The following is a 57,671-nucleotide window of genomic DNA, read 5'->3' as shown; positions in this document are numbered from 1 at the left end:
AAAAGACTACAACCTGAACAAGTAATTCGCTGGGCGCTGAGCGCTTGGAGGATGAACAAAAGGCCCGCGCACTATGGTCGCGGGCCTTTTTTACTTCAGTGGGTCAACCAAAGGAGACGGCGGCCATCCCTGACAAGCCGAGCGTGCAGAGAAGGAACGTTAGATGAAGCAGAAGCTTTGTTTGACGTGGAAAGGCCCGCACCTGCTCCAAGTCAGCGACGCCTCGCCAAGCATTGAATCGGGGTAGCGCAATGACGCAATACACTGCGCAAAGCCTCGCTATCCTTTCCCTTGGCGAATTTCTCAAATAACTGCTGTGGAAGGCGACCAAGCGACATCTGTCCAGGAGTGCTTCCATGGACTCAAGTTTTCGGTAGCACAAAAAGAACATAAGTATGTTTGAGACGATTGCTGCGGATATTGAGCTAATGGCGACCAATATGATTGGAGGCCAATTCATGAACTCCTCAATACTCATACAAAAACTCACCTACCTTTTCGCCAGCCACACCGCCAAAATGCCCTCCTGCGGCACCGCCGATACCTCCGGCAACCAACATACAGGCTAGAGCCCCTGGACCAGTACTAGGAGCCAATAAAAAAATACACAGCGCTGTGCCGCCAAAACCACCTGCTAAGCCTCCACTAACCCCTGTGCTCAGTTTTCCCAACTCTACATATTTCGCTTTCCTGCACTTCTCCTCTCTCCCCGTAGAGCATGCCTCCTTGATCTCCAGCGCTGTCACCGTCGTACTCAACGCTATCCCCAACGGCGTCCCGTTTTTAAGCAGCTTCGCTGTCTTCGAAATCCGTGCGATGGTCTCTTGATATCGGCTTATCTCCCCCGTATGCAAATAGCTTCTGGTTGAGATTCCCAGCATTTTTTTGATCGAGCCTTCATTGCGCAGCTCTGTGCCATAACGAGCAAAACTACGCAGTTGGGCGTCCAGCCTTGCAAACAGTGTTCGGCGTCGTGCAAGAAACTCATCTCTGTCGGCACCACCGCCCCGGCGTAGCGACTGTTTATGCAGGGCATCAATGTCTTCCAGGGTTTTTGCAACGTCTTGCAAATGCTTGCTCCAGGCATCACCTGCCGTGCCTATTCCCAGCGAGGTATACCCCAGCAGTTTTTGCAGCAAATCATAGTTGTGCAGTGCAAAGGTATCCCCGCCTTCGGCCATCACACTATGGCGAATGTCCCAGGCGGCTCGCATCAGGCGTGACTCTTCCAGGGTGCAGGCTGCGGTGGTGTCGTCGCCGATAATGACGAGTTGACCCGGTAGTACCACCACATTGCGAATGTGCGTGTTGAGCGCATCGAACTTGGTTTCGGCCTGTTTGCCCAAACGTAATTTGGCCTTGAGCTCCACAGAGGTTTGTTGCCGGTCATTGATGAAGGTGTAGGGCTGGGGCATTACACATTCCCCAACAGTGACTGGCTCGAAGCGTGGCGATTGCCTGCCATGAAAACATTCCTTTTGAATGAACATGGCGGCGCAATTTAAACAGGTGATGGGACGGTGTCGTGGTTATGGAGGGGCGTTTCGGGGTGGTGTTTTTGTGTTTGGGAAACCGGCTACTGGGCTGCCGTAATATTCTGTCAGACCTGTGTATTTTTACTGCAATGGGGCTTCAGCACATGGCTCCCCTCCCAGATCAAATGAAGGCGGTGGTAGGACCTTACTGATTTACCTGGCATAAGCTCAGGCCGGCTACGAGCTGGTGCAGAATCAGCTGCCACCCTTCGCAGAGAAACACCGGATGTTCGCTCCTGCCAACCAAAGTGCATTTACCCTGGCCCTGGATGGGGCGCCCAGTGACCTCAAGGTGTATGAGTTCAGTGGCTCCGAGGCCATCAGCCAGCCTTACCGTTTCGAACTTGAGCTGGTCAGCGAGCAGCCGAATATCGACCTGGAGAGCTTGCTGCATCGTCAGGTATACCTGGGTTTCGATGACCGCGGCCATGGTGTGCATGGCCTGGTGTACCGGGTCGCCCAAGGCGATTCCGGACGGCGCCTGACACGCTACCAGCTCAGCCTGGCGCCGCACCTGGCGTATCTGGCGCACAGCAGTCATCAGCGGATTTTCCAGCATCAGACGGTGCCGCAGATCGTTGCGCAGGTGTTGGCGGGGCAGGGCATCCACAGTGACAGCTTTGAGTTCCGGCTGAGCGGTCAATACCCTGAGCGTGAGTATTGCGTGCAATTCGGTGAGACGGATCTGGCGTTCATCCAACGTCTGTGTGCCGAAGTCGGCATTCACTATCACTTTCAGCATTGCCCCGATGCTCATTTGCTGGTGTTTGGCGATGACCAGACGGTATTTGCCCAGGTCGATCAGCCCACGCCGTACCGGCCTGGGTCGGGCATGGTTGCCCAGGCGCCGGCGATCAAGCGTTTCACACTGCAATTGGCAACCCGCACCACGGCGGTCAATCTGCGCGATTACGATTTTTGCAAACCGCACCTCGAGCTGCAAAGCACGGCGGCCGACGCGCAGTTGCCCAAGCTTGAGGCGCAGCAGTTCCCCGGCTATTTTTCCGACCGGGCCCATGGCAAATACCTCGCCCAGCGTAGCCTGGAGCGGCACCGCAGCGACTACCGCATCGCCCAGGGGCAAAGCGACGAGCCGGCCTTGGCCGGCGGCAGGTTCCTGCAATTGAGGGAGCACCCGCGCGAGGAGTGGAATGACTTATGGTTGGTCACCCAAGTCACCCACGAAGGCAAACAGCCCCAGGTGCTGGAGGAAGCGGTCACCGAGGTGGTTGGCGGGGCGTTTCGTCAGGGGTATGGCAACACCTTTGTTGCCACGCCGTGGGATGCAATCTTTCGCCCGCCCTTGGCTGAGCAGCCGCGCCCGACGATATCGGGTTACCAAAGCGCAGTGGTCACTGGCCCGGTTGGCAGTGAGATCCATTGCGACGAATACGGACGGGTAAAGGTGCAGATGGCGTGGGATCGCATCGGCGAGCACAACGATCATTCCAGTTGCTGGCTGCGGGTGGCCAGCGGCTGGGCCCATGACCGCTATGGTGTGGTGCTGATCCCCAGGGTCGGCATGGAGGTGCTGGTGGGCTTCGTCAATGGTGATTTGGATATGCCGCTGGTGGTGGGGTGCCTGCCTAATGCCGCCACGCCGATGCCCCTCGACCTGCCGGCGGACAAGACCCGCAGTATCCTGCGTAGCCAGAGCAGCCCGGGCGGTGGAGGCTACAACGAACTGCGCATCGAAGACCGTAAGGGGGCCGAGGAAATCTACCTGCGCGCCCAGCGGGACTGGACCCAGCATGTGCTCAATGACCAACAGGTGCAGGTCGATAACCAGCGTCGTGTGCGGGTGGGCGGCGAGTCGCACCATGAGTTGCAGGGTGAAGAGCGGCGCATCACCCATGGCAACCGCCTCACTGAACTCAAGCAGGATGATCATCTGGCGGTCGGCGGTTCGCAGTACATGCGTGCCGGGCAGACCATTCAATTGGGCGCTGGGCAAAGCATCGTCATTGATGCGGGGGCCAGCGTGACGATTCAAGCGGGCGGGCAGTCGATCACGCTGTCGGCGGGCGGGATATTCAGCAGTGTGCCAATCCAGCCGGGCGGCGCGCCTGTTCCGGCGGCGCCGCCGTTAATGCCGGGGGTGAAGGAAACATTGTTGGCCGTTATTCCCGCGCCGCTAAGCCCTGCGCAAGTGGCCAGCCTCAAGCGCAGTGCGCCGTTTTGCGAAGAGTGTGAGCGCTGCAAAAACGGGCAGTGCGATATCAGCGCCCACGCACGGAGTTTCCCCTGATGGCCTCACCCTTGACGCCCCGCGCCTGGCTGGCCCAAAAACCGTTGCAGCCTGATGAGCAGCTATACGTCGTCATGGGCAACACCAGCGAGGCCAAGCCGTTTGCAGCCTGGCAAACCATGGCGGTCGCACCACCGCCGCAACCGGTGTGGGCGGGCACGCCCTATGCCGATTGGAATGAGGTGATGCCTTATGTTGGCGTTGTCGAGCCTGGCAGTGCTTTTCTCGACTGGGTAGCCACCACCCAGGCCTTGGACTGGGGCTGGCTGGCGGTGTCTTCGTGCCCGTTGGAGGTTGTGATCGATCACTTGAAGGGTTTGACCCAGGTGTACCTGCCTGAAGATCAGCCGGTATTTTTGCGCTTCTGGGATGGCGCGCAGTTTTTGCCGATGTTGCAGCAGTTGGGTGACGATGCCGCAACTGTGCTGTCGGTATTCCAGCGTTACTTAATCAATGGACAGTCGTTGGCAGTCTCGCCCCGCCAGGTGGCTGCGGCCAAACCCAGCCCTTGGTGGCGAGTGCCGGCGCCATTGTTGGCAAGCCTGGCGCAACACTCGCCCCAGGTGCTGATCGACAACCTGTTGCAATGGCTCCAGGAGCAGCGTCCCGACTTATACACTGCGTTTACACCCACGATCCTGCAGCACAAGGTCGCCTACTTCGCACGCAGGCCGGATATCAGCCATGCCGAGGTGGCGGACTACCTTGGCGTACAACTGAGTTAAACCCATGAGGCTCGCGTGATATCCGTACCGCCCGCCATGCGGCCCTGCACCTTTGCACCGGTAGAAGGTAAACTTCGCCCCCTGCGCAGGAGCAACCATGAATTATCGTCACGCCTTTCACGCCGGCAACCATGCCGATGTCTTCAAACACCTGACCTTGACCCGCCTCATCGCCCTGATGTCGCGCAAGGAGCAGCCGTTCGCCTACCTCGACACCCATGCCGGCATTGGCCTGTACGACTTGCAGGGCGACCAGGCCAACCGCACCGGTGAATACCTGGAAGGCATCGCTCGCCTGTGGGGCGCAAGCGACCTGCCGCCGCTCACCGCGGACTACATGCGCGTGCTGCACGAGATGAACCCGGACGGCCAGTTGCGCTACTACCCGGGCTCGCCGGAGCTGGCGCGACGCCTCACGCGTCCCCAGGACCGTGTGCTGCTCAACGAGAAGCACCCCGAAGATGGCGTGCTGCTCAAGGACAATATGAAGGGTGATCGCCGGGTCAAAGTGCATCTGGGCGAAGGCTGGCATGTGCCGCGTGCCCTGTTGCCGGTGCCGGAAAAACGCGCGTTGATGCTGATCGATCCGCCGTTCGAGAAGCTCGACGAAATGCAGCGTTGTGCGGCGTCCCTCAAGGAAGCCGTCAGCCGCATGCGCCAGACGGTCGCGGCGATCTGGTACCCGGTGAAGGACCAGCGCATGTTGCGCCGCTTCTACCAGGACCTGGCCGGTACCGGTGCGCCGAAGTTGCTGCGGGTGGAACTGCTGGTGCATCCACTGGACACGCCCAACACCCTGACCGGCTCGGGCCTGGCGATTGCCAACCCGCCGTGGGGTCTGGAAGAGGAGTTGCGTGAGTTGCTGCCGTGGCTGTCCAAGAAGCTTGGCCAGACCCAAGGTGGCTGGCAGATGGATTGGCTTATCGCTGAATAGTCAGCGCTCAGGCCACACACAAAACTAAATGTGGGAGGGGGCTTGCTCCCGATTGCTGAGTGTCAGTCAGTACTTCTGTAACTGACACACCGCAATCGGGAGCAAGCCCCCTCCCACATTTGGTTCTATGTTGACCTTAGATCGGGCAGGTCACGCCTGTGCCGCCGATCCCGCAGTAACCCTGCGGGTTCTTCGCCAGGTACTGCTGGTGATACGCCTCGGCAAAGTACACCGTCGGTGCTTCTTCGATTTCCGTGGTGATCTCACCCAGGCCGGCCTTGTTCAGCTCTTGCTGATAAGCCTCGGCACTGGTTTTGGCCGCCGCCAGTTGTTCAGGCGTGGTGGCATAAATCACCGAGCGGTATTGGCTGCCAATATCATTGCCCTGGCGCATGCCCTGGGTCGGGTTATGCAGTTCCCAGAACATCTTCAACAGGTCTTCATACTTGAGCTTGGCCTGGTCATACACCACCAGCACCACTTCGCTGTGGCCGGTCAGGCCTGAGCAGACTTCTTCGTAGGTCGGGTTCGGCGTGAAACCGCCGGCATAGCCGACCACCGTGCTGACCACGCCGTCGCGTTCCCAGAATTTACGTTCAGCGCCCCAGAAACAACCCAGGCCGAAGATCGCAAAACCGACATCATCAATAAACGGACCCAGCAGCGGGTTGCCGTTGACGAAGTGCGTTTCCGGCAACTTCATCGGGGTTTCACGGCCAGGCAAAGCTTGTTCTTGAGTAGGCAGCACGTTTTTGTTCACCAGAATTTCCGAGCGCAAGACCATGATCAGTCCTCTCGTCAGGTTGAGTAACAGTAAATTGTCAGACAGTCAGTGTGCCCGAGTGTTACAGCGCTGTCAGGCGATTGGCCCGCGCGGGTAGCGTTTAAGCATTGTCAGCAGCTCTGCACCGGGGATCGGTCGGTCGAACAGGTAGCCCTGGCCGACATCGCAGCGGTGTCTGCGCAGGAACGCCAACTGTTCGGCTGTCTCGATGCCTTCGGCCACCACCTTGAGCTTGAGGTTGTGAGCCATGGCGATCACTGCCGAGGTGATTTCCATGTCGTCCTGGTTATCCGGGATCTCGTGGATAAAGCTGCGATCAATCTTAATGATGTCGATGGGGAATTTTTTCAAGTAGCTCAGCGACGAGTAACCGGTGCCGAAATCGTCCATGGCCAGGGTCAGGCCAAAGCTTTTCAACTGGTCCAGTTGCAGGCGCGTGTCTTCGGTGGCTTCCAGCAGCAAACCCTCGGTCAGCTCCAGCTCCAGCAGGTTGGCCGGTAGCTGTTCTTCCTTGAGGATGGTGGCAATCGAGGTCACCAGGTCCGGATCGGAAAATTGCTTGGGCGACAGGTTGATCGCCACCTGCAAATTGCCCATGCCGGCGGCGCTCAACTGCCTGCTCATGCGGCACGCCTGGCGGGCGATCCATTTGCCGATCGGAATGATCAACCCGGTCTCTTCGGCCACGCTGATGAACTGGTCGGGGCGGATCATGCCCTTTTCCGGGTGGTTCCAGCGCAACAGCGCTTCCATGCCCAGCAGACGGCCGCTGCGCAGGCACAGTTTGGGCTGGTAGAACACGTCCAGCTCGTTCTGGGTCAGGGCGCGACGCAGGTTGTTTTCCACGAACAGCTTGTAGCTGGCTTCGGCATTCAACGCTTCGGTAAACACTTGCACCTGGTGTTTGCCGTTGGCCTTGGCCTTGTGCAGCGCCAGCCCTGCGTTACGCATCAGCGTCTGCGGGTCGCGGCCATGCAGCGGCGCGCAGGCCAGGCCCACGGAGCCGGTGACGCTGATCAACTGGTTGTCGACGAACATCGGCTTGTCGAGCGTGGCCAGCAACTGGCTGGCGACCTGCTGGCCGGTCTCCAGGTCGGAATCATCCAACAGCACTGCGAACTCGTTACTGGCAAAGCGTGCCAGGCTGCCACCGCTGCTCAAGCTATTGCGCAAACGGCGGGCCAGGCTGATCAGCAACTTGTCGCCGGTCTGGTGGCCGAGGCTGTCGTTGATGCGCTTGAAGTTGTCGATGTCCACCAGCAGCAGGCTGATCGGGCTGTCGCTGTCGCGGGCAAAGCGTTCGTCGAGGTTACGGATGAACGCCGGTCGGTTGCCCAGGTTGGTCAGGTTGTCGGTGTAGGCCAGACGCTCGATGCGCTGTTGCGCCAGCTTGGTCTGGGTGATGTCTTCGTAGATGCCGATGTAGTGGGTCAGCTCGCGGTTATCGCCATACACCTTGGAAATCGACAACTGGCCCCAGTAGGGCTCCAGGTTCTTGCGCCGGCTTTTGAACTCGCCTTGCCAGCTGTTGCTTTTGGCCAGGGCCGACGGCGCGTCGAACAGCAACTCACTGAGATTTTCCAGGGCCGGCAGTTGCGCCAGGCGATGGCCGTGGACTTCTTCCGCGCTGTATTGGGTAATTGCGGTGAAGCTGGGGTTGACGTACTCCACCACGCCGTCGCAATTGACCAGCAGAAAGGCATTGGCGCTTTGTTCCACAGCACGCTGGAACAGGTGCAGGGCGCTGGTGGCGGTACGGCGGTTGTGGTTGTTGATGACTTGCGCGAACTGGTCTGCCAGCTCGCCGGCAAACGCGATTTCATCGGACTGCCAGGCACGTGAGCTGCCGCTTTGTTCCAGGCACAGCACGCCGACGACCTGGCCGTCGACACGAATACTGGCGTCGAGCATCGCGTGGATATCGTTGGCGCGCAGGCTTTCGGCCATTTCCCGGGTGCGCGGGTCACGTTGGGCATGGGTGGCGTCGATGGCGCGGCTGGAGTGCAGGGCTTCCAGATAATCCGGGAAACCGCTGGCGTCGATGGCTTGGGGCAGGCGGTGCTGTTGGTCGGCGCGGTGGTACGCCGAGATAGGCACCAGATGTTGGCCTTCGAGGTGCCAGATGCTGGCGCAGTCGATCTGGTAAATGTCGCACGCGCTACGGGTGATCAGCTCAGCGGCTTCTTGCAGCGAATTGGGCGTGGTGTAGCGCTGTCGGGCCAGCAGCAGGATCAGCTCCTGCTGGGCGCGCACCCGTTCCAGGTGTTGCAACTGTTCCTGCTGCGCGCGCTGGTTGAGTTCCAGGGCGATCTGCAGGCGGCTGTTCTGGTTTTCCAGGTCAGCGGTCGGGGCGGGCGCGGTGGTATCGCTGAACAGCCCGTCGACCACCATCAGGTAGCCGCGCAGCAGATGGCGGTTGTGTTGTTTGTAGGCCTCGCCCATTTCCAGCAGGCTCATCGGGCCGTCATGGGTGTGCAGGGTATAGCGCACCAGGTAATGGGGGCTGTGGGTCAGTTGCTGCTGGATTGCGTCGTGCAGCTGATAGCGGGCCTGGGGCTCCATCAGGCTGGCGTAGGGCGTGCCGATCAGCGCGCAGAGCTCCACAGCTGGCAGGCCGAACTGGCGCTCGCAATTGGGATCGAGGTACAGCAGGGCCCAGCTTGCCTCATTAAGCCGCTCGAAACGCAGCATACCGAGGCGCGAAGGCACCGGTAATTGCGTCACTACCTCGGCCGCCATACGGGCGACATCGGGTTGGCTTTTCATGGGGAAACTCGCTTGGGAAAATGCGCGTGGCGCCCGGCTCACGCCCTCTTTACTGTCGCCTGCGGCAAGGTTGCATCATGCGGCACGCACTGACAAGAGAGGATGAAGGCTAAGTGCTATAAGGCAGTTATCGGCCGTGCGGGGGATTTCTGCAATCGAAGTGACAGAAGGTGTACAAGCCTGTTCTGTGCGTACACCGAGCGCACAAAAAAAAGCCCCGCCAAGCGGCGGGGTTGAGGTACGAGCGTGGCGCTCGGAAATCGGTGCGGCGGGGCCTTCCCAGTACAAGGAAGGCCCTGCGGTTTACAGCAGGATGGTACGGATGTCGTTCAGCAACTGGCTCAGGCGCTGGGTGAAGCGTGCCGCGGCGGCGCCGTTGATCACACGGTGATCGTAGGACAGCGACAGTGGCAGCATCAGCTTGGGCTGGAACGCTTTACCGTCCCACACAGGCTGGATGGTGGCCTTGGAAACACCCAGGATCGCCACTTCCGGCGCGTTGACGATTGGCGTGAAGCCAGTGCCGCCAATGTGCCCGAGGCTGGAGATAGTGAAGCAGGCGCCCTGCATGTCATCCGGGGTGAGCTTCTTGTCGCGGGCCTTGGCAGCCAGCGCAGCCGCTTCGCCAGCGAGTTGCAGCAGGCTCTTCTGGTCGACGTTCTTGATGACCGGTACCAGCAGGCCATCCGGAGTGTCGACGGCAAAGCCGATGTTGACGTACTTCTTGCGAATGATCGCCTTGCCGCTTGGCGCCAGCGAGCTGTTGAAGTCTGGCAGTTCCTTGAGCAGGTGCGCGCAGGACTTGAGCAGCAGTGGCAGCACGGTCAGCTTCACGCCGGCCTTCTCGGCCACGGCTTTCTGCGCAACGCGGAAAGCTTCCAGGTCGGTGATGTCGGCCTGGTCGAACTGAGTCACGTGCGGGATGTTCAGCCAGCTGGCGTGCAGGCCGGCCGCGCCGATTTGCATCAGGCGGGTCATCGGCACTTCTTCGGTTTCGCCGAAGCGGCTGAAATCCACGGTACGGATCGGCGGAATGCCCGAGCCGCCCGTCGCGCCGGCAGCCGGTGCTTCCTTGGCCTTTTGCATCATGGCTTTGACGTAAGCCTGCACGTCTTCCTTCAGCACACGACCGTGCGGGCCGCTGGCCGAGACGGCGCTCAGCTCGACGCCGAACTCGCGGGCCAACTGACGCACGGCAGGGCCGGCGTGCACCTTGGCACCGCTTGGCGCAGGTGCGGCAGCAGCAGGGGCCGGTGTGGCCTCGGCTTTTGCAGCAGGTGCCGGGGCAGCAGCGGCCGGAGCGGCTTCAGGCTTGGCAGCCGGAGCAGCCGCCGGTGCTGGAGCGGCGGCCGGGGCAGCGCCTTGTACTTTCAGCTTGAGGATGAAGTCACCGGTGCCGACTTCGTCTTCCAGCTTGACCGCGATGCTTTCCACTACGCCGGCAGCCGGCGAAGGGATTTCCATGGAGGCCTTGTCGGACTCCAGGGTGATCAGCGACTGATCGGCTTCGACGGTGTCGCCGACCTTGACCAGCAGCTCGATGATCTTGGCCTTCCCCGACGAGCCGATGTCCGGGACGTGAATGTCCTGGACGGTGGCGGCGGCAGGTGCAGCAGCCGGGGCCGCTGGGGCCTCGGCAGCAGGTTTTTCAGCGGCAGGCGCAGGTTCAGCAGCGGCAGCCGGAGCCGGAGCCGCCGCAGGGGCTGCATCAGCGGCGCCTTCGATTTCCAGTTCCAGCAGTTCGTCGCCTTCTTTCAGGCGGTCGCCCAGCTTGACCTTCAGGCTCTTGACCACGCCGGCCTTGGGAGCAGGAATTTCCATGCTCGCCTTGTCCGACTCCAGGGTCAGGATGCTCTGGTCGGCTTCGACGGTGTCGCCGACCTTCACAAACAGCTCGATTACTTCACCTTCACCGCTGCCGATGTCAGGTACGCGAATGAGTTCGCTCACAAAAAATCTCCTCAGCAGTCCAGTGGGTTGCGTTTTTCCGGGTTGATCCCGAACTTGACGATGGCGTCAGCCACCACCTTGGGTTCGATCTCACCACGGTCAGCCAAGGCTTCCAGGGCTGCCAACACCACGAAGTGACGGTCGACTTCGAAGAAGTGACGCAGCTTCTTGCGGCTGTCACTGCGGCCGAAACCATCGGTGCCCAAGACTTTGAATTCCTTGGACGGGACCCACTGGCGAATTTGTTCAGCAAACAGTTTCATGTAGTCGGTAGAGGCAATAACCGGACCCTTACGGCCGGCCAAGCACTCTTCGACGTAGCTCTTGGCTGGCTTCTGGCCAGGGTGCAGACGGTTGCTGCGCTCTACGGCCAGGCCGTCGCGACGCAGTTCGTTGAAGCTGGTCACGCTCCACACGTCGGCGCCGACGTTGAATTCGTCACGCAGGATCTTCGCCGCTTCACGCACTTCGCGCAGGATGGTGCCGGAGCCCATCAGCTGTACGTGGTGCGCCGCTTCCTTGGTGTCTTCTTCGAGCAGGTACATGCCCTTGATGATGCCTTCTTCCACACCGGCCGGCATGGCTGGCTGCTGGTAGGACTCGTTCATCACGGTGATGTAGTAGAAAACGTCCTGCTGCTCTTCGGTCATCTTCTTCATGCCGTCCTGGATGATCACCGCCAGCTCATAGCCGTAGGTTGGATCAAAGGTGCGGCAGTTCGGGATGGTGGCAGCCAGGATATGGCTGTGACCGTCTTCGTGTTGCAGGCCTTCGCCGTTCAGCGTGGTGCGCCCGGCGGTACCGCCGATCAGGAAGCCACGGGTACGGCTGTCGCCTGCTGCCCAGGCCAGGTCGCCAATACGCTGGAAGCCGAACATCGAATAGAAGATGTAGAACGGCAGCATCGGCTGGTTGTGGCTGGAGTATGAAGTACCGGCAGCGATGAAGGAGCTCATGGCGCCCGCTTCGTTGATGCCTTCTTCGAGGATCTGGCCCTTCTTGTCTTCCTTGTAGAACATCACCTGGTCTTTATCGACTGGCTCGTAGAGCTGGCCGACGGAGGAGTAGATGCCCAACTGACGGAACATGCCTTCCATACCAAAGGTACGGGCTTCGTCCGGGATGATCGGGACGATGCGCGGGCCGATGTCCTTGTCCTTGACCAATTGCGCGAGGATGCGCACGAAGGCCATGGTGGTGGAGATTTCACGGTCGCCCGAGCCGTCAAGGATGGCCTTGAGGGTGCTCAGGTCCGGCGTCGGTACGCTGAAGCTGTTGGCGCGGCGCTGTGGCACGAAGCCACCCAGTGCGCTGCGGCGCTCGCTCAGGTAGCGGGCCTCGGCGCTGTTTGGCTCAGGCTTGAAGAACGGCAGGTTCTCCAGCTCTTCGTCCTTGACCGGAATGTCGAAGCGGTCGCGGAACAACTTCAGGCTGTCGACATCGACTTTCTTGGTGTTGTGCGCGGTGTTCTTCGCTTCGCCGGCACCGGTGCCATAACCCTTGATAGTCTTGGCCAGGATGACGGTTGGTTGTTCTTTGTGGTTGACCGCTTCGTGGTACGCCGCGTAGACCTTGTACGGGTCGTGGCCGCCACGGTTGAGCTTCCAGATTTCGTCGTCGGACAGGTCGGCAACCATCGCCTTGAGTTCAGGCGTGTTGAAGAAGTGTTCGCGAACGAACGCGCCGTCTTTGGCCTTGTAGTTCTGGTACTCGCCGTCGATGACTTCGTCCATGCGACGTTGCAGGATGCCGTCCACGTCCTTGGCCAGCAGTGGGTCCCAGAAACGGCCCCAGATGACCTTGGTCACATTCCACTGAGCACCACGGAACACGCCTTCGAGTTCCTGGATGATCTTGCCGTTGCCGCGAACCGGGCCGTCGAGGCGCTGCAGGTTGCAGTTGATGACGAAGATCAGGTTGTCGAGCTTCTCGCGGCCGGCCAGGGAAATGGCCCCCAGGGATTCCGGCTCGTCGCACTCGCCGTCACCCAGGAAGCACCAGACTTTCTGCTTGCCTTCCGGGATGAAGCCACGGGCTTCCAGGTACTTCATGAAGCGTGCCTGGTAGATCGCCTGGATCGGGCCCAGACCCATGGAAACGGTCGGGAACTGCCAGAAATCAGGCATCAGCCAAGGGTGCGGGTAGGACGACAGGCCCTGACCGTCGACTTCCTGGCGGAAGTTGTTCATTTGTTCTTCGCTGATGCGACCTTCCATGAACGCACGGGCGTAGACGCCTGGCGAGGTGTGGCCCTGGAAGTAGATCAGGTCGCCGCCGTGTTCGTCGGTCGGGGCCTGGAAGAAGTAGTTGAAGCCGATGTCATACAGGGTGGCGCTGGAAGCGAAGCTGGAAATGTGACCGCCCAGGTCCGAATCTTTCAAGTTCGTGCGCATTACCATCGCCATGGCGTTCCAACGTACCAGCGAGCGAATGCGGCGTTCCATGAACAGGTCGCCAGGCATGCGTGCTTCGTGGGTAACGGGGATGGTGTTGCGGTATGGCGTAGTGATGGCGTAAGGCAGTTGCGAGCCGCTGCGGGTCGCGAGTTCGCCCATACGGGTCATCAGGTAGTGAGCACGGTCTTCGCCTTCTTTGTCGAGAACCGATTCCAGGGCGTCCAGCCATTCCTGGGTTTCGACGGGATCGAGGTCTTGCATGGCTTGCTCCAGGGCGGAAAGGCTACCAGAATCGGTTGCCTGAAGTTTGCGACTGGCCTTGTGGGCAGACGACATAAATTCTTGGATGGCCGAAGGTTGCTTCGGCGTCCTGTAGTTTTACTACAAATCGTCGGCCATTTCAGCCTTTCGAATGTATATACGAGTAGTAAAACTACACAAGACTGAGCGTATGGCTCGGTCTTGCTGGTGAGCATAATCGTTATTGTTGGTCTATTGCGAACAAGAAAAGGTGAAAGTTTGATGTTGCCTGCCAAGATTAATTTAATTTCAGCTATTTCTAACTTTTGTTCGACAGTCCTTCATCGAGCATGGCTCTTGCGTTCACAACTACACGCCAATTACACGCCGATCAAGGATAGACCATGAGCCTTCCAACGCTGGCCGAACTGCCGGCCATTCTCTTGCCTTATGCCCAGCGGGCCGAGCAGTCATTTCGTGACGCGGTGGCCGCGCTGGACGACGATCATGGCCTTTCTGCGTGGACGCCGCAACGGTGGGCCGACTTCGCCCGCGTGTGCGCTGCCAGTGATTTTGTCATTGAACAGAGTGTTCGTGACCCTTTGATGTTGCTCGAACTGGTGGCCTGGGGTGAGCTGGACCGCAGCTTTGCGCCCGGTGAGCTGTGCAGCCAGATTGCCGGCGCCGTGCAACAGGCCGAAACAGAAGATGAGTTGGGCCGCGTGCTGCGCCGCCAGCGCACGCGCCAGCAGGTGCGCATCATCTGGCGCGACCTGACGCGCCAGGCCGACCTGGTGCAAACCTGTCGCGACCTTTCCGACATGGCCGACGCCAGCATCGACCAGGCCTACCAATGGCTGTACCAGCGCCACTGCGCGCAGTTCGGCACGCCGACCGGGCGGCGCAGCGGTGAGGCGCAGCATATGGTCATCCTCGGCATGGGCAAGCTCGGTGCGGTGGAGCTGAATCTCTCGTCGGATATCGACCTGATTTTTGCCTACCCCGAAGGCGGCGAGACAGTGGGGGTAAAGCGCTCCCTGGACAATCAGGAATTCTTTATTCGTCTTGGTCAAAAATTGATCAAGGCCCTGGATCCTATGACGGTCGACGGTTTTGTCTTCCGTGTGGATATGCGCCTGCGTCCCTACGGCTCGGCCGGTGCGCTGGTGCTCAGCTTCAACGCGTTGGAGCAGTACTACCAGGATCAGGGCCGGGATTGGGAACGCTACGCCATGATCAAGGCGCGCGTAGTGGCCGGTGATCAAGTGGCCGGCGCGCAGTTGCTCGATATGCTGCGCCCGTTCGTCTACCGCCGCTACCTGGACTTTTCCGCCATCGAAGCGCTGCGCACCATGAAGCAGTTGATCCAGCAGGAAGTACGGCGCAAGGGTATGGCCGAGAACATCAAGCTGGGCTCAGGCGGCATTCGGGAGGTGGAGTTTATCGCCCAGGCGTTCCAGCTGATTCATGGCGGCCGCGACCTCAGCCTGCAACAACGCCCACTGCTGAACGTGCTGGGTACGCTTGAGGGGCAGGGTTACCTGCCGGCTGCGGTGATCACCGAACTGCGCAATGGCTACGAATTCCTGCGCTACACCGAGCACGCCATCCAGGCGATTGCCGACCGCCAGACCCAAATGCTGCCGCACAATCCCGAAGATCAGGCGCGTATCGCCTTCATGCTGGGCTTCAGCGACTGGGCTGCGTTCCACGAACGCCTGATGTACTGGCGTGGCCGCGTGGACTGGCACTTTCGTCAAGTGATTGCCGACCCTGATGAAGAAGAAGGCGAAGAAAGTGAATTGGTCGTCGGTGGTGAGTGGTTGCCGCTGTGGGAGGAATCCCAGGATGACGACGCCGCGTGCCGTCAATTGGCCGAGGGCGGTTTCACCGATGCACCCAAAGCCCTCAAGGCCTTGGCCGGCCTGCGTGGCAGCCCGCAGTTGCGTGCCATGCAGCGGCTGGGGCGCGAGCGCCTGGATGCATTCATTCCGCGCCTGCTGGCCCAGGCGGTCGAGCACGCCAACCCGGACCTGGTGCTGGAGCGCGTGTTGCCGTTGGTGGAGGCCGTCGCCCGGCGTTCGGCCTATCTGGTGTTGCTCACCGAGAACCCGGATGCGCTGCGTCGCCTGCTGACCCTGTGCGCCGCCAGCCCGTGGATCGCCGAACAGATCACCCGTTTCCCGTTGTTGCTCGATGAGCTGCTCAACGAGGGCCGCCTGTTCAAGCCGCCGCTGGCGCCGGAGCTGGCTGCCGAGCTGCGCGAGCGCCTCACCCGCATTCCCGAGGACGACCTTGAACAGCAAATGGAGGCCCTGCGTCACTTTAAATTGGCGCACCGCCTGCGAGTCGCGGCCTCGGAAATCGCTGGCAGCCTGCCGCTGATGAAAGTCAGCGACTACCTCACCTGGCTGGCCGAAGCCATTCTTGAGCAAGTGCTGGCCCTGGCCTGGCGCCAGACTGTCGCCCGCCACGGCGCGCCGCAGCGCCTGGACGGTACCCTGTGCGATCCTGGGTTCATCATTGTCGGTTATGGGAAAGTCGGCGGCATCGAACTGGGGCATGGTTCGGATCTGGATCTGGTGTTTATCCACGATGGCGACCCCCAGGCCGAGACCGATGGCGCCAAGCCGATTGACGGCGCGCAGTTCTTCACGCGTCTGGGCCAGCGCATCATTCACCTGCTGACCACCCAGACCAACTCCGGCCAACTGTATGAAGTGGACATGCGCCTGCGACCTTCCGGCGCCTCCGGCTTGCTGGTGAGTTCCCTGGGCGCCTTCGATCGCTATCAACAAAATGAAGCCTGGACCTGGGAACATCAGGCGCTCATCCGCGCACGGGTGCTGGTGGGCAGCCAGGATGTGGGCCATGCATTCGAGCAGGTACGTGCCAACGTATTGGGGCGTGAACGGGACTTGGCGAAGCTGCGCCAGGAGGTCAGCGAGATGCGCACCAAGATGCGCGATAACCTGGGTACCAAGGCCACGGCGGCCGGCAGGGGCGCCAATGCCTTCGAGGCCACGGCGGTGTTCGACCTCAAGCAGGACGCCGGAGGTATCGTCGATATTGAATTTATGGTGCAATACGCGGCTTTGGCGTGGTCTGCGCAACATCCATCGTTGCTGCGCTACACCGACAATATTCGCATTCTGGAGGGCCTTGAGCAGGTCGGGCTGATGCCCGCCGCCGATGCCCATTTGCTGCGTGAGGTATATAAGGCCTACCGCTCCGCCGCCCACCGCCAGGCCTTGCAGAACGAGGCCGGCACGGTCGCCGGGGACCAGTTTGCCGACGAACGGCGACAGGTGATGCGAATCTGGCAAGCGCTGGGCTTAAATTGAAACTCGACTGATTGGGCGACGCCAATTTTTATATGGGATGCGGATTAATGTGGGAGCCGGGCTTGCCCGCGATGCAGGCGCCTCGGTTTATCAGTGATACCGAGGTGATGCAATCGCAGGCAAGCCAGCTCCCACATAAAGATGCTCCCTGGCGCGCCGCGATCTACAGTCATTATCGAGGCGGGGAGGCATAAGCCTCCCCGCATCGTTTGTGGAAACTACATGAATATTCTGATCGTTGGGCCCAGTTGGGTCGGTGATATGGTGATGGCACAGACACTTTTCCAGTGCCTGCGCCAGCGCTATCCAGACTGCCAGATCGACGTGCTCGCCCCTGAGTGGAGCCGGCCGATCCTGGAGCGCATGCCCGAGGTGCGCAAGGCCTTGAGCTTTCCGCTCGGCCACGGTGCCCTGGAACTGGCGACCCGCCGACGCATCGGCAAATCCATGGCCGGCCAGTACGACCAGGCGATCCTGTTGCCCAACTCGCTCAAGTCGGCGCTGGTGCCTTTTTTTGCCGGTATCCCCAAGCGCACCGGTTGGCGCGGTGAGTTTCGCTATGTGCTGCTCAATGACGTACGCACCCTGGATAAAGCCCGCTACCCGCTGATGATCGAGCGCTTCATGGCCCTGGCCTACGAGCCCGGCACGCAATTGCCCACGCCGTACCCGCGGCCCAGCTTGCAGATCGACCCGGTGACCCGCGATGCGGCGCTGGCCAAGTTCGGCCTCACCCTTGATCGGCCGGTTCTGGCCTTGTGCCCTGGCGCCGAGTTTGGCGAGTCCAAGCGCTGGCCGTCGGAGCATTACGCCAAGGTCGCCGAGACCAAGATCCGCGAAGGCTGGCAGGTGTGGCTGTTCGGTTCGAAGAACGATCATTCGGTAGGTGAAGATATTCGTCAGCGCCTGATTCCCGGCCTGCGCGAAGAGGCGGTGAACCTCAGTGGCGACACGTCCCTGGCCGAGGCTATCGACTTGTTGTCCTGCGCCGACTCGGTGGTGTCCAACGACTCCGGCCTGATGCATGTGGCGGCGGCGCTGAACCGCCCGCTGGTAGCGGTGTACGGCTCCACGTCCCCAGGCTTCACCCCGCCCTTGGCCGACAAGGTCGAAGTGGTGCGCCTGGGCCTGGATTGCAGCCCGTGTTTTGATCGCACCTGCCGCTTCGGCCACTACAACTGCCTGCGCCAATTGCTGCCGCAGCCGGTAACCGATGCCTTGCAGCGGTTGCAGGGCGATGTGGTCGAGGTTCACTGAGTTGCGGGTACTGGTAGTCAAGACCTCATCCCTGGGCGATGTGATCCATGCCTTGCCGGCGTTGACCGATGCAGCACGGGCGATTCCCGGCATTCGCTTTGATTGGGTGGTGGAAGAAGGCTTTGCCGAAATCCCGACCTGGCACCCGGCGGTGGACAAGGTGATCCCGGTGGCGATTCGCCGCTGGCGCAAGAACCTTTGGCAAACGATCAAGAGCGGCGAGTGGGGCCGTTTCAAGCAGGCCGTGCAGTCGACCAAGTATGACCTGGTGATCGACGCCCAGGGCCTGCTGAAAAGCGCCTGGCTGACCCGCTATGTGCGTGCTCCAGTGGCCGGCTTTGATAAAAACTCGGCCCGTGAGCCGATCGCTTCGCGTTTTTATTCACGACGCCTGGCCGTGGCCCGCGGGCAACACGCGGTAGAGCGCTTGCGCCAACTGTTCGCCGTGGCCCTGGGCTACGACCTGCCCAAAGGCTTGGGCGACTATGGCCTGAGCGTTGAAAAACTACTGGGCCTGCCGCCGAAAAAACCCTTTGTGTTGCTGCTGCACGGCACTACCTGGGACACCAAGCACTGGCCCGAAGCCTATTGGCGTGAGCTGGCCGAACGCATGGGGCGCCTGGGCGTGGACGTGAAATTGCCGTGGGGTAACGCCGCCGAAAAGGCTCGGGCCGAGCGCCTGGCCCAAGGCCTGCCCAACGCCGAAGTGCTGCCCAAACTCAACCTGGCGGGCGTGGCCGGCGTGTTGGCGGGCGCCCGCGCCTGTGTGGCGGTGGACACCGGCCTCGGTCACCTGGCGGCAGCGCTGGATGTGCCGACCATTTCCCTGTTCGGCCCCACCAATCCGGGCCTTACTGGCGCTTACGGCAAGGGCCAGATCCATTTGGCCAGCGACTGGCCGTGTGCGCCGTGCCTGCAAAAGCAGTGTACCTATCAACCTACCGCCGACGACCTGCGGCGGTTCGACATCAAGCGTGAGTCGCCCCTGTGCTTCACGCGCTTGAATCCTGAGCGTGTAGCAAGCCGGCTGAGCACGTTGTTACTGGCTGAGGAGCAGCACTGATGCAACTGGCTTTTGTTCTGTACAAGTACTTTCCCTTCGGTGGCTTGCAGCGCGACTTCATGCGCATCGCCCTGGAGTGCCAGCAGCGCGGCCACAAGATTCGTGTCTATACGCTGATCTGGGAAGGCGACATCCCACCCGGCTTCGAAGTACTGGTGGCGCCGGTCAAGGCGCTGGTCAATCACCGTCGCAATGAAAAGCTGTATGCCTGGATCCAGGCCGACCTGGCCAAGCGGCCGGTGGATCGCGTGGTGGGCTTCAACAAGATGCCGGGGCTGGATGTGTATTTTGCCGCCGACGGGGTGTTCGAAGACAAGGCTCAAAACCTGCGCAACCCCATGTACCGCTGGTTCGGGCGCTATCGGCACTTCGCCGAATACGAGCGCGCGGTGTTCGATAAGGACGCCAAGACCCAAATCATGGTGCTGTCCGAACATCAGCAGAAGTTGTTCACCCAGTATTACGGCACCCAGGCCGAGCGTTTCCACTTGCTGCCGCCGGGCATTGCCCGCGACCGGCGCGCTCCGCCTGACGCGGCCGAAATCCGCGCCGAGTTTCGTCGTGAGTTCGGCCTGGCCGAGGACGACCTGTTGCTGGTGCAGATCGGTTCGGGCTTCAAGACCAAGGGCGTCGACCGCAGCCTCAAGGCCGTGGCCGCCTTGCCTTCCAAGCTGAAGAAGCGCACCCGACTGTTTGTAATCGGCCAGGACGACCCCAAGGTATTCCAATTGCAGAGTGCGGCATTGGGCCTGGGCGATCAGGTGCAGTTCTTCAAGGGCCGCAGTGATATCCCGCGTTTCCTGCTGGGCGCCGACCTGCTGATTCACCCTGCGTACAACGAGGCGGCCGGCATGGTGCTGGTCGAAGCGGTGGTCGCCGGCCTCCCGGTACTGGTGAGCCGGGTGTGTGGCTACGCGTTCTACATCGACAAGGCCCAGAGCGGCCGAGTGTTGGACGAGCCGTTCGAGCAAGCCCAGCTCAACCAGTACCTGGTGGATATGCTCGACGATCCACACGCGCGTGCGACCTGGAGTCGCAATGGTCTGGCCTTCGCCGAGACGGCCGACCTCTATAGCATGCCGCAGTACGCTGCGGACCTGATTCTGGCGGAGCCAAACCGATGAAGTTGATTCTAGCCGAACCCTTCAAGACCCTCTGGGCCGGACGCGATGCGTTCGCCGAGGTCGAGAAGCTGCAAGGCCAGGTGTTCCGCGAGCTGGCCGCTCGCCGTACGTTGCGTACGGTGGTCGAAGGCCAGCCTTACTTTGTGAAGATTCACCGTGGCATTGGCTGGGGCGAAATCCTCAAGAACCTGGTCACGGCCAAGTTGCCGGTACTGGGCGCAGGCCTGGAGTGGCTGGCGATCCAGCGCCTGCAAGCGCTGGGCGTGCCGACCATGACCGCCGTGGCCTTTGGCGAAAAAGGCAGCAACCCGGCCGACCAGCATTCGTTCATCATTACCCAGGAACTGACGCCGATTATCAGCCTGGAAGACTTGACCCTCGATTGGGTCAAGCAACCGCCCGTGCCGGCCATCAAACACGCCTTGACCCGTGAGCTGGCGCGCACCGTCGGCGCGATGCACCGCGGTGGCGTGAACCATCGCGACTGCTACCTCTGCCATTTCCTGTTGCACACGGACCAGCCCATTACCGTCGACAATCTGAAATTGTCGGTGATCGACCTGCACCGTGCGCAGGTGCGTCCGACGATTCCACTGCGCTGGCGTAACAAGGACCTGGCCGGCCTGTATTACTCCGCATTGGAGATCGGCCTGACCCAGCGCGACAAGCTGCGCTTTCTCAAGACGTACTTCCAGCAGCCGTTGCGCCAGATCCTGGCGGAGCAAGCTGCGCTGCTGTCTGAGCTTGAGCGCATGGCCTCCAAGCTTTACGCGCGCAAGCAACGATACGGGGATGCGCTCTGATGGCGGGTTGGAACCTGGAACCTGCCTATGCCGCCCTGGCGGATGACTTTGGAAGCCTGGAGGCGGTATTTGCCTTGCAAGGCGAGCGATTGACCCGCGACCCGCTGTCGGAAGTCATCCGGGTCGAGCGCGGCGGGGTCAATTATTACGTCAAGCGCTACGTGGGCGCCGGCAAAGGCTTGCGCCGTTACCTGGGCAGGCCGCGGGTGAAATCCGAATGGCAGAACCTCAAGCGTTTCGCCAAGTGGGGCATCCCGACGGCTGATGTCGTCGCCTGGGGCCTGGACCGCAAGGGCCTGGCTTATAACCGGGGCGCGATGATTACCCGCGAGCTGCCCAAGACGGAAGACTTGTCAGTGCTGGCCGAGCGCAATGACGAACGCCTGAAAGACCCCCGGTGGGTCGATGGCATCAGCCGCCAGCTCGCCGAATACACGCGCACCATGCATGAGCACCGCTTCACTCATAACGACTTGAAGTGGCGCAACCTGCTGGTGGACGACCAACGAACCCTGTACCTGATCGATTGCCCCAACGGTGATTTCTGGCGTGGTTTCTGGCTCAAGTACCGCATCACCAAGGACTTGGCTTGCCTGGACAAGGTCGCCAAATATCACCTGTCGGCCACCCAGCGCCTGCGTTTCTACCTGCAATACCGCCAGCGCACGCACTTGTCGGCGTCGGACAAACGGCGAATTCGTCACGTGGTGAAGTTTTTTGAGGGACGCGAATGAGTGACTTCCTGGCGGCCGAAGACCGCGCCTTGCTTGAGCGCAACGGTCTGGCGACGTTTGACGCCCTGTGGGCCAAGCAACTGGACGCAGTGGACGAGCCCAATACCAGTCACGGCGGCTGGAGCAGTGTGTATCGCCTGGAGCTTGAAGGGCAGGGCTATTACCTCAAGCGCCAGAGCAACTACCTGACGCGCACCTTGCACCGGCCGTTTGGCGAGCCGAGTTTTGCGCGCGAGTTCCGTAATATCAGCCTGTATCGAAAGCTCGGAATCCCTGCTCTGCAGGCGGCGTTCTTCGGTGAGCGCAAGGTTAAGGGCGAGCGCCGGGCAATGCTGCTTACCCGTGCTCTGGATGGTTGGAACGACCTGGATTCGTTGCTGGAGCAGTGGCAGCAATTGAGCGTCGCCCAGCACAGTGCGATCCTGTCGGCGTGCGGCAAGCTGGCGCGTCATCTGCACAGCGTCGGGCAGGTGCATGGCTGTTTTTACCCCAAGCATATTTTCCTGCAGGCCACCGCTGAGGGTTATGCCGCGCAGCTGATCGACCTGGAAAAAACCCGTCCGTTGCTGTTTGGCTGGCGTGACCGGGTCAAGGACCTGGAACCGCTGTTGCGTCGCGCGCCCCAATGGTCGGACGCGCAGGTGCGCCAGCTGCTGGCGGCGTATCTTGAGCAGCCCGAGGACAGCGACCTGGTCTCCACTTGGCACCAGCGCCTGACCGCACGCCGCAGCCACAAGGAGAACCGCTGATGCGTTTATCCGAGCTGAAAAATGCCGGCCGTAGCCCCAGCCTGCCGTTGACCATCGATCTGGCGGATGCGGCAGGCCCGGGGCAGTTGCAACTGCTGAGCCTGCTGCGGGTGTTGCCCGGGCAGCGCTACGTGGGCGCGGCAGTGTGGCGTGGTCGCCCGGTATTGGCCAAATTGTTGGTTGGCAGCAAGGCGGCGCGGCATTTTCAGCGTGAACTCAAGGGTGTGCGTTTGTTGGCTGAGCAAGGCCTGACCACACCGTTGTTGTTGGCCGATGGCTTGCAGGACGGCGAGGGCGGCTGGCTGCTGTTTGAGTTTATCGAGGGCGCCCAAAGCCTGGCCGATGCGTGGCACGCCGTCGAACATCTGCCGCCGTTGGCGGACGAACAAACCGCCGTGCTCGCCGAAGCATTGGGCGCGATTGCGCAAATGCATGCCAAAGGCCTGTGGCAGGAAGACCTGCACCTGGACAACCTGCTGCGCCAGGACGGCAAGCTGTACTTGATCGATGGTGCAGGCATTTGTGTCGAGGAGGCGGGTAAGCCGTTGTCGCGCAATCGCGTGCTGGAAAACCTCGGCGTGTTTTTCGCCCAGCTGCCGAAAAACCTTGAGCCGTTTACCGAAGAATTATTGGTGTACTACCTGCTGGGTAATGGTGAGCACGCCTTGCCGCTGCAAGCCCTGGAAAAGCAGGTGCGCAAAGTCAGCGCCTGGCGCTTGAAGGACTTTCTGGACAAGACTGGCCGCGAATGCACGCTGTTCAGCGTGGTGCGTGGCGCCTTTGGCTTGCGTGCGATTCGTCGCGAAGAAGAAACGGCCATGTTACCGGTGTTGGAACAGGCAGACGCCTTGCTCGACCAGGGCCACCTGTACAAGACTGGCGGCGCGGCCAGTGTGGCCAAGGTCGAAGTGGCTGGTCGGCCGTTGGTGATCAAGCGCTACAACATCAAAGGCTTTGCCCACTGGCTCAAGCGCTTCTGGCGCCCGAGCCGAGCCTGGCATTCCTGGCGCGAGGGTAACCGCCTGGCGTTTCTCGGCTTTGCTACGCCCAAGCCACTGGCGGTGCTGGAGAAGCGCTTTTTATGGCTGCGCAGCCGTGCGTATCTGGTCACCGAGTTTCTGCCGGGGCCGGACATCATCGAGCGCTTTGCGCCGTATGTTGAAAACGGCGATGCGCCTGAGAGCGAGCTGCTCGCACTGGAGCAGTTGTTTACCCAGTTGATTGGCGAGCGCATCAGTCATGGCGATTTCAAAGGCCATAACCTGTTCTGGAATGACGGGCGTTGGGCGATGATTGATCTGGATGCCATGTGTCAGCACGGCTCTGTTGCCAGTTTTGCGCCGGCATACGCTAAAGACCGGGCGCGGTTTATGCGCAATTGGCCGCAGGGCAGTGCGTTGTATCAGTTGATCGATCAGCGGTTGCCTAAAACCATCGTGGTTTAAGCGGGCGCCTGATACCCAAATGTGGAAGGGGGCAAGCCCCCTCCCACATCAGAATTGATATTCAGCCCCTGCTCCCGCATACCACGAGCGCCCCGGTGCTGCTTCGTAGTAGCGCCCGTTGCCGTCACCCACAATCACCGACCCCACATATTGACGATCCAGCAGGTTATCCAGGCGCAAGGTCTGGTGAAAGGTCCAGTGTTCCACCTTCTGCTCAAACCGTGCCCGCCAGTTGAAGACGCTGTAGCCCGGTGCGGCATGTTGGCTATTGGTGTCTTCGACATAGACTTTGCTGCGGTACATACCTTCGATGGCCGTGCTGACCCAGTCCCGTGGCTTCCAGTTCAGTTCGGCGAACAGTGTGGTTTGGGGGACGCCGGGGAGGTAGTTGCCCTTGTCGATGGTGTTGGCGCCGCTGGCGAAATCGCTGTCGTAGGTGGCTTGGAGGCGGGTATAGGCGAGGCTGGTGCTCCAGTGCTCGTTCAGTTGGCTTTCAACACCCAGTTCGAAGCCGCGACGTAGTGTGCGACCGGCGTTCTGGTAAGTTGTGCGGCCCCCGCTTGCCTGTTGCACGACCAGTTCGTCTTCGGTGGTGATTTGGAACACTGCGGCGTTGATGCGGGTGTCTTGACCTAGACGGGCCTTCAAGCCGACTTCGAACTGCTTGCTGACAGACGGCTTGAGAGCAAAGTTGAAGCCGTTGGCGGTGCTTGAATAGGCTGATTCAGCTTGAGTGGGGGTTTCGAAGCCTTTGCCCGCACTCACGTAGCCGTGCAAGTCAGGGGTGAAGGCGTACATCACGCTGACCGATGGTGTGTTTTTTTGATAAGTCTTGCTGCCGCTGTCGTTGCCATCATTTAGGAAATGGTCGTCGACCTGCATTTTCATGGTGCTGTGCCGCAGGCCAGCTTGCAGGGTCCAATCGCCCAGTAACCAGTTGGCTTGCACGAAGGGATCAACGCTGGTGGCGGTGTCGATTTCGTCGCGGCCCAGGGCGCCTTTGACTCCATGTACGCCGTTCAAAGTGTTGGAGTAGCCTTGGCGATCATCTTCGCTGCGGTCGTAATCGAGGCCGCTGATGATTGTCAGGTCGCCCGGTACGCTGCTGATGGGTTGCAGCCAATGAATGGAGCCGCCGTAGAACTTTCGGTCAAATGCCACGACGCCACCACGGGCGTTAGCAGGGTTGGTTGCGCCGCTGGGAAACTTGTCCGGGATCGACAGGTACTGAATCACACTGCGGCGCCCGGTATACGCATTGACCTGCAACGTCGCATTGCCGATGTAGCGCTCGTAGTTCATTCCCAATTGCTGGTGATCGATGCTTTTACGCGTGTTATAGGTCAGCGCGTTGGCGCTTACCGAACGCGGATCGGCCTTGTACGCTGTCCAGGTCTGCCCCAGCGGATCCTGCGTACCGTTCTGCTCCAGGCTGCTGTAGATCAATGCCAGCTTGCTGTCGTCATCCGGCTGGAAGTTGAGCTTGGCGAAGGTCTGGTCGCGCCGGGCGCTGCTGTGGTCGCGGTAGCCGTTGGTGTCCATGCGTGAGGCATCGAGCACGAACCCGGCACCATTCGCCGCGCCTTCCGCGCTAAGGTGGTTCTTGTTCAGCCCGTCGCTGCCCACCAGCGTTTCTGCGCCGATGCGCGGTGGGCCTTCGCCGTCGCGGGAGAACATTTGGATCACACCGCCGGCGTTACTGCCATACAGAGTCGCCGCCGGGCCGCGCAGCACTTCGATGCGCTCGGCAGTGTCGAGGTTGAACGTTGCGGCCTGGCCCTGGCCGTCGGGGGTGCTGGCGGGGATGCCATCGGCGATCAGCTTGATGCCTCGTACGCCAAACGCCGAACGGGCGCCGAAGCCGCGGGACGAGATCTGCAAGTCCTGTGCATAGTTCTGGCGGTTCTGCACCACCAGGCCGGGCACGCGGGACAGGGCTTCGGAGGCGTTGATGCCCAGTTGGCCGTTGCTGATTTGTTCACGATTAATGCCGTCTACCGAATACGGCAGGTCGAACGTCGGGCTGGCGCTGCGCGAGCCGGTGACCACGCTGGGATCCAGGATCAGGGGCGCATTGTCGGCTTGGGCGGTGTTGCACAGGCCCAGCAGTAAGGCAAGGCAGGTTGGAGCAGAAGGAGTCATGAAAAGGCCGAGTGGGTAGCGCACGCAAGTAAGGGTGTAAGTGCAAATGTGACAAGTTTAACGACTCGTCCTCTGATTTGCCGAACTCCTTACCGCCTGGCGCATTGGGACGCTTCCTACGCTTAGCGTCGACTGCGCAAGCCTGAAGTCTTGGTTTTGTGGTGCTAGGTTTTCGATCTTTATCAAACGAAAAGAAGAATCAACTATGTGGACTCCTATCCTGCGCTTGCTGATGTTGCTGGGAATGTCGTTGATCGTTGCAGGCTGCGGCACGGCGACCACCGTGCTGCGTGGCGATGACGTTACTGTTCGTGACCTCAAGGGCAAGAAAACCTACTGTCAGTCCGTTTCGCGAATCTACAGTGGCGTAGCTTATGACCTCTGCGTCTTGCATGGGCCTCCCAACTCTGCGGGTGGGCCCTCGTTGAACGGGATTCCATGGGTCATTCTGGATGCGCCGGTTTCCGCGGTGCTGGACACGCTCGTCTTGCCCTACACCATCTACCGCCAAAGCGCCGACGGTAGCATCGAGCTGCGCTAACAGCTTCCTACTGCTTTTAAGCTATAATCCCGCCCTTTAGCTGTTTCCCGCCCGGGCGGGAAGCACACTTTTTTCAGGCGCGATGCGCCTGCATGCAGACTAAAAGAGGCTAGACCCCTGTGGCATTGACGATTCTTGGCCTGTCCGGCGCCCTTAGCCATGATCCTTCCGCAGCCCTGTATATCGACGGCAAGCTGATTGCGGCCGCCGAAGAAGAGCGCTTCGTACGCGACAAACATGCAAAGAACCGCATGCCCTACGAGTCGGCGAAGTTCTGCCTGGAACAGGCTGGCATCAAGCCTTCGGACGTTGACGTGGTGGCGATCCCATTCGCCCCGATCAGCCTGTTCGGCGAGGCACGCTGGCACTACGCCAAGCGCTACTGGTACGCCCCGGACCGCGCCCTCGACGCGATCCTGATGGGTAACCGTCGCTACAAGCGCTATCGCAACAAGATTGTCTGGTGCCTGGAACAACTGGGCTTCGATCCGAAGAAAATCAAGATCGAACCGGTTGAACACCACCTGGCCCACGCTTCCAGCGCCTACCACTGCTCGGGTTTCCAGGAAAAAACCGCGATCCTGGGCATCGACGGCAAAGGTGAGTACGCCACCACGTTCTTCGGCTATGGCGAAAACGGCAAGATCCACAAGATCAAGGAATTCTACGACCCGGATTCTCTCGGCGGCCTGTACGGTGCGATCACCGAGTTCCTCGGTTTCGAGATGCTCGACGGTGAGTTCAAGGTCATGGGCATGGCGCCGTACGGTGATGCCAGCAAGTACGACTTCTCGCGTTTGGCGTCCTTTGAAAACGGCGAGCTGGTGATCAACACCGACTACGCCAACGTCATCGGCCTGCGTCGCTACAAAGAGAAGGGCAAGGGTTTCTACTTCTCGCCAAAACTGATCGAGTGGCTGGGCCCCAAGCGCGAAGGCGACATTGCCGACGAGCCGTATATCCACTACGCCGCCAGTATGCAGGCGTTGTTCGAGAAGCTGGCCTTGCAGATGATCGACCATTACCTGGGCGACATCCTCAAGGACACCGGCAAGCTGGCCTTCGCCGGCGGCTGTGCGCTGAACGTCAAGCTGAACCAGAAGATCATTGCCCGCGACGACGTGAAAGAGTTGTTCGTGCAGCCGGCGTCCGGTGATGCCGGCACGGCTGTCGGCGCGGCCGCCTATGTATCCCACGCTCGTGGTGTACCGGTGGAGAAGATGGAGCACGTGTACCTCGGCCCGTCCTATAGCAACGAAGACGTGATCGCCGCTTGCGCCAAGCACGAGAGCAAGCCGAACTGGCGCAAGATCGAAAACATGCCCAAGCGCATCGCCAAGATCATGGTCGACGGTAACCCGGTGGCCTGGTTTCAGGGCCGCATGGAGTTTGGCCCGCGTGCCTTGGGTGGGCGTTCGATTATCGGCTGCCCAAGCGCCACCGGCGTGGCTGACCGCATCAACCACCAGATCAAGTTCCGCGAGCGCTGGAGGCCTTTCTGCCCGTCGATGCTCGACACCGTGGCCCCGCAGATGATCAAGGTCGATCACCCGGCGCCGTTCATGACCTTCACTTTCGAGGTGTCGGAAGAGTGGAAGACTCGCGTGCCGGAAGTGGTGCATGAAGATGGCACATCCCGCGCCCAGGTGCTCAAGCGCGAATACAACCCGCGCTACTACGACATGATGAAAGAACTGGAAGTGCTGACCGGCAACGGCGTGTCCCTGAACACCTCGCTCAACCGTCGTGGCGAAGCGATGATCTGCTCGCCGACCGACGCGCTGAACATGTTCTTCGGCTCGGACCTGCAGTACCTGATCATGGAAGACATCCTGGTCGTGAAAGACGGCGTGGACCCTTATGACGCCGTGGTTTAAATGCTGAACCGCTTCCAGGGCTGGCGTGAACGTGGCTGGGCGCCTGTCGAGGCCGAGGTTTACGCCCAGGCCTGGCAGCGTTACGGCGGCAGCGTGGCGACCCACCCGCAGGTTATCGAGCGGTTGGCTGGCCTGGCGCAGATTCCGGTACGCTACCTGGGCTGGGAACAAGGTGGCGAACTCAGGGGGGCGATAGCCACCTGGGGGCGCGATCTGGCTCTCTCCAAGGACGTGCTCAAGCGCACCGGCAAGAAAGGCCTGTTTGACCTCGGTAATGCCGAGGTCATCCTGCCCATTGCCGCCGATGCTCAGTTGCCGTTGCGCCACCGGGCGCGCTACCTGTCGGCGTTGAACGAAGGGCGCGTCAGTACCCTCAAGCCCCAGGCCGAGCAATTGGCCATGGCGCGCACTCCCGAAGAGCTGTCGAAGAAGTTTCGCTACAACCAGCGCCGCGAGTTGCGCCTGCTGGAAGAAGCGGGCGGCGTAGCGCGGGCGGTCAGTGAGTTCTCCAGCGTGGAGCTGGCGGCGATTTATTGCGATCTGTTCCAGCGTCGCTGGGGGTTCCCCGCGGCTGGTGCGGCGCGTTTGGCCGAGGTGCTGGAGCTGCTCAAGGAGTTTCTGTTCGGCTCGGTGCTGTTTCTCAATGACGCCGCGATTGCGGTGCAATTGGTGTATCAGGTGCAGTCCAATGAATGGTTCAGCGCCGAGTACGTCAACGGCGGCGTCGACCCGCAAACCCGCGCGTTCAGCCCTGGCAGCGTGTTGAGTTTCCTCAATACCCAAAGCGCCTGGGAGCAGGCGCGGGCGGCGAACAAGTCGCTGCGCTTTTCCTTCGGTCGTTCCGACCGTGAGTATAAGGAGCGCTGGTGCAACCCGGTGCCGGTGTTCAGCGTATGAGTCGCAAACAGCAACTGCTCAAGCGCCATCGGCGCAACAAGCGCATCGCGCTGTTGATCGGCTTGGCGGTGCTGGTTGCCACCGGTGTAATGGTGGCCTGGTGGTTGCCGCCGATGTTGGCGGTGTTGCTATGGGCGGCCCATGAAGCGTGGTTTGCCGATCACCTGTTCTACTCGCCCAGCGACCACTATGAGTACGCATTCCCAGCCGGCAGCGAGCAGCCCGGTTTGCGCCTGGAGTCGGGGCGGCTGTTGCTGGATGCGCCGCTGGCGAACGATGAAACCCTGATTATTGGCGTTGAGTTGAAAAGTTCGTGGCTGGGGCGCTTCCTAGACCCGGCGGTGGACCTGTTGGGCCTTGACTCAGCGGACCGCCAAACCTTTGAACGTGGCGTCAACGGGCGCCGCTATCTCAACCTGACCGGCGCTGCACAAGCACTGGCGGCGGGCAACATCAGCTTGCGCGGGCGCTTTTGCCGGATCCAGGGGCAGCCGATTCTGTGGCGTTTCCACCAACCGGACTATCGCCAGCAACGTGTGATGGTGATCGCTCCTCACGCCGACGATGCCGAGCTGGCCGCGTTCAGCCTTTACAGTCAAGCGGCTGAAAGCTGGATCGTGACCCTGACCGCCGGGGAGATCGAAGCCGAGCACTATCAGCAGATGGGTTTGCCCAAGGCCCAAGCATCACGCCTCAAGGGCCGCTTGCGTGCCTGGGACAGCGTCGCGGTGCCGCGTTGGGCCGGGGTGCCCGAAGCACAATGCGTGCAGTTGGGTTACTTCTGCATGCAATTGCAGGCCATGCAGGCTGCGCCGGACCAGCCTCAGGCGTCGCGCGAAGCGGATTTGGCCGACACGCGGCTATTTCGCCAGTTCAACGGCTTTGCCCTGCCGGGTGATGCAGATGGCGCACCGACCTGGCACAACCTGATCGCCGACCTGCGCGCACTGCTGCTCAAGGCGCGCCCTCAGGTGATCGTGTTGCCCACGCCATTGCTGGACCCCCACGCTGACCACATCTGCGCCCATGCGGCGGTGCTTGAAGCTCTGCAGGGCCTGGAGTGGCAGCCCGACACGTTGCTCGGTTATGCCAACCACCTGCATGATAATGACCGCTGGCCCATGGGTGACTCCGGTGCTGGGATGGCGCTGCCGCCACGTTTCGATTCATCGCCCGAGATGGTGCCGTGCAGCTTTGCACTCACCTTGAGCCAGCAGCAGGACAAGGCCATGGCCCTGGGCATGATGCACGACTTGCAGCCGCGCGCGCCGCTCAAGCGCCGGGTGCGCAAGTGGTTGCAGCAAGTGCTGGCCGGACGTAGTCCATCGCCTTACGGCGAGAACGAATTCTTTCGCAAAGCCGTGCGTCGTCACGAGCTGCTGTGGGTCCTTAAGCAGGACTGAAACCCTCTCGAAGGCAGGCCAGCGTGGGTCTGCCGCCCATTTTACCGGGCCGTGCGCCCGTAGCCAGATCGCTGCATGGAGAGTTATGAAGCCGCGTTTCAAGGTTTTGCAGTTACAGCCGGACTACAACGTCAAGACCCATGACTTCGCCGACCTGGGTGAGCAAATCGTCAAATCCCTGCCGCCTGAACGTTTCGAGGTGACCTCCGGGTTTCTAAGCGGTCGTCCGCTGCCCGGCCAGCCCCTGAGCGTGGCTGAGCACTCCCACTATTTCGAGCTGCCGGAGAAGTCTCTCAAGGGCATTCGTTTTGGCGCCATGTGGCAGATCTACAAGTATTGCCGCGAGCAGAAGTTCGATGTGGTCATCTGTAACCGCTTCAAATCGGTGAACATGATGCTGTCGCTCAATCGCTGGTTGAAAATCCCTCTGTGCATCGGTATCTCCCACGGTTTTGGCGAATATGCCCGTGGTTACCGTCGGCGTCAGACCCAGCGCTGGGTCAGCCCGGCCTGGCGTTTTGTCGGCGTGTCGGAAGCGGTGAAGGACTACCTGGTGGACCTCAACTGTGGGTTCACCCGTGAAAACACCAGCTACGTCACCAACGCCATCGACATTCCCCAGGCAGAAGCCTTGCAACTGTCCCGTGAGGACGCACGCAAGGCCCTGGGCCTGCCAATGGAAGCACGGATGATCGGCGCTCTGGGCCGCCTGGTGCCGATCAAGGGCCATACTCATCTGCTGCAGGCTTTCGCCACGCTCAAGGATAAATACCCTGAGGCGCAGGTGGGCATCATTGGTTCCGGGCGCGCCGAAGCCGATTTGCGTGCCGATATCGAACGCTTGGGCCTGAACGGTCGTGCGCACTTGCTGGGCTTTCGCGAAGACGGCATGAAGTATGTGCGCGGCTTCGACATCTGGACCATGCCGTCGCTGTTCGAGGGCCTGGGCCTGGCTCTGCTGGAAGGCATGAGCGGCCATCTGCCGGTGATTGCCTCCAACGGACCGGCAATGCTGCCCCTGGTGCAGGGCGCGGGTGGGCTGTCCCATGACCCGGGCAACGTCGAGCAGCTGGCTGCAGCCCTGGATACTTATCTGGCACTGAGCGATGAACAGCTGCGCGAAAAGGGTGAAGAGGTGTTCCGCTATCTGGAGGCCAACCACACCCTTGACGAGTTCAAGCACAAGTACCTGACCCTGATTGAAACCGGTTTGCGTGAAGTAGGTAGAGCATGAATCAGCAACAGCCCCTGGTCTCGGTGATCATCGCCTCCTATAACCATGGCCAGTACATCGAACAGAGCATCCTCAGCGTGCTGGGGCAGACCTACCCCAATATCGAACTGTTGGTGGTGGATGACGGTTCCAAGGATGACAGCGTCGAACGCATCCAGCGCTTGCAGGCCGAGCACGGCTTTGATTTCCAGGTGCAGCAGAACCAAGGCCTCAGCGCCACCTTGAACGGTGCGATCGCTCGTGCCAAGGGTAGCCTGATCGCGCCGTTCGGTTCGGATGACATCATGTTGCCGGACCGTCTCGCCACTCAGGTTGCGTACATGGAGGGCAAGCCGAAGGTGGGCATGTGCGCCGGCAATATCGAGCTGATCGACGGTGACGGCAACCTGCACCCGGAGAAGAAGCAACGTCGCGACGTGCCGTTTCGCAGCCTCGACTTCGACGATATATTCCTGGACCGCAAGCCCTTTCCGCCGGCGCCGACCATGCTGATTCGTCGCGACGTACTGGAGGAGGTCGGCGGGTTCGACCCGCAGATTCCCCTGGAGGACTTGCTGATCCAGCTGAAGATCACGGCGGCGGGCTATACCATCGACGCTTTGGGTGTGGTGATGGCCAAATATCGCCAGCACGCTACCAACACGTACAAGAACCACCGTTACATGATCCAGAACATTCTCAAGACTTACGCATTGTTCAGCGATCACCCGGCCTATGATCAGGTGCGCTACAACTTCCTGAACTCAATGTTCCTCAAGACCGCCGACCGCGACCGCCCGTTGGCGCGCGAGATTCTCAAGCAGATCCCGTTGAAGTTTTGGGGGCGCAAGACCTTGCGTGGGTTGGTGAGGTTGTATCTGGCGCCGCTCAGGAGCTGAAACGGCGCCATCCCTCCTACTACAGGCCCTGTACCTGCTCGCGGATTTTCGCAGTGGCGGCCGGGCTTGCCACCGAGGCATACCCTTTGACCAGTTGTTCGAAATGCGTTTCGAACAGCCAGTTGCGGTCTTGTGGGTAGCGCTGCATGTGACGCAGGTTACGTTGGCGCAGCGCATAACGCAGTGAAGAGGGGTAGATGCGCAGGTCAGCGATGTCGATCAGGCCGAACTCGCCATCGTCCATCAACAACACATTGCCCAGGTGCAACGAGCGAAAGTACACCCCTCGCTCGTGCAACTGCGCCATGAACCGGCCAAAACGCTCCACCAGTGATTCGCGCAGGCTGCTGTCCAGGCTTTGCAACGCCTGGCGCAAAGTCAGGCCGGGCAGGGGGGTGTAGGCAACCGCGCTGCTGGCATCGCTCAGGCGATAGAGTCCGAGGATCTGTGGCGTTGGAATGCCCAGGGTACGCAGTTGCTCGCTGTTGCTGGCAAAGCGCTCGGAATAAGGGTTGAAGCTGCCGGAAGTGTACCAGCGGCGTGGGCGGAACAGCTTGAGGAAGCTGCCGTCTGCCAGGCGCAGGACTTTTGGCCCCAAGCCATCGGCTTCAATGACATGGGCGTTGCTGCACAGCTGCTCGAACGCCTTGGTCTTGATGTTCTGTACCGGCATGCGCAGCAGGCTGCGGTGGCGCTGAGCGAGGCTCAGACCTGTGATAATTGCCAACGGAATCCACAGCAGGAACCAGTGTTCCTTGGGGCGCGACAATATGCCGCCGCCTTCGGTCAGGCCCGCGCCGATGCCGTAAGCCAGCAGTGACGAAGCCAGGATGAACAACGGCTGGGCGCGTTCCTTCAGGCCTTTGTATAGAGCCCAACCGAGCATGAAGGCCCAAGGGATAAAGCCGATGATGCCGACGTAATAAAGCACGCCGAGGGCAAAGCTGTGGGGTTCGCGCAGTTGGTAGCCATCGGACACGGTCAGGTATAGCTCGGAATCGTAGCTATGCCCAATCCAGGGGTGTTCGGCGATGAGCTGCAATGTCATGGTCCACAGTTCGAGGCGGAACGAGCTGCCGCGTCCAGTGATCATTTCGGGGAAAAACAACAAGAGTCCGGCTGCACCCAGGACCAAGCCGGCGAAAAGCATCGCTGCGCGGCGGTTACGGCTGACAAAGCTCAACCATAGGACGGCCAACGTCAACGCTACTAATGCAGTGCGTGAACCGGTTGCTAAAACCGCGGCGGTCATGATCGCCAGGGCCGGTACGCTGAACCACAACACGTTCATGCGCTGGGTGGTCATGCAGACGTACAGCCAGTACACGGTGAAAAAACCAAAAAGGTGCGAACTCAGCAGCGGGTTATCAAGCGCGCCAAGGCCGCCGATCATGCGCATACCGGGCGAATAACCCTTGGCGAACGCCACCAGGTTGCCCAGGCTGACTACCAGCGCAATGACAGCGGCGCTGAAGAACATCGGCTTGAACAGTTCATTGCGGTAATGCAGCAACAGCCCGCAGCCACCAAACAGCATGAAGGTGTTCAACGGCCGCTTGAACAGGTCGGTATCGGAGCTGGGTTCGGGACTCCAGAGCAGGCTGGTCAGGGCCCAGGCGGAGAATGCTACAAACGCGATGACCAGAGGTTCTCGTAACAGGTCCTTGAGTTCCCGGGGGCGCATGCACAACAGGAACAAGGTCGGTACGCTGAACAGGATATAGACGATTCTGTGCAGCACATTGCGATTGCCGACAAAGAACAGCGCACTCAGGAGCAGCAACAAGCCAACAGGCAAAATCCATAGGACCAGGAAGTCGAAAACGCGATTTGAGCCATAAATAAGGCGCTTGGAGTGCATACAGTAAAGCCATTCCAGAAAGAGAAAGCCGACCATCTTAAGCTAGTGGCTAAGTAATGTCGCCGGTCGGATCCAACCGGGCCGCGGGTATACCGGGTGCAAGTACAACAGAGAAGCTGTGCTAAAGTCAGCCTCCTTTTTCAAAACGCCGCGTGATATGACCGACTCCAGTCCGAGCGCAAGCCCTTCGAGCTTGAAAATATACTTCCGCCTGCTCAGTTACGTTAAGCCCTACATGGGCTTGTTCGCGTTGAGTATCCTTGGATTTCTGATTTTCGCGTCGACCCAACCGATGCTGGGTTACATCCTCAAGTACTTTGTAGACGGCCTTTCCAATCCGGAAGCCGTGTTGTTCCCCACCGTACCCTTCCTGCGCGATCTGCAACTGCTGCAGGCGGTGCCGCTGCTGATCATCCTGATCGCGGCCTGGCAGGGCCTGGGTTCGTTCCTGGGCAACTATCTGTTGGCCAAGGTCTCCCTGGGGCTGGTCCATGACCTGCGGGTGCAGTTGTTCAACAACTTGTTGACGCTGCCCAACCGTTACTTCGATAACCACAACTCCGGGCACCTGATTTCCCGCATCACCTTCAACGTGACCATGGTCACGGGTGCGGCAACCGATGCCATCAAGGTGGTAATTCGCGAAGGCATGACGGTGATCTTCCTGTTCGCCTCCCTGCTGTACATGAACTGGCGCCTGACGCTGGTCATGATCGCGATCCTGCCGTTGATTGCGGTAATGGTCAGCACCGCCAGCAAGAAATTCCGCAAGCAGAGCAAGAAGATCCAGGTGGCCATGGGCGACGTGACCCACGTGGCCTCGGAAACCATCCAGGGCTACCGCGTAGTGCGCAGCTTTGGTGGCGAAGTCTACGAAGAGAAGCGCTTTTTCAAGGCCAGCCAGAGCAACACCAACAAGCAACTGCGCATGACTCGCACCGGGGCGATCTACACCCCGGCGCTGCAGTTGGTGATCTACTCCGCCATGGCCGTGCTGATGTTCCTGGTCCTGTATCTGCGTGGCGATGCCTCGGCGGGTGACATGGTGGCCTACATCACCCTGGCTGGCTTGTTGCCCAAGCCGATCCGTCAGCTCTCGGAGGTCAGTTCGACCATCCAGAAGGGTGTTGCGGGCGCCGAGAGCATCTTTGAACAATTGGACGAAGACGTTGAGGTCGACCACGGCACCATCGAGCGCGACAAGGTCAATGGCCGCCTGGAAGTGCGCAATCTGAACTTCACCTACCCAGGCACCGAACGCCATGTGCTCAAGGACATCAGCTTCACCGCCGAGCCTGGGCATATGATCGCTCTGGTGGGTCGTTCAGGCAGCGGCAAGTCGACCCTGGCCAGCCTGATCCCGCGTTTCTACCACCATGAAAGCGGAGAGATCCTGCTCGATGGCGTAGAGATCGAAGACTACAAGCTGCTCAACCTGCGCAAGCATATTGCTCAGGTCACCCAGCACGTGACCCTGTTCAGCGACACCGTAACCAACAACATCGCCTACGGCGACCTGGCCGGTGCGCCTCGTGCCGACGTTGAAGCGGCGGCGGCGGATGCCAATGCCAAGGACTTCATCGACCAGTTGCCCAAAGGCTTCGATACCCAGGTCGGTGAGAACGGCGTGCTGTTGTCCGGCGGCCAGCGTCAGCGCCTGGCGATTGCGCGCGCCTTGCTCAAGAACGCGCCGCTGCTGATTCTCGACGAGGCCACTTCGGCCCTTGATACCGAGTCCGAGCGGCATATCCAGGCGGCACTGGACAAAGTCATGCAAGGCCGTACGACCTTGGTGATCGCGCACCGATTGTCGACTATCGAGAAAGCCGACCTGATTCTGGTTATGGATGACGGGCGGATTGTCGAGCGCGGCACCCACGGCGAGTTGCTGGCGCAGAACGGCTATTACGCTCGCCTGCATGCCATGGGGCTGGATGCGCCAGTAGCGGCTGACATCACCTGATCCAACAGCGACACAGAGCTAATGTATGGGGCTTGCCTCCGATAGCGTTGGATCAGCCGGCATTTGTGCAAGCTGATACACCGCCATCGGGGGCAAGCCCCCTTCCACATTTGGCCTGCAGTGCGCGCAAGCGACCGCAAACCCTGTGCTAATATCGCGCCCCTGTTCATTTTGTATGTGGGTTGCTCCATGAAGTTGTCCATGCCGCGATTCAATCAAGCCGCTGTCTTGGTGGTCGGCGATGTCATGCTCGACCGTTACTGGCATGGTGGTACCTCACGGATTTCCCCTGAGGCTCCGGTACCGGTCGTCAAGGTCGAGCAAATCGAAGACCGCCCGGGTGGCGCTGCCAACGTCGCGCTCAATATTGCCGCCCTCGGCGCCCCGGCCTCCCTGGTGGGTGTGACCGGCGACGACGAAGCTGCCGAAAGCCTGGCCAACAGTCTGCAGGGGGCCGGTGTGCGTGCACTGTTCCAGCGCATCGCTCATCAGCCGACGATCGTCAAGCTGCGGGTCATGAGCCGTCACCAGCAATTGCTGCGTATCGATTTTGAAGAGCCCTTCGCCACCGACGCCCTGGCCCTCGGCGACCAGGTCGAGGCGCTGCTCGAAGGTATCAAGGTGCTGGTATTGTCCGACTACGGCAAAGGCGCCTTGCAGAATCACCAGGTGCTGATCCAGGCCGCCAAGGCTCGCAACATTCCGGTACTCGCCGATCCCAAGGGCAAGGATTTCTCGGTGTATCGAGGCGCCAGCCTGCTCACGCCTAACCTCAGTGAGTTCGAAACCATCGTCGGCGGTTGTGCCGATGAGCACGAACTGGTGAGCAAGGGCGCGGCGCTGATGGCCGAGCTTGATCTGGGCGCCTTGCTGGTGACCCGTGGCGAGCACGGTATGACCCTGCTGCGACCTGACCATCCGGCCATGCACCTGCCGGCGCGGGCCCGTGAAGTGTTCGACGTTACCGGTGCCGGTGACACCGTGATTTCCACCCTGGCGGCGTCTATCGCGGCCGGTGAGGAACTGCCCCACGCCGTGGCCCTGGCCAACCTGGCGGCGGGCATTGTGGTGGGCAAGCTGGGTACCGCGGCCATCAGCGCACCGGAGTTGCGCCGTGCGATCCAGCGCTCCGAAGGCTCGGAGCGCGGTGTGCTGGGCCTGGAGCAGTTGCTGCTGGCGATTGACGATGCCCGAGCCCATAACGAAAGCATTGTGTTCACCAACGGTTGCTTTGACATCCTGCACGCCGGGCATGTGACCTACCTGGAGCAGGCGAGCGCCCAAGGCGATCGCTTGATCGTCGCGGTCAACGATGATGCTTCGGTCAGCCGCTTGAAGGGCCCTGGCCGTCCGATCAACAGTGTCGATCGGCGCATGGCGGTATTGGCGGGTCTGGGTGCGGTGGACTGGGTGATCAGCTTCTCCGAGGGCACCCCGGAAAACCTGCTGGCCCAGGTCAAGCCGGACGTGCTGGTCAAGGGCGGTGACTACACCGTCGACCAGGTGGTCGGTGCGGACATCGTCAGTGCCTACGGTGGCACGGTCAAAGTGCTGGGGTTGGTTGAAAACAGCTCCACCACCGCGATTGTCGAGAAGATCCGCAACAACGAGTAATGCCCGTGGGGCGAGCCTGCTCGCCCCCTAGCCCTTCTTTGGCACGATCTTGCGCAGCATCTGCCGCGCCTTGCCGGTCAGGCGCTTGAGTTTCGAGTCCTTTTCCGGCTCTGCCAGGCCTTGCTGGCGCAGCCAATCCTTCCAGCGAATCCGCTCATCGCGCACCAGCCAGCCCTCTTGCTGGGCAAAGCTTTCCGCCAGGTACAAACCGCGTGTGCTGGCCGGGTACAGCTGATCTTTCTTGACGGTATACAGTTCGGCCAACGGCTCGCCGTCTTTCAATGGCATCAGGTACAGATCCGGGCGCTGACGATCCAGGCGCGCCACCAGTTGGTCACCTTCCAGGCGTTCATCCACATGGAACAAGCTCAGGGACTTGGCTTCCTTTGGCACTTCCAGGCGCAGGTCATAAATCAATTGCAGCGATGCCGTCGGCAGGTGCACATAGGCCCGTGGGCGCTCGATCAGTTGCGTGGTGGCGCAGCGTACCGGGCGTGCGGCGCCGGACAGGGGGCTCAGGCGAAACGGTAGGGCTTCGCGGTAATGCAGGGCGGCGGAGTAGGGCGCCGGTAGCCAGGTGTCATTGAAGCGCCCGCCGAGCCAGCCTTCAGGCGTCTCCAGCAGGCACTCTTCGGCAATTTCCTGGATCGCGGTGTGCAGCGGCAGGTTCAGTTCATGGGCCGGTACGTAGCCGGAGATCAGCTTGAGCACCACATCGCCGCGGTCCTGACGACGCTGGCGCACCAGCACCCAGTAATCCTTGTTTTGCCAGTGCAGTGTCAGGCGCACCGAGACGCCGAGGTTCGCCAGTTCCAGGGCGAAGCGTTCGGCATCCGGCACCTCCACCGGCTTGCGCCGTTGCAGGGTCTGGGCAAAGTTGAGCGGCATGCCGACGCTCTGGTAGCTCAGGCCTTCGGGGGTGGCCTCTACGTGCAGCGGCAGTGTCTTGAAGTTACTGGGGTTCTTTCTTATGAGCGTACGCGGCATGTCGGCTCCTTTGTGCGACGGGGTCGGCCGCGTGGGCGGCATCAGAGTTGACGGATGACTCGGGCAGCGGTTGCCACGTTATGGGCCAGGTGCAGCGGATTAATGGTCCCGACAATAGCACTGGCGACGCCCGTTTGCGCAAACAACAGCTGGAAACTGGCATGAATTGGATCCATTCCCGGCTCCAGGCACACGTGACCGCTGGCCAGGGCTTTTTTTACCAGGATGCCCTTGCCATGGGTGGTCGCGTAATCGATCACGGCTTTCTCGGCCTGTTCATTGAGGTTGTAGGTGACCATCGCGCAATCGCCCTGTTCCAGGGCCTTTATGCCGCCTTCGACGGTTTTGCCGGAGAAGCCGAAACCGCCGATCTTGCCGTCCTTCTTCAGTTGGGCCAGGGTCTGGTAAACCTCGCAGTCGTTGAGGATGTGCAAGTCGTTACCGTCGGAGTGCACCAGCACCAAATCGATAAAATCCGTTTCAAGGCGTTTCAGGCTGCGTTCGATCGACATTCGCGTATGGGCCGCGCTGAAGTCGTGACGGGACACGCCATCGGCAAACTCTTCGCCGACCTTGCTGACAATCACCCACTCGTTGCGCTGGCCACGCAGCAACGGGCCCAGGCGTTCCTCACTCATGCCGTAGGCGGGGGCGGTGTCGATCAGGTTGATGCCCAGCTCGCGAGCCTGGCGCAGCAGCATTCGCGCCTCGTCGTCGCCGGGAATCTGAAAGCCGCTGGGGTATTTGACCCCCTGGTCGCGGCCCAGCTTGACGGTGCCCAGTCCCAATGGCGACACCAGCAGGCCGGTGCTGCCCAACGGGCGATGCAGGTCGTGCAGGGTTGGCAGGCTCATGGCAACAGTTGCTCCCAGGCGGGTTGGCCGATAGCCGGTTTTGGCAGTTCGGGCAGTGGGGTGCTGGCGCCGGGGCGAATGCCGTCTCGCTCCAGAGCGTGGAGGACGCGGTCGGCGAAGTCCGGTGCCAGGGCCAGTTTGGTCGGCCAACCGACCAGCAGGCGGCCGTCTTCGGCCAGAAAGGCGTTGTCGGGCCGGCTCAGCCCCGATTGCAGCGGCTCGGCGCGCTCCACCCGCAGGGTCGCCCACCGGGTCTGGCTCATGTCGATCCAGGGCAGCAGGTGCGCCAGCTCTTTCTGGGCGGTGGCAATTTGTTCGTCAGGCGTACGCGCCACGCCATCGGCCTCGGCGATATCCCCGCCCAGGTACCACACCCAGTTGCCATCGGCGGCCGGGTGGGTGGTTACGGTGATGCGTGGCTTGGTACCGCCGCCCAGGCAATGGGCATACAGCGGCTTCAGGCCCGGGCCTTTGGCGATGATCATATGCAACGGGCGCTTTTGCATGGCCGGCTGGCTCAGGCCCAGGGCCGCGAGCAGGTCAGCGGTGCCGGCGCCGGCGCTCAGCACGATGCGCTGGGCACGGATCTCGCGGCCATCGACCTTCAAGCCCACCAGCGTATTACCGTCCAGCAACGGCTCGATTTGCTGGCCTGCGAGCAAGCCGTCACCCGCCAGTTGCGCCAGGCGTTCGATCAGGCTCGGTACGTCCACCACCAACTCCGCCAGACGATAGACCTTGCCCTTGAAGCGGCGGTCTTGCAGGGCAGCAGGCAGCTCTTCGCCCTTGACCTGATCAACGCGGCCGCGCACGGCCTTGCTGGCAAAAAAGCTGGTGAGGTTGCCGGCGAGGGTGCCCGGGGACCACAAATAATGCGCTTGGGACAACACGCGCACACCAGACAGATCCAGCTCACCGTCACCCGCAAGGGCTTCACGCCAGCGCCGCGGCATGTCGGCAATGGCTTCGGAGGCGCCGGTGAGGGCGCCATGCAGGGCGTATTTCGCACCGCCGTGAATGATCCCCTGGGACTTCACGCTTTGCCCGCCGCCCAGGCTGGCGCTTTCTACCAGTACCGTGGAAAACCCCTGGCGGCGCAGGCGCGCATTGAGCCAGAGCCCGGCAACCCCGGCGCCGACAATCAGAACGTCGGTGGAAATAACGGATGGCATCGGCGACCTCAGTGTTCAAGACAAGAGGCGCAGTATACAGGCTGTTGAGTGACGGTCAGTGCCCGGCGGTTTTCGAGAACAGCTGAATCACCACCACGCCCAGCACGATCAAGCCCATGCCCAGCATCGCCGGCACATCCAGCTTCTGCCCGTAGATGAACAGCGCCGCGACACTGACCATCACAATCCCCAGCCCTGCCCAGACCGCGTAAGCCACGCCCACGGGTACGGTGCGCACCACCAGGGTGAGCATCCAGAACGCTACGCCATAACCCGCGATCATCAGCAGCAGCGGGATCGGTGTGCTCAAGCCTTTGACCGCTTTCATGGAGACGGTGGCGATCACTTCCGAGCAAATGGCAATGGCCAGGTAGCAGTAGGCGGCGTTCATGGGGCAATCCTCAAGGTGAAGCTGGTTTGATAAGGTCGGCATTCTAGAGGTTCAACAGATGCGGTAAAGTCATTACCTATCCGAATTCAAGATAGGTTCAACCATGAGCGTGCAGTGGGATCTGGAACAGATGCGCCTGTTTGTCAGCGTTGCCGAGCAGCGTTCGTTCTCTGCCGTAGCGCGCGGGCAACGCAAGGCGCAATCGGCGGTCAGCAATGGCATCGCCCTGCTGGAGGCGGACCTGGGCGTCAACCTGTTTGAACGTAGTAGCGGCCGCCAGCCACGCCTGACCGAAGCCGGCAGCGTGTTGCTGGAAGAAGCACGTGAAGTGCTGCGCCAATGCGAGCGGCTTAACGGCCGGGCGCTGTCCCTCACCCGCGGCGAGGAAGCCTGCCTGCGGCTGGCCCAGGATGAGGCGATGTTGTTTCAGCCGGTGCTCGACAGCCTGGAGGCGCTGGCGGTGCAATACCCGCTCCTGGAAGTGCAGCTGTCCAGCGCCGCCCAGGGCGATGTGGCGCGCAAGCTGGTGGAGCGCCAGGCGGACCTTGGGTTGTTGTTCTATCACGACCAAATCCCGGAGGCCCTTGAGCGGCGGGTAGTGGGCAGTGTGGAAATGGTCACGGTATGCGGGGTGAATCATGCGCTGGCCAAGGAAACTTACGTGACTTGCCAGCATTTGGCCCAGCATCGGCAGTTGCTGATGTCGACCCAGACCAGCGTCTATCCCGGCAGCGAAGCGGCCAGCCCTCTGGTGTGGCGCGCCGACAGCTTCTACGTATTGGCCGAATGGCTGATGAGCGGCCTGGGCTGGGCCTGGCTGCCTCGGCACATCGTGCAATACCCGACCTACCAACAACAGATGGTCGAGTTAGCCAGCGAATGGACACCGCCGGCGCTGGTCGTGGAACTGGTATGGAGGCGCGATGAGCATCTGGGGCCCGCCGCTCGCTTCCTGGCCAAACGATTTGCCGAGTGCTTGCAGGCGATCGACTGAAAAAGCCGATAAACTCCGCCGCCATGAATAGAACTCTCTACAGCTGTCTGTTTTACCTGGCGCTGCCGTTGGTGGCCTTACGTTTATGGCTGCGCGCGCGCAAGGCACCGGCCTATGCCAAGCGTGTGGGCGAACGGTTTTCCTATGGCTTGCCGGTGATGCGCCCCGGCGGCATCTGGGTGCACGCCGTTTCGGTGGGCGAAAGCATTGCCGCCGCGCCGATGATTCGCGCTTTGCTGGCGCGGTATCCGCAACTGCCGATCACTGTCACCTGCATGACGCCTACCGGTTCCGAGCGTATCCAGGCGTTGTTCGCCAATGAGCCGCGCATCCAGCATTGCTACTTGCCCTACGACTTGCCTTGCGCCGCCAAGCGTTTTCTCGACCGTGTGCAGCCCAAGCTGGCGGTGATCATGGAAACCGAGCTATGGCCCAACCATATCCATGCCTGCGCTCAACGCGGTATCCCGGTCGCGCTGGCCAATGCACGTTTGTCGGCGCGTTCGGCAAAGGGCTACGCCCGGTTTGCCAAGCTGACGGCGCCGATGCTGGCGCAAATGAGCCTGTTCGCCGTGCAGACGCAAACCGAGGCGGAGCGCTTTCTCAGTCTGGGCGCACGGCCTGAAACGGTGGAGGTGACTGGCTCGATCAAATTCGACCTGACCATCGACCCCCAATTGACGGCCCGCGCCGCTGACCTGCGTGAACAGTGGGGCGCCAGTGACCGGCCAGTGTGGATCGCCGCCAGTACCCATGAAGGTGAAGACGAAGTGGTGTTGGCTGCCCATCGCCAATTGCTGGCGAGCTATCCCAACGCGTTGCTGATTCTGGTGCCGCGTCACCAGGAGCGCTTCGACCCGATGTTCGAGCTGAGTGTGCAACAAGGGTTTGCCACGGTGCGTCGCTCCAGCGGTGAGCCGGTCACCGAGCAAACCTCGGTGCTGCTCGGCGATACCATGGGTGAGCTGCTGTTTCTCTACGCCCTGGCCGACAGTGCCTTTGTGGGCGGCAGCCTGGTGCCGACCGGCGGGCATAACCCGCTGGAGCCGGCGGCTTTGGGTAAGCCTGTGATCATGGGGCCGCACCTGTTCAACTTCCTCGAAATCAGCACGATGATGCGCGACGCCGGGGCGTTGCGAGAGGTGGATGATGCAGACGGTTTGGCCGAAGCGGTGCGCCAATTGTTCGAACTGCCGCAGGATGCGCGCAGGATGGCGCAGGCGGGGTTGAAAGTGATGCAGGCCAACCAGGGTGCGTTAAAACGCCTTTTGGACGGTTTGGAAAGATTGATCGCTCACTGACCCAGCGCCCATCAAATGTGGGAGGGGGCTTGCTCCCGATGGCAGTGGGTCAGCCAACCTATTGGGCGACTGACACAGCGCTATCGGGAGCAAGCCCCCTCCCACATTGGTTATGCGGTGAGCTTAATAGCCCGGGCGGGCCTTGAGCTGTTCGGCAGCGGCCTTGGCCAGGTCCGGCGGCAGGAAGTCCTTGTCCGGGTTGTAGTCGGCCTTGAGGTAGCGCGCCAGGTCTTGCAGGTCCCCTGGGTTCAGGGTGCCCGCGGCCTGTTTCAAGCGCAGGTTGTCGAGGATGTAGTCGTAGCGGCTGTTGTTGTAGTTACGCACTGACGCATACAACTGGCGCTGTGAGTCCAGCACATCGACGATGTTGCGCGTGCCCACCTGATAACCGATTTCCGTGGCTTCTACCGCGCTCTGGTTGGAAATGATCGACTGGCGGCGTGCCTGCACCTGCTCCACGTCGGTGTTCACTGCACGGTGCAGGTTGCGGGTGTTTTCCACCACCTGGCGGCGCAGGCCCTCGCGCTGTTGCTCGGACTGGTCGAGGCGTGAATAGGATTCGCGCACTTGCGAACTGGTGAGGCCGCCGCTGTAGATCGGGATGTTCAAACGCAGGCCGATGGTGCGTTGCGACACATCGCCACCGTACGGGATAGGCAACTGATTCGGGTTGCTGAACCCCAGGGCGTCGTTGTCGCCTTTTTCGTATTGCGCGACCGCATCGAGTGTCGGCAGGTGGCCGGCCTTGCGCTGCCTGAGGGTTTCTTCGGCGGCGGTCACGGCGTAATTGCTGGCCAGCAGATTGAGGTTCTGACGCCCGGCGGTTTCGACCCAGGCCTTGGCGTCGTTCGGCGCCGGCGGCAGCACCGGCAGCGTATGGACGATGCCCTGGATCGAGTTGTATTGGCGGTTGGTCAGGGTAATCAGCGCTTCGAAAGCGTCGTCTACCTGGCGCTGGGCCACGATGCGGTTGGCCCGGGCGGTGTCGTAGCTGGCCTGGGATTGCAGCACGTCGGTCTTGTCCGACAGGCCCACATCGAAGCGCTCATTGGACTGGTCGAGCTGACGCTTGAAGGCATTTTCTTCGGCCTTGGTCGACGCCAGGTTGTCCTGGGCACGGAGCACGGCGAAGTAGCTCTCGGCACTTTGCAAAATCAGGTTCTGCTCACTGGCCGACAGTTGCAGCGAGGCTTGCTCGTTGACGGCTTCGGCAGCTTGCAGCTGGAACCAGCGATCGGCGCGGAACAGCGGCTGGCTCAGGGTAGCGCGCCAGGAGTGGGCGTCACGGTTGGCCGTGGCGGCGGGCTGGTCGATCTGGGTGCGCACATTGTTACTGTCGGCGCCGGCCGACAGGTTCGGCAGCAAGCCTGCGCGCGCCTGGGGCACCACCTCTTTTTGCGCGCCATATTGAGCGCGGGCAGCGGCCAGGTCGGCGTTGTTGCTCGCCGCTTCCTGATAGACGCTGACCAGATCGGTGTTGGTGGACAAGGGCGCTTCAGTTGCCCAGACCAGTCCGTTGGTCGCACAAGACACGGCAAGAGCCAGTGAAAGTTTGCGCAGCATGAGGCGATCCCTAATTTAAATATTACGGCAATAATTTAGCGCTCAAGGCTAAGGCTGGCCATTCCTGGCGTCAAGCCTTGAAGCAGTGCCCGAGTGTAGTTGCCGGACCTGCGCACAACAATCCCACGATCACGCCATTCATCACGCTGAATGCACCGCTATTGGCAATTTGCCCACGCCATGGTCTAGACTGGCCGCGTTCTTGTCGGGGTGCCTTGTTGGAAGGCTGAGATCGGTAAATACCGGATCCCGTTGAACCTGATCAGGTTAGCGCCTGCGTAGGGAACAAGATTTCTCGTCACCCGGCGAGTCCTCTTGTGCTTCGTCCGGGATGTTGTTCGACAATCGAACAGCCCTCGTGCGCCAAGCACAGCACTGATTCCAGTGCGTCCATCCGTCACAGGTTCGCTCCGACAAAAATCCACCGCCTGGATCAGTTGGAGAGCCCGTGATGAGCACTGAGATAAAAAGTACAAAACCAAAAAATACTGTGCACCTGAGTGAATCGGCCAAGGTCGACTCCGGCTCCGTGCAGCCGTTTACCCGCTCGCAGAAAATCTACGTGCAGGGCTCGCGCCCCGACATCCGCGTACCGATGCGGGAAATCAGCCTGGATGTGACCCCCACCGAGTTTGGCGGCGAAATCAACGCCCCTGTGGTGGTCTACGACACCTCCGGCCCCTATACCGACCCCAACGTCATCATCGATGTGCGCAAAGGCCTGGCTGATGTGCGCTCGCCGTGGATCGAAGAGCGTGGCGATACCGAGCGGTTGTCCTGCCTGAGTTCCAAATACGGCCAGGAACGCCTGGATAACCCGGACCTGGCCTACCTGCGCTTTGCCCACCTGCAAAACCCGCGTCGGGCGAAGGCCGGGGCCAACGTCAGCCAGATGCACTACGCACGAAAAGGCATCATTACGCCCGAGATGGAATACGTGGCCATCCGCGAAAACATGAAACTCGAAGAAGCACGTGCAGCCGGCCTGCTCAAGCAACAACATGCCGGGCACAGCTTTGGTGCCAGCATTCCGAAAATCATCACGCCTGAATTCGTGCGCGAAGAAATCGCCCGCGGCCGCGCAATTATCCCGGCCAACATCAACCACACCGAGCTGGAACCGATGATCATCGGCCGTAACTTCCTGGTGAAGATCAACGGCAATATCGGCAACAGCGCCTTGGGTTCGTCCATTGAAGAAGAAGTGGCGAAAATGACCTGGGGTATCCGCTGGGGTTCGGACAACATCATGGACTTGTCCACCGGCAAACATATTCACGAAACCCGCGAATGGATCATCCGTAACTCGCCCGTACCAATTGGCACCGTGCCGATCTACCAGGCCCTGGAAAAAGTCGACGGCGTGGCCGAGGACCTGACCTGGGAGTTGTTCCGCGACACCCTGATCGAGCAAGCCGAGCAGGGTGTGGACTATTTCACCATCCACGCCGGCGTGTTGCTGCGTTACGTACCGCTGACTGCCAACCGCGTGACCGGCATTGTCAGCCGTGGCGGCGCGATCATGGCCAAGTGGTGCCTGGCCCACCACAAGGAAAACTTCGCCTACACGCATTTCGAAGAAATCTGCGAAATCATGAAGGCCTATGACGTCAGCTTCTCCCTGGGGGACGGCCTGCGCCCGGGTTCGGTGGCCGATGCCAACGACGCTGCGCAATTCGGCGAGCTGGAAACCCTGGGCGAGTTGACCAAGATCGCCTGGAAGCACGACGTGCAAACCATGATCGAAGGCCCCGGCCATGTGCCGATGCAGTTGATCAAGGAGAACATGGACAAGCAACTGGAGTGCTGCGACGAGGCGCCGTTCTACACCCTCGGCCCGCTGACCACCGACATCGCGCCGGGCTACGATCACATCACTTCAGGTATCGGCGCGGCGATGATCGGCTGGTTCGGATGCGCCATGCTCTGCTACGTCACGCCCAAGGAACACCTGGGTTTGCCGAACAAGGATGATGTGAAGACCGGGATCATCACCTACAAGATCGCCGCACACGCCGCAGACCTTGCCAAGGGCCATCCGGGTGCGCAGATTCGCGATAACGCCTTGAGCAAGGCACGCTTCGAATTCCGTTGGGAAGACCAGTTCAATCTCGGCCTGGACCCAGACACCGCACGGGCGTTTCACGACGAAACGCTGCCGAAGGAGTCGGCCAAGGTGGCGCATTTCTGCTCCATGTGCGGGCCGAAATTCTGTTCGATGAAGGTGACTCACGAAGTGCGTGAGTATGCGGCCAACCAGCGTATTGAAGCGGTGGATGTGGACGTGGCCAAGGGGTTGGCCGAGCAGGCGGAGCGGTTCAAGCGCGAAGGCAGTCAGCTCTACAAGAAGGTCTGATCCCGAGTCGGCGGTGCCTGCACGGCCGTCATCGCGGGCAAGCCCGGCTCCCACAGTTGATCGAGTTGTAGACAATTTTTGTGTCCACAGCCGGTCCCCTGTGGGAGCGGGCTTGCCCGCGATAGCGATCTCCCAAACAACAAGTGCCCCTTAGAGATCACACCCTTGGGCGGTCAGTGGCCCGCTGACGTTTGTACGGCAAATCCTGCGCAAATGGGGGATTTGGCTGCTGGCACTGGCGGGCGCCGGGCTCGGCATTCCGCTGCTGTTGATTCTGCTCGATGAGTCGGAAAACGCCTTTGCCGATATTCACTCGGCGGCGGTGTCCAGTGGGATGCTGTCGCGTATGAAAGTCGAGCACCTGGCGTTGGCCATTGGCCTGGTCTGTACCTTGATTGCCTGTTTTGCACCCTTGGCGCAATACCAGAACTTCCTGCTGCTGATCGGCTCAGTGTTTGCGCCGCTGTTCGGCGTGGTCGGTGCGACCCTGCCGGCATTGCTGCTGGCAGGGCTGTTGCAGTTGATTCTGGGCCGGGTTAGTGGCGTGCAGGCATCAGTTCAGGCTTGATCACACCCGTGAGGCGCGTATAGGGGATGGTAATTTCGATCAGCCCCTGTGCGTAAGGGGCGATGGTGGCAACGTTGTACTTGAGTACTACGCCACCACTGGTCAAGGCCACGTTCGGGGTTTTCTGGAACGGCCAGTTCTTCAGGAACTCCGGATCGCGGTCCATCTTGGTGTTGATCAACCAACTGTTATGCGCAACTTTCGCGGTGTTCCAGAATGCCTGCTCCTGGCCCGGCAGCAACATGTCAGCCAGGCTCAACTCCTTGTGCAGCAGGCGCGAATAGTTGATGAAACCACGGCCCGGCTCACCATGAGCGACGCCGGTGTCGAGGTAGCTGGACACTTCAACGATCACCAGTGCGTCATGTTGCTCGCGTACCTTGGCTTGCAGATACATGCTGTGGCGGTCCGCGGATTCGCGCAGGAACTTGTCTCGATAGGCATTGAGCGTGGCAGGCACACTGGCGCCGGGCGTAGTGCGGGTCATCTGCAGCAGGCGCTGTTCCACCAGGCTGTCGAGTTGCGGGTCGGCGGGGAAGTGCACGGTATCGATGTTCACCAGTGGGCAGTCCGGGCTATCACAGCCAGGCTTGATCTGTTCCGACTTGTCGGTCGTGACGTCCAGCGGCTTGAGCTGGCCGGGTTGGAACAGGCTCTGGCAAGCACCCAGGGTCAAGGCAATACAGGCCATGGAGGCGATTTTGAAAAGCGACATGTGTGTCCTTCGTAAATCGATGGAAAGCGAAAAGAGTAGCGCTTGGACTGCCAACAAGGCAGTCAGTTCGCCACTAGACTGATGGGGGAGAGTTTGACGTCCGCCGCCGGTCCCGGCAACCGGAAAGGGGCTGCATCAACGGGCAACGGCGCGTTAGGATGGCGCCAATTGCACAAGCACACTCCTTGTCAAAGAGAGGAAACACATGACGGACACCGCGAAGTCCACGCCGAACAAGATCGAGATCGTTCAGCGCGACAATAGCTACCAGGGCTTCTACAAGCTCGATCACGTGCAACTGCGCCACGAGAAATTCGACGGTGGCATGAGCCGCGTGATCAGCCGCGAAGTCTTCGTTCGCCATGACGCTGTGTGCGTGCTGCCCTACGACCCGCAACGTGACGAGGTGGTGCTGATCGAACAGTTCCGCGTGGGCGCCATGGGCCGCGCCGGCAACCCGTGGTTGGTAGAGATGGTCGCCGGCCTGATTGACAAGGATGAGCAACCGGAGGAGGTTGCACACCGCGAGGCCGAGGAGGAAGCTGGGTTGACGTTCTCCGCGCTGTGGCCGATCACCAAGTACTTCCCGTCGCCCGGCGGCAGTACCGAATTTGTCCACCTGTACCTGGGCCGTTGCGACGGCACGGGTGCTGGTGGCATCCATGGATTGGAAGAAGAGGCAGAAGATATCCGCGTCACCGTCTGGGCATTCGAAGACGCCCTGCAAGCGGTGCGCGACGGCAAAATTTCCAATGCAGCCAGCATCATCGCCCTGCAATGGCTTGCGCTTAACCGCGCGGAAGTGAGGGGGCTATGGCAGTAAAGGCACGGGAACGTTATCGAGTTGACCTGATCGGGCTGCAAGCCGCCTGCGAGGCCAATTATGCGCGGCTGATGCGCCTGCTTCCCGACATGCGTCACACTCCCGAGGCGCGGCGTATCGCCGTGACCCATGGCGACCAGATGCTTGGTGTGCTGACCCTGGAAGTCATCGTCAATTGCCCGTACACCACCACCCTGCGCGTACGCCAGGAACACAGCCTGCCCTGGCTGCCGGTGCCGCAACTTGAAGTGCAGGTGTACCACGACGCGCGTATGGCCGAAGTGATCAGCGCCGAACATGCGCGACGCTTTCGCAGCATCTATCCTTACCCGAATGTGTTCATGCACCAACCCGATGAGAAAGCACAGCTCAATGTGTTCCTCGGTGAATGGCTGAGCCACTGCCTGGCCCTGGGCCATGAGTTCGAAGTTGTGCGCTAGATGTGAATTGAGCCTGTTTCTCAGGTTTCCTCTTTGAGTCCTGCCCTAGCATAATCGTCAAATTATCCATGCCTGTGATTGCCAGGGAGAGCGCCTTGCCTCGCGTACCCACCATGAACCCTGATGCTGCGTTGTTGGTGCAATTGTCCGACAGCCATCTGTTTGCCGAAGCGGGCGGTACGCTGCTGGGCATGAACACCCGTGCAAGCTTGCAAAGCGTGATCGACTTGGTGCACGAGCAACAGCCGCGTATTGACCTGGTGCTGGCGACGGGCGACTTGTCCCAGGACGGCACACTGGCGTCGTACCAGCTATTTCGGAACATGACCGCGCCCATCGGTGCGCCGGCGCGCTGGATCCCGGGTAATCATGACGAGCCGCAGGTCATGGCCGAGGCCGCTGTGCAAAGCGATTTGCTCGAGCCCGTGGTGGACGTGGGCAACTGGCGCATAACCCTGCTGGACTCCGCAGTACCGGGTTCGGTGCCCGGTTACCTGCAGGATTCGCAACTGCAATTGCTTGCCCAGGCCCTGAGCGAGGCGCCCAGCCGCCATCATCTTGTGTGCTTGCACCATCATCCAGTGTCCATCGGCTGTGCGTGGATGGAGCCGATCGGCCTGCGCAATCCCGAGGCGCTGTTTGCCGTGCTTGACCGCTTCCCGCAGGTCAAGGCGCTGCTCTGGGGGCATGTGCATCAGGAAATCGACCGCGAGCGCAACGGCGTGCGGTTGCTGGCCTCACCGTCTACCTGCATCCAGTTCGAGCCGGGCAGCGAGGATTTCCAGGTCAGCGAGCAAGCGCCGGGGTATCGCTGGCTGCGCCTGTATGCCGACGGGCGGTTGGAGACGGGGGTAGAGCGGCTTCGGGACTTCGCGTTTACCGTCGACTACGGCAGCAACGGCTATTAAGACCTGCAAACACTGATCAAATGTGGGAGGGAGCAAGCCCCCTCCCACATGGGTTCTGCGGTGTCTGGAAGATCGGGTGCTCACACCTCACTCCGATCCCTGTAAACTGCGCCTCTTTGGCCCAAGCACGGAGAGCCCGGCATGTCCGCTTCGATCCTGTATATCCACGGCTTCAACAGTGCGCCAGCCTCCAACAAGGCCAGCCAGTTGATCACCGTAATGGGCAAGCTTGGCCTGTCCGACCGTTTGCGTGTGCCGGCCCTGCATCACCACCCGCGTCAGGCGATTCTGCAATTGGAGCAGGCCATTGACCAACTGGGGCGGCCGCTGCTGGTCGGCAGCTCACTCGGCGGCTACTATGCAACCCATCTTGCCGAACGCCATGGCCTGAAGGCGCTGCTGGTCAACCCGGCGGTCAGCCCCCATCGGATGTTCGACGGTTACCTGGGCACCCAGAAGAACCTCTACACCGATGAGACCTGGGAGTTGACCCATGATCACGTCGCAGCGCTGGCCGAGCTGGAAGTACCGGCGCCGCAGGATGCAGGGCGGTATCAGGTGTGGTTGCAGACCGGGGACGAAACCCTGGATTATCGCCTCGCCCAAGCGTATTACCGAGCCTGTGCCTTGCGCATCCAGGCCGGTGGCGACCATGGTTACCAAGGGTTCGCCGAGCAACTGCCGGCCTTGTTGAGTTTTGCCGGCATTGGCGCAGATCAGTATCAATCCTTCGATTTTTCGTCACTGTAAAAAATCGCAGGTCACTTTTTAATCGAACGACTCACGACGAGACCCCATGGCCACTCCCAGCGCTAGCTCTTATAACGCCGACGCCATCGAAGTCCTCTCGGGCCTCGACCCGGTGCGCAAACGCCCCGGCATGTACACCGACACCAGCCGGCCGAACCACCTTGCCCAGGAAGTCATCGACAACAGCGTCGACGAAGCCTTGGCCGGGCACGCGAAGTCGGTACAAGTCATCCTCCATGCCGATCACTCCCTTGAAGTGTCCGACGATGGTCGCGGCATGCCGGTGGACATTCACCCGGAAGAGGGCGTGTCGGGCGTCGAGCTGATCCTCACCAAGCTGCACGCCGGCGGCAAGTTCTCCAACAAGAACTACCAGTTCTCCGGTGGTTTGCACGGCGTGGGTATTTCGGTGGTCAACGCCCTGTCGACGCAAGTGCGGGTCAAGGTCAAGCGCGACGGCAACGAGTACCAGATGACCTTCGCCGATGGCTATAAAGCCACCGACCTGGAAGTGGTTGGCACCGTTGGCAAGCGCAACACCGGCACCAGCGTGTACTTCGCCCCGGACCCCAAATACTTCGACTCGCCGAAATTCTCCATCAGCCGCCTCAAGCATGTGCTCAAGGCCAAGGCTGTGTTGTGTCCGGGTCTATTGGTCAGCTTTGAAGACAAGGGCACCGGCGAGAAGGTCGAGTGGCACTACGAAGACGGCCTGCGCTCGTATCTCGAAGACTCCGTCAGCGACTTCGAACGCCTGCCCAACGAGCCGTTCTGCGGCAGCCTGGCGGGTAATAAGGAAGCCGTCGACTGGGCCCTGCTGTGGTTGCCCGAAGGTGGCGACAGTGTGCAGGAAAGCTACGTCAACCTGATCCCCACCGCCCAGGGCGGCACCCACGTCAATGGTTTGCGCCAAGGCTTGCTGGACGCCATGCGCGAATTCTGCGAATACCGCAGCCTGTTGCCGCGCGGCGTGAAGCTGGCGCCGGAAGACGTGTGGGAGCGCATCGCGTTCGTGCTGTCGATGAAGATGCAGGAGCCGCAATTCTCCGGCCAGACCAAAGAGCGCCTGTCGTCCCGTGAGGCGGCGGCATTTGTCTCCGGTGTGGTCAAGGATGCCTTCAGCCTCTGGCTCAACGAGCACCCGGAACTGGGCCTGGCCCTGGCGGAGCTGGCGATCAACAACGCCGGTCGTCGCCTGAAGGCCAGCAAGAAAGTCGAGCGCAAGCGCATCACCCAGGGCCCGGCATTGCCCGGCAAACTGGCCGACTGCGCCGGGCAGGACCCGATGCGTTCCGAGCTGTTCCTGGTGGAAGGTGACTCTGCCGGCGGTTCCGCCAAACAAGCGCGGGACAAAGAGTTCCAGGCGATCCTGCCGTTGCGCGGCAAGATCCTCAACACCTGGGAAGTCGACGGCAGTGAAGTGCTCGCCAGCCAGGAAGTGCACAATATCGCTGTCGCTATCGGTGTCGACCCTGGCGCGGCGGACATGAGCCAGCTGCGCTACGGCAAGATCTGCATCCTCGCCGACGCCGACTCCGACGGCCTGCACATTGCTACGTTGTTGTGCGCGTTGTTCGTGCAGCATTTCCGCCCATTGGTGGATGCCGGTCACGTCTACGTCGCCATGCCGCCGCTGTACCGCATCGATTTAGGCAAGGAGATTTTCTACGCCCTGGACGAAGCCGAGCGCGATGGCATCCTCGATCGCCTGGTGGCCGAGAAAAAACGCGGCAAGCCACAGGTCACGCGATTCAAGGGCCTGGGTGAAATGAACCCACCGCAGTTGCGCGAAACCACCATGGACCCCAATACCCGGCGCCTGGTGCAACTGACCCTGGAAGACTTCGCCGGCACCTCGGAAATGATGGACATGCTGCTGGCGAAGAAGCGTGCGCCGGATCGCAAAGCCTGGCTGGAATCCAAGGGCAACCTGGCCGAGGTTCTGGGCTGATGCGTACAGGCTTCGCCCTGGCGATGCTGATGTTGAGCGCACTGGCAACTCCCCACGTGGTTGCCGCCGGCGTGGCAGAGTTGCAGCTGGTATCCGAGCACCCGGTGGACGGCATGCGCGGCGGTAACCTGTCGGGCCTGGCGTTGTGTGGCGCAGAACTGTGGACGGTTTCCGACCGCGATGATGATCAGATCTACCGCCTGGATACCCGCGCACCGACCTGGAACGCCGAAGCTCTGAAGATTGACGTGCCGCCCGTGCCCGAGTCGGGTTTGCCCTGGGGGCTGCGTTCACGCACCAAGGCCGCGTCGTTCATTCGCGGTGGTGACCTGGATTTCGAGGGCATCAGCTGTGATGCCGCAGGTAACCGCTACATTGTCAGCGAAGCCCATGCTGCAGTGCTGCAGGTACCTGCGACGGGCGCGCCCGAGTGGTTGAAAATCGCCCCGGGCATGGTGCGTGAGGCGCGGGCCAGTGGCATGTTGCTGCACTTCAATGCCTTGTTCGAGGGCCTGGCGGTGAACCCCGAAGGCAACCAGATCTGGCTGGCCGCCGAGCGTGAGCGTCGCGGCCTGATCTCGATCAAGCGCGGGCAAAGCGTATGGGATTGCGATGGCCGGTGCGTGTTGTTGAGCGAGGCCGGGCAGGAAGTGCAACCGGCGCAGTTTACCAACGCCAAGGCAGTGTCCAATGACTTTGCCGACCTGGCGCTGTTCAATGGCAAGCTGTTTACCCTGGAGCGCAATGCGTTCCAGATTTGCCGACGCGACACAGTCACGGCCAAGGTTGAGCTGTGTTGGTCGTTTGCTGAAGAGACCCTGACGCCGCAGCGGCGTTATCCACAGCCTTACGGCCTGGCCGAAGCCCTGCTGTTGGACGCCGACGGTGCATGGATCGGTATAGACAACAATTTCGGCCCCCGCGCCGATGGTGAAAAACGCCCCGTGGTCTATCGTTTCGCCGCCCCTGCCGGTGGCTGGAGCGCCCAGCCATGAGCCAGCCGTTTTTTCAATTGACCCGGCGCAGCGGCAGTTCCGCTGCGCGTTACCCAACAATGATGAGGCCCGCATGAGTGACATCCTCGCAGACAGCTTAGATGGCGTAGAACGCCGGTCGCTGGCTGACTTCACCGAAAATGCCTACCTCAACTACTCCATGTACGTGATCATGGACCGTGCCCTGCCGCATATCGGCGACGGCCTCAAGCCCGTGCAACGGCGCATCATCTACGCCATGAGTGAGCTGGGCCTGGACGCTGATTCCAAGCACAAGAAGTCGGCGCGTACTGTCGGTGACGTACTCGGTAAGTTCCACCCCCACGGCGATTCGGCGTGTTATGAAGCCATGGTGCTGATGGCCCAGCCATTCAGCTATCGCTATACGCTGGTGGACGGGCAGGGCAACTGGGGTGCGCCGGATGATCCCAAGTCCTTCGCCGCCATGCGTTACACCGAAGCGCGGCTGTCGCGTTATTCCGAAGTGCTGCTCAGCGAGCTGGGCCAGGGCACGGCGAACTGGGGGCCGAACTTTGACGGCACCCTCGACGAACCCCTGGTATTGCCAGCACGTTTGCCGAATATCCTGCTCAATGGCACCACCGGTATCGCCGTTGGTATGGCCACTGATGTGCCGCCGCATAACCTGCGCGAAGTTGCCACTGCCTGCGTGCGCCTGCTGGACGAGCCCAAGGCCACGGTCGAGCAGTTGTGTGAACATATCCAGGGCCCGGATTACCCGACCGAAGCGGAAATCATCACGCCGCGCGCCGACCTGCTGAAGATGTACGAAACCGGCAAGGGCTCGGTGCGTATGCGCGCCGTTTACCATATCGAAGACGGCGACATTATTGTCACCGCGCTGCCGCACCAGGTGTCCGGTGCCAAGGTGCTGGAGCAGATTGCCGCGTTGATGCAGGCCAAACCGTCGAAACTGCCACAGGTTGCCGACCTGCGTGACGAGTCCGACCACGAGAACCCGTGCCGTATCGTGATCATCCCGACCAACAGCCGGGTCGATCATGAAGTGCTGATGCAGCATCTGTTTGCCAGCACTGACTTGGAGTCGAGCTACCGGGTCAACGTCAATATCATCGGCCTGGATGGCAAGCCGCAGTTGAAAAACCTGCGCAACCTGCTGGTGGAGTGGCTGGAATTTCGCGTACAGACCGTGCGCCGCCGCCTGCAGTTTCGCCTCGACAAGGTCGAGCGCCGCCTGCATCTGTTGGACGGCTTGCTGATTGCCTACCTCAACCTGGATGAAGTGATCCATATCATCCGTACCGCCGAGCACCCGAAAGCCGAGTTGATTGCGCGTTTCGAACTGAGCGAAATCCAGGCTGACTACATCCTCGATACGCGCTTGCGCCAATTGGCACGCCTGGAAGAAATGAAGCTGCGTGACGAGCAAGACGCGTTGCTCAAGGAACAAGCCAAGCTGCAAGCGCTGCTGGGCAGCGAAGCCAAGCTCAAGAAGCTGGTACGCAGTGAGCTGATCAAAGACGCCGAAACCTATGGCGACGACCGTCGTTCGCCGATCGTCGAGCGTGCTGAAGCCAAGGCTCTGACAGAAACCGAGTTGTTGCCTAACGAGAAAATTACCGTCGTTTTGTCGGAAAAGGGTTGGGTTCGTTCAGCCAAAGGGCATGATATTGACGCCACCGGCCTTTCGTACAAAGCCGGTGATGGCTTCAAGACCGCCGCCGCCGGGCGCTCCAATCAGTTTGCGGTGTTTATCGACTCGACCGGGCGCAGTTATTCGGTGCCGGCCCATACCCTGCCGTCCGCACGGGGGCAGGGCGAGCCGTTGACCGGACGCCTCACGCCGCCACCTGGGGCGAATTTCGAGTGCGTGCTGCTGCCGGACGATGATTCGCTGTACGTCATCGCCTCCGACGCCGGTTACGGTTTCGTGGTCAAGGGTGAAGACCTGCAAGCCAAGAACAAGGCGGGCAAGGCCCTGCTGAGCCTGCCAAACAACGCCAAGGTGATCCTGCCAAGGCCGGTGGATGATCGTGAAAGCAACTGGTTGGCTTCGGTGACCACCGAAGGGCGTCTGCTGGTATTCAAAATCAGCGATTTGCCGCAACTGGGCAAAGGCAAGGGCAACAAGATTATCGGGATTCCCGGTGATCGGGTGGCCAGTCGCGAAGAGTACGTGACAGACATCGCCGTGGTCCCGGAAGGCTCTACCCTGGTGCTCCAGGCCGGCAAGCGCACGTTGTCATTGCGCCCAGACGACCTTGAACACTACAAGGGCGAGCGTGGTCGACGCGGTAACAAACTGCCTAGAGGTTTCCAGCGAGTGGATGCCTTGTTGGTAGAAACGCCGGTTTAAGGCGTACTAGGGGGCGTTCTCAATTAGTTTCCCCGTCGCGCCGGGTCTGCTGTTGTGC

Annotated in this window: 43 protein-coding genes, 1 pseudogene and 1 riboswitch (1 of these 45 running past the window's edge); of the genes and pseudogenes, 31 read left to right on the top strand and 13 right to left on the bottom strand. The window is 60.9% G+C overall.

Annotation, left to right across the window (positions count from 1 at the left end; genetic code table 11):
• A protein-coding gene (gene putP, locus E4O97_RS20265) for a sodium/proline symporter PutP (RefSeq protein WP_005784119.1) crosses the window boundary here: on the top strand, nt 1–25 show its final stretch. The gene continues 1,460 nt to the left of window position 1, outside the view; the window shows 25 of its 1,485 coding nt (coding positions 1,461–1,485); its start codon lies beyond the left edge, outside the window; its stop codon occupies nt 23–25.
• Nucleotides 26–467: 442 nt separating this feature from the next.
• On the opposite strand, the gene E4O97_RS20260 is transcribed toward putP, so the two are convergent.
• Nucleotides 468–1,415: a hypothetical protein gene (locus tag E4O97_RS20260; protein WP_248162046.1), complete on the bottom strand. Its 948-nt coding sequence runs from the start codon at nt 1,413–1,415 to the stop codon at nt 468–470.
• 346 nt (nt 1,416–1,761) lie between these two features.
• Here E4O97_RS20260 and tssI point away from each other — a divergent pair, with 346 nt between their 5' ends.
• The 3 genes from tssI to rlmJ all read left to right on the top strand — a co-directional run bounded on the left by tssI (nt 1,762) and on the right by rlmJ (nt 5,442).
• The gene (tssI, locus tag E4O97_RS20255) at nt 1,762–3,783 is read left to right on the top strand and encodes a type VI secretion system tip protein TssI/VgrG (protein WP_248162043.1); all 2,022 of its coding nucleotides are present in this window, start codon (nt 1,762–1,764) and stop codon (nt 3,781–3,783) included.
• Entirely contained in the window at nt 3,783–4,508 is a 726-nt protein-coding gene (locus E4O97_RS20250; RefSeq protein ID WP_248162041.1) for a DUF4123 domain-containing protein, read from the top strand. The genes tssI and E4O97_RS20250 overlap by 1 nt, the downstream gene beginning before the upstream one ends.
• A 97-nt stretch (nt 4,509–4,605) precedes the next feature.
• Nucleotides 4,606–5,442: a 23S rRNA (adenine(2030)-N(6))-methyltransferase RlmJ gene (gene rlmJ, locus E4O97_RS20245; RefSeq protein ID WP_005784124.1), complete on the top strand. Its 837-nt coding sequence runs from the start codon at nt 4,606–4,608 to the stop codon at nt 5,440–5,442.
• A 136-nt stretch (nt 5,443–5,578) separates the two neighbouring features.
• Here the strand turns inward: rlmJ and msrA are convergent, their stop codons facing one another.
• The 4 genes from msrA to aceE all read right to left on the bottom strand — a co-directional run bounded on the left by msrA (nt 5,579) and on the right by aceE (nt 13,599).
• Nucleotides 5,579–6,226 (bottom strand): peptide-methionine (S)-S-oxide reductase MsrA, encoded by a 648-nt coding sequence (gene msrA, locus E4O97_RS20240; protein ID WP_216090642.1) that lies wholly within the window; start codon nt 6,224–6,226, stop codon nt 5,579–5,581.
• 72 nt (nt 6,227–6,298) lie between these two features.
• Complete coding sequence (locus E4O97_RS20235) at nt 6,299–8,992, bottom strand: GGDEF and EAL domain-containing protein (protein WP_032878268.1); 2,694 nt, start codon at nt 8,990–8,992, stop codon at nt 6,299–6,301.
• Nucleotides 8,993–9,295: 303 nt separating this feature from the next.
• Nucleotides 9,296–10,942: a dihydrolipoyllysine-residue acetyltransferase gene (gene aceF / locus E4O97_RS20230; protein WP_248162040.1), complete on the bottom strand. Its 1,647-nt coding sequence runs from the start codon at nt 10,940–10,942 to the stop codon at nt 9,296–9,298.
• 11 nt (nt 10,943–10,953) lie between these two features.
• Entirely contained in the window at nt 10,954–13,599 is a 2,646-nt protein-coding gene (gene aceE, locus E4O97_RS20225) for a pyruvate dehydrogenase (acetyl-transferring), homodimeric type (RefSeq protein ID WP_003187985.1), read from the bottom strand.
• A 383-nt stretch (nt 13,600–13,982) separates the two neighbouring features.
• On the opposite strand from aceE, the gene glnE reads away from it, so the two are divergent.
• The 8 genes from glnE to E4O97_RS20185 all read left to right on the top strand — a co-directional run bounded on the left by glnE (nt 13,983) and on the right by E4O97_RS20185 (nt 24,097).
• The gene (glnE, locus tag E4O97_RS20220; RefSeq protein WP_078820123.1) at nt 13,983–16,922 is read left to right on the top strand and encodes a bifunctional [glutamate--ammonia ligase]-adenylyl-L-tyrosine phosphorylase/[glutamate--ammonia-ligase] adenylyltransferase; all 2,940 of its coding nucleotides are present in this window, start codon (nt 13,983–13,985) and stop codon (nt 16,920–16,922) included.
• Between the two features lie 222 nt (nt 16,923–17,144).
• Nucleotides 17,145–18,179 (top strand): lipopolysaccharide heptosyltransferase II, encoded by a 1,035-nt coding sequence (gene waaF, locus E4O97_RS20215; RefSeq protein ID WP_032878265.1) that lies wholly within the window; start codon nt 17,145–17,147, stop codon nt 18,177–18,179.
• A gap of 1 nt (nt 18,180) precedes the next feature.
• The gene (waaC, locus tag E4O97_RS20210; protein ID WP_248162240.1) at nt 18,181–19,242 is read left to right on the top strand and encodes a lipopolysaccharide heptosyltransferase I; all 1,062 of its coding nucleotides are present in this window, start codon (nt 18,181–18,183) and stop codon (nt 19,240–19,242) included.
• Nucleotides 19,242–20,366 (top strand): glycosyltransferase family 4 protein, encoded by a 1,125-nt coding sequence (locus E4O97_RS20205; RefSeq protein WP_005784135.1) that lies wholly within the window; start codon nt 19,242–19,244, stop codon nt 20,364–20,366. The genes waaC and E4O97_RS20205 overlap by 1 nt, the downstream gene beginning before the upstream one ends.
• Nucleotides 20,363–21,169 (top strand): lipopolysaccharide core heptose(I) kinase RfaP, encoded by an 807-nt coding sequence (rfaP, locus tag E4O97_RS20200; RefSeq protein ID WP_216090645.1) that lies wholly within the window; start codon nt 20,363–20,365, stop codon nt 21,167–21,169. Before E4O97_RS20205 ends, rfaP begins: the two co-directional genes overlap by 4 nt.
• Nucleotides 21,169–21,903 carry a lipopolysaccharide kinase InaA family protein gene (locus tag E4O97_RS20195; RefSeq protein ID WP_005784139.1) on the top strand — a complete coding sequence of 245 codons (735 nt, stop codon included), beginning with the start codon at nt 21,169–21,171 and terminating at the stop codon, nt 21,901–21,903. Before rfaP ends, E4O97_RS20195 begins: the two co-directional genes overlap by 1 nt.
• Complete coding sequence (locus E4O97_RS20190) at nt 21,900–22,652, top strand: lipopolysaccharide kinase InaA family protein (protein ID WP_032878263.1); 753 nt, start codon at nt 21,900–21,902, stop codon at nt 22,650–22,652. Before E4O97_RS20195 ends, E4O97_RS20190 begins: the two co-directional genes overlap by 4 nt.
• The gene (locus E4O97_RS20185; protein WP_103733917.1) at nt 22,652–24,097 is read left to right on the top strand and encodes a lipopolysaccharide kinase InaA family protein; all 1,446 of its coding nucleotides are present in this window, start codon (nt 22,652–22,654) and stop codon (nt 24,095–24,097) included. The genes E4O97_RS20190 and E4O97_RS20185 overlap by 1 nt, the downstream gene beginning before the upstream one ends.
• A 48-nt stretch (nt 24,098–24,145) precedes the next feature.
• On the opposite strand, the gene E4O97_RS20180 is transcribed toward E4O97_RS20185, so the two are convergent.
• Nucleotides 24,146–26,239 carry a TonB-dependent receptor gene (locus E4O97_RS20180; RefSeq protein WP_248162039.1) on the bottom strand — a complete coding sequence of 698 codons (2,094 nt, stop codon included), beginning with the start codon at nt 26,237–26,239 and terminating at the stop codon, nt 24,146–24,148.
• 205 nt (nt 26,240–26,444) lie between these two features.
• Here E4O97_RS20180 and E4O97_RS20175 point away from each other — a divergent pair, with 205 nt between their 5' ends.
• The 6 genes from E4O97_RS20175 (at nt 26,445) to E4O97_RS20150 (ending at nt 33,069) form a co-directional block, all read left to right on the top strand.
• Nucleotides 26,445–26,780 carry a YceK/YidQ family lipoprotein gene (locus E4O97_RS20175; RefSeq protein WP_248162038.1) on the top strand — a complete coding sequence of 112 codons (336 nt, stop codon included), beginning with the start codon at nt 26,445–26,447 and terminating at the stop codon, nt 26,778–26,780.
• 119 nt (nt 26,781–26,899) lie between these two features.
• Complete coding sequence (locus E4O97_RS20170) at nt 26,900–28,657, top strand: carbamoyltransferase (protein WP_003187998.1); 1,758 nt, start codon at nt 26,900–26,902, stop codon at nt 28,655–28,657.
• Nucleotides 28,658–29,554 carry a GNAT family N-acetyltransferase gene (locus E4O97_RS20165; protein WP_248162037.1) on the top strand — a complete coding sequence of 299 codons (897 nt, stop codon included), beginning with the start codon at nt 28,658–28,660 and terminating at the stop codon, nt 29,552–29,554.
• Nucleotides 29,551–30,957, top strand: a complete 1,407-nt coding sequence (locus tag E4O97_RS20160; protein WP_216090649.1) for a PIG-L family deacetylase — start codon at nt 29,551–29,553, stop codon at nt 30,955–30,957. The genes E4O97_RS20165 and E4O97_RS20160 overlap by 4 nt, the downstream gene beginning before the upstream one ends.
• Before the next feature lie 85 nt (nt 30,958–31,042).
• Nucleotides 31,043–32,191, top strand: coding sequence for a glycosyltransferase family 4 protein (locus tag E4O97_RS20155; protein ID WP_032878257.1), 1,149 nt, complete (start codon nt 31,043–31,045; stop codon nt 32,189–32,191).
• Nucleotides 32,188–33,069 (top strand): glycosyltransferase, encoded by an 882-nt coding sequence (locus E4O97_RS20150; protein WP_078820131.1) that lies wholly within the window; start codon nt 32,188–32,190, stop codon nt 33,067–33,069. Before E4O97_RS20155 ends, E4O97_RS20150 begins: the two co-directional genes overlap by 4 nt.
• 19 nt (nt 33,070–33,088) lie before the next feature.
• On the opposite strand, the gene E4O97_RS20145 is transcribed toward E4O97_RS20150, so the two are convergent.
• The gene (locus E4O97_RS20145; protein WP_248162036.1) at nt 33,089–34,930 is read right to left on the bottom strand and encodes a bifunctional O-antigen ligase/aminoglycoside phosphotransferase family protein; all 1,842 of its coding nucleotides are present in this window, start codon (nt 34,928–34,930) and stop codon (nt 33,089–33,091) included.
• A gap of 157 nt (nt 34,931–35,087) precedes the next feature.
• Here E4O97_RS20145 and msbA point away from each other — a divergent pair, with 157 nt between their 5' ends.
• Together msbA and hldE are read left to right on the top strand one after the other, a co-directional pair.
• Nucleotides 35,088–36,893 carry a lipid A export permease/ATP-binding protein MsbA gene (msbA, locus tag E4O97_RS20140; protein WP_216090650.1) on the top strand — a complete coding sequence of 602 codons (1,806 nt, stop codon included), beginning with the start codon at nt 35,088–35,090 and terminating at the stop codon, nt 36,891–36,893.
• Nucleotides 36,894–37,082: 189 nt separating this feature from the next.
• Nucleotides 37,083–38,507 carry a bifunctional D-glycero-beta-D-manno-heptose-7-phosphate kinase/D-glycero-beta-D-manno-heptose 1-phosphate adenylyltransferase HldE gene (gene hldE, locus E4O97_RS20135; RefSeq protein WP_032878253.1) on the top strand — a complete coding sequence of 475 codons (1,425 nt, stop codon included), beginning with the start codon at nt 37,083–37,085 and terminating at the stop codon, nt 38,505–38,507.
• Nucleotides 38,508–38,534: 27 nt separating this feature from the next.
• Here the strand turns inward: hldE and E4O97_RS20130 are convergent, their stop codons facing one another.
• From E4O97_RS20130 to E4O97_RS20115, 4 genes are read right to left on the bottom strand one after another with little or no spacing between them, the layout of a single operon-like run.
• Entirely contained in the window at nt 38,535–39,494 is a 960-nt protein-coding gene (locus E4O97_RS20130; RefSeq protein WP_216090651.1) for a metal ABC transporter ATPase, read from the bottom strand.
• Nucleotides 39,495–39,535: 41 nt separating this feature from the next.
• Nucleotides 39,536–40,348 carry an aldo/keto reductase gene (locus tag E4O97_RS20125; protein WP_032878250.1) on the bottom strand — a complete coding sequence of 271 codons (813 nt, stop codon included), beginning with the start codon at nt 40,346–40,348 and terminating at the stop codon, nt 39,536–39,538.
• Nucleotides 40,345–41,520 (bottom strand): FAD-dependent oxidoreductase, encoded by a 1,176-nt coding sequence (locus E4O97_RS20120; RefSeq protein ID WP_078820133.1) that lies wholly within the window; start codon nt 41,518–41,520, stop codon nt 40,345–40,347. Before E4O97_RS20120 ends, E4O97_RS20125 begins: the two co-directional genes overlap by 4 nt.
• A gap of 55 nt (nt 41,521–41,575) precedes the next feature.
• Entirely contained in the window at nt 41,576–41,911 is a 336-nt protein-coding gene (locus tag E4O97_RS20115; protein ID WP_005784167.1) for a multidrug efflux SMR transporter, read from the bottom strand.
• Between the two features lie 103 nt (nt 41,912–42,014).
• On the opposite strand from E4O97_RS20115, the gene E4O97_RS20110 reads away from it, so the two are divergent.
• Nucleotides 42,015–42,905, top strand: a complete 891-nt coding sequence (locus E4O97_RS20110; RefSeq protein ID WP_216090652.1) for a LysR family transcriptional regulator — start codon at nt 42,015–42,017, stop codon at nt 42,903–42,905.
• Between the two features lie 23 nt (nt 42,906–42,928).
• On the top strand, nt 42,929–44,206 hold the full coding sequence (waaA, locus tag E4O97_RS20105) for a lipid IV(A) 3-deoxy-D-manno-octulosonic acid transferase (protein ID WP_248162035.1): 1,278 nt from the start codon (nt 42,929–42,931) through the stop codon (nt 44,204–44,206).
• A 123-nt stretch (nt 44,207–44,329) separates the two neighbouring features.
• Here waaA and E4O97_RS20100 read toward each other — a convergent pair whose 3' ends face one another.
• On the bottom strand, nt 44,330–45,769 hold the full coding sequence (locus E4O97_RS20100) for a TolC family outer membrane protein (RefSeq protein WP_248162034.1): 1,440 nt from the start codon (nt 45,767–45,769) through the stop codon (nt 44,330–44,332).
• A gap of 196 nt (nt 45,770–45,965) precedes the next feature.
• A riboswitch (TPP riboswitch) is annotated at nt 45,966–46,071 on the top strand.
• Between the two features lie 149 nt (nt 46,072–46,220).
• On the opposite strand from E4O97_RS20100, the gene thiC reads away from it, so the two are divergent.
• Together thiC and E4O97_RS20090 are read left to right on the top strand one after the other, a co-directional pair.
• Nucleotides 46,221–48,125 (top strand): phosphomethylpyrimidine synthase ThiC, encoded by a 1,905-nt coding sequence (gene thiC / locus E4O97_RS20095; protein ID WP_032878242.1) that lies wholly within the window; start codon nt 46,221–46,223, stop codon nt 48,123–48,125.
• Between the two features lie 226 nt (nt 48,126–48,351).
• Nucleotides 48,352–48,693, top strand: a pseudogene (locus E4O97_RS20090) (putative hydroxymethylpyrimidine transporter CytX); the annotation flags it as partial.
• Here E4O97_RS20090 and E4O97_RS20085 read toward each other — a convergent pair.
• Complete coding sequence (locus E4O97_RS20085) at nt 48,662–49,408, bottom strand: RsiV family protein (RefSeq protein WP_032878238.1); 747 nt, start codon at nt 49,406–49,408, stop codon at nt 48,662–48,664. The pseudogene E4O97_RS20090 and the gene E4O97_RS20085 sit on opposite strands and share 32 nt — an antisense overlap.
• 205 nt (nt 49,409–49,613) lie before the next feature.
• Here E4O97_RS20085 and E4O97_RS20080 point away from each other — a divergent pair, with 205 nt between their 5' ends.
• The 7 genes from E4O97_RS20080 (at nt 49,614) to parC (ending at nt 57,613) form a co-directional block, all read left to right on the top strand.
• Nucleotides 49,614–50,231 carry an NUDIX domain-containing protein gene (locus E4O97_RS20080; protein WP_032878236.1) on the top strand — a complete coding sequence of 206 codons (618 nt, stop codon included), beginning with the start codon at nt 49,614–49,616 and terminating at the stop codon, nt 50,229–50,231.
• Entirely contained in the window at nt 50,222–50,671 is a 450-nt protein-coding gene (locus E4O97_RS20075; protein WP_003209507.1) for a DUF1249 domain-containing protein, read from the top strand. The genes E4O97_RS20080 and E4O97_RS20075 overlap by 10 nt, the downstream gene beginning before the upstream one ends.
• A gap of 95 nt (nt 50,672–50,766) precedes the next feature.
• On the top strand, nt 50,767–51,579 hold the full coding sequence (cpdA, locus tag E4O97_RS20070; protein ID WP_078820182.1) for a 3',5'-cyclic-AMP phosphodiesterase: 813 nt from the start codon (nt 50,767–50,769) through the stop codon (nt 51,577–51,579).
• A gap of 141 nt (nt 51,580–51,720) precedes the next feature.
• Entirely contained in the window at nt 51,721–52,329 is a 609-nt protein-coding gene (locus E4O97_RS20065; RefSeq protein WP_078820136.1) for a YqiA/YcfP family alpha/beta fold hydrolase, read from the top strand.
• Nucleotides 52,330–52,375: 46 nt separating this feature from the next.
• Nucleotides 52,376–54,280 (top strand): DNA topoisomerase IV subunit B, encoded by a 1,905-nt coding sequence (gene parE, locus E4O97_RS20060; RefSeq protein ID WP_005784190.1) that lies wholly within the window; start codon nt 52,376–52,378, stop codon nt 54,278–54,280.
• Nucleotides 54,280–55,275 (top strand): esterase-like activity of phytase family protein, encoded by a 996-nt coding sequence (locus E4O97_RS20055; protein ID WP_216090654.1) that lies wholly within the window; start codon nt 54,280–54,282, stop codon nt 55,273–55,275. The genes parE and E4O97_RS20055 overlap by 1 nt, the downstream gene beginning before the upstream one ends.
• 73 nt (nt 55,276–55,348) lie before the next feature.
• Nucleotides 55,349–57,613, top strand: a complete 2,265-nt coding sequence (gene parC, locus E4O97_RS20050; protein ID WP_032878231.1) for a DNA topoisomerase IV subunit A — start codon at nt 55,349–55,351, stop codon at nt 57,611–57,613.
• Nucleotides 57,614–57,671 lie beyond the last annotated feature (58 nt).

This window comes from Pseudomonas sp. W15Feb34, assembly GCF_023127765.1.
GTDB classification, from domain to species: domain Bacteria; phylum Pseudomonadota; class Gammaproteobacteria; order Pseudomonadales; family Pseudomonadaceae; genus Aquipseudomonas; species Aquipseudomonas synxantha_A.
Note: the sequence above shows the minus strand (reverse complement) of the source record. Positions and strands in the feature narration are given on the sequence as shown.

Excerpts from the sequence above, each read along its gene's own strand:
- E4O97_RS20260 (WP_248162046.1), bottom strand. The coding sequence starts at position 1,415 with ATGCCCCAGCCCTACACCTTCATCAATGACCGGCAACAAACCTCTGTG.
- tssI (WP_248162043.1), top strand. The coding sequence starts at position 1,762 with ATGTTCGCTCCTGCCAACCAAAGTGCATTTACCCTGGCCCTGGATGGG.
- E4O97_RS20250 (WP_248162041.1), top strand. The coding sequence starts at position 3,783 with ATGGCCTCACCCTTGACGCCCCGCGCCTGGCTGGCCCAAAAACCGTTG.
- rlmJ (WP_005784124.1), top strand. The coding sequence starts at position 4,606 with ATGAATTATCGTCACGCCTTTCACGCCGGCAACCATGCCGATGTCTTC.
- msrA (WP_216090642.1), bottom strand. The coding sequence starts at position 6,226 with ATGGTCTTGCGCTCGGAAATTCTGGTGAACAAAAACGTGCTGCCTACT.
- E4O97_RS20235 (WP_032878268.1), bottom strand. The coding sequence starts at position 8,992 with ATGAAAAGCCAACCCGATGTCGCCCGTATGGCGGCCGAGGTAGTGACG.
- aceE (WP_003187985.1), bottom strand. The coding sequence starts at position 13,599 with ATGCAAGACCTCGATCCCGTCGAAACCCAGGAATGGCTGGACGCCCTG.
- glnE (WP_078820123.1), top strand. The coding sequence starts at position 13,983 with ATGAGCCTTCCAACGCTGGCCGAACTGCCGGCCATTCTCTTGCCTTAT.
- waaF (WP_032878265.1), top strand. The coding sequence starts at position 17,145 with ATGAATATTCTGATCGTTGGGCCCAGTTGGGTCGGTGATATGGTGATG.
- E4O97_RS20205 (WP_005784135.1), top strand. The coding sequence starts at position 19,242 with ATGCAACTGGCTTTTGTTCTGTACAAGTACTTTCCCTTCGGTGGCTTG.
- rfaP (WP_216090645.1), top strand. The coding sequence starts at position 20,363 with ATGAAGTTGATTCTAGCCGAACCCTTCAAGACCCTCTGGGCCGGACGC.
- E4O97_RS20195 (WP_005784139.1), top strand. The coding sequence starts at position 21,169 with ATGGCGGGTTGGAACCTGGAACCTGCCTATGCCGCCCTGGCGGATGAC.
- E4O97_RS20190 (WP_032878263.1), top strand. The coding sequence starts at position 21,900 with ATGAGTGACTTCCTGGCGGCCGAAGACCGCGCCTTGCTTGAGCGCAAC.
- E4O97_RS20185 (WP_103733917.1), top strand. The coding sequence starts at position 22,652 with ATGCGTTTATCCGAGCTGAAAAATGCCGGCCGTAGCCCCAGCCTGCCG.
- E4O97_RS20180 (WP_248162039.1), bottom strand. The coding sequence starts at position 26,239 with ATGACTCCTTCTGCTCCAACCTGCCTTGCCTTACTGCTGGGCCTGTGC.
- E4O97_RS20175 (WP_248162038.1), top strand. The coding sequence starts at position 26,445 with ATGTGGACTCCTATCCTGCGCTTGCTGATGTTGCTGGGAATGTCGTTG.
- E4O97_RS20165 (WP_248162037.1), top strand. The coding sequence starts at position 28,658 with ATGCTGAACCGCTTCCAGGGCTGGCGTGAACGTGGCTGGGCGCCTGTC.
- E4O97_RS20160 (WP_216090649.1), top strand. The coding sequence starts at position 29,551 with ATGAGTCGCAAACAGCAACTGCTCAAGCGCCATCGGCGCAACAAGCGC.
- E4O97_RS20155 (WP_032878257.1), top strand. The coding sequence starts at position 31,043 with ATGAAGCCGCGTTTCAAGGTTTTGCAGTTACAGCCGGACTACAACGTC.
- E4O97_RS20150 (WP_078820131.1), top strand. The coding sequence starts at position 32,188 with ATGAATCAGCAACAGCCCCTGGTCTCGGTGATCATCGCCTCCTATAAC.
- E4O97_RS20145 (WP_248162036.1), bottom strand. The coding sequence starts at position 34,930 with ATGCACTCCAAGCGCCTTATTTATGGCTCAAATCGCGTTTTCGACTTC.
- msbA (WP_216090650.1), top strand. The coding sequence starts at position 35,088 with ATGACCGACTCCAGTCCGAGCGCAAGCCCTTCGAGCTTGAAAATATAC.
- hldE (WP_032878253.1), top strand. The coding sequence starts at position 37,083 with ATGAAGTTGTCCATGCCGCGATTCAATCAAGCCGCTGTCTTGGTGGTC.
- E4O97_RS20130 (WP_216090651.1), bottom strand. The coding sequence starts at position 39,494 with ATGCCGCGTACGCTCATAAGAAAGAACCCCAGTAACTTCAAGACACTG.
- E4O97_RS20125 (WP_032878250.1), bottom strand. The coding sequence starts at position 40,348 with ATGAGCCTGCCAACCCTGCACGACCTGCATCGCCCGTTGGGCAGCACC.
- E4O97_RS20120 (WP_078820133.1), bottom strand. The coding sequence starts at position 41,520 with ATGCCATCCGTTATTTCCACCGACGTTCTGATTGTCGGCGCCGGGGTT.
- E4O97_RS20115 (WP_005784167.1), bottom strand. The coding sequence starts at position 41,911 with ATGAACGCCGCCTACTGCTACCTGGCCATTGCCATTTGCTCGGAAGTG.
- E4O97_RS20110 (WP_216090652.1), top strand. The coding sequence starts at position 42,015 with ATGAGCGTGCAGTGGGATCTGGAACAGATGCGCCTGTTTGTCAGCGTT.
- waaA (WP_248162035.1), top strand. The coding sequence starts at position 42,929 with ATGAATAGAACTCTCTACAGCTGTCTGTTTTACCTGGCGCTGCCGTTG.
- E4O97_RS20100 (WP_248162034.1), bottom strand. The coding sequence starts at position 45,769 with ATGCTGCGCAAACTTTCACTGGCTCTTGCCGTGTCTTGTGCGACCAAC.
- thiC (WP_032878242.1), top strand. The coding sequence starts at position 46,221 with ATGAGCACTGAGATAAAAAGTACAAAACCAAAAAATACTGTGCACCTG.
- E4O97_RS20085 (WP_032878238.1), bottom strand. The coding sequence starts at position 49,408 with ATGTCGCTTTTCAAAATCGCCTCCATGGCCTGTATTGCCTTGACCCTG.
- E4O97_RS20080 (WP_032878236.1), top strand. The coding sequence starts at position 49,614 with ATGACGGACACCGCGAAGTCCACGCCGAACAAGATCGAGATCGTTCAG.
- E4O97_RS20075 (WP_003209507.1), top strand. The coding sequence starts at position 50,222 with ATGGCAGTAAAGGCACGGGAACGTTATCGAGTTGACCTGATCGGGCTG.
- E4O97_RS20065 (WP_078820136.1), top strand. The coding sequence starts at position 51,721 with ATGTCCGCTTCGATCCTGTATATCCACGGCTTCAACAGTGCGCCAGCC.
- parE (WP_005784190.1), top strand. The coding sequence starts at position 52,376 with ATGGCCACTCCCAGCGCTAGCTCTTATAACGCCGACGCCATCGAAGTC.
- E4O97_RS20055 (WP_216090654.1), top strand. The coding sequence starts at position 54,280 with ATGCGTACAGGCTTCGCCCTGGCGATGCTGATGTTGAGCGCACTGGCA.
- parC (WP_032878231.1), top strand. The coding sequence starts at position 55,349 with ATGAGTGACATCCTCGCAGACAGCTTAGATGGCGTAGAACGCCGGTCG.